General features: G+C 54.9%; 43 protein-coding genes (2 of these 43 only partly in view). 9 read left to right on the forward strand and 34 right to left on the reverse strand.

From position 1 onward, the window contains the following. A protein-coding gene (locus tag EDC52_RS03070; protein WP_131863849.1) for an ABC transporter ATP-binding protein crosses the window boundary here: on the forward strand, positions 1-219 show its end. It extends 618 nt beyond the left edge of the window; 219 of the gene's 837 nt are visible here — the last part of the coding sequence; the start codon falls outside the window, past its left edge; the stop codon is at positions 217-219. Positions 220-243: 24 nt separating this feature from the next. Further along, on the forward strand, positions 244-1,110 hold the full coding sequence (locus tag EDC52_RS03075; protein WP_131863850.1) for an ABC transporter permease: 867 nt from the start codon (positions 244-246) through the stop codon (positions 1,108-1,110). 110 nt (positions 1,111-1,220) lie between these two features. On the opposite strand, the gene EDC52_RS03080 is transcribed toward EDC52_RS03075, so the two are convergent. The 3 genes from EDC52_RS03080 to EDC52_RS03090 form a co-directional block, all read right to left on the reverse strand. Continuing rightward, on the reverse strand, positions 1,221-2,216 hold the full coding sequence (locus EDC52_RS03080) for an ABC transporter substrate-binding protein (RefSeq protein ID WP_131863851.1): 996 nt from the start codon (positions 2,214-2,216) through the stop codon (positions 1,221-1,223). Positions 2,217-2,299: 83 nt separating this feature from the next. Then, on the reverse strand, positions 2,300-2,911 hold the full coding sequence (locus tag EDC52_RS03085; RefSeq protein ID WP_131863852.1) for a glutathione S-transferase family protein: 612 nt from the start codon (positions 2,909-2,911) through the stop codon (positions 2,300-2,302). 604 nt (positions 2,912-3,515) lie between these two features. Continuing rightward, positions 3,516-4,628, reverse strand: a complete 1,113-nt coding sequence (locus tag EDC52_RS03090) for a porin (protein ID WP_131863853.1) — start codon at positions 4,626-4,628, stop codon at positions 3,516-3,518. A gap of 697 nt (positions 4,629-5,325) precedes the next feature. Between EDC52_RS03090 and EDC52_RS03095 the strand changes: the two genes are divergently transcribed. The 3 genes from EDC52_RS03095 to rcsB all read left to right on the forward strand — a co-directional run bounded on the left by EDC52_RS03095 (position 5,326) and on the right by rcsB (position 9,277). Then, positions 5,326-5,706 carry a DUF4186 domain-containing protein gene (locus EDC52_RS03095; RefSeq protein WP_131863854.1) on the forward strand — a complete coding sequence of 127 codons (381 nt, stop codon included), beginning with the start codon at positions 5,326-5,328 and terminating at the stop codon, positions 5,704-5,706. A 122-nt stretch (positions 5,707-5,828) separates the two neighbouring features. Next, complete coding sequence (gene rcsD, locus EDC52_RS03100; protein WP_131863855.1) at positions 5,829-8,618, forward strand: phosphotransferase RcsD; 2,790 nt, start codon at positions 5,829-5,831, stop codon at positions 8,616-8,618. An 8-nt stretch (positions 8,619-8,626) separates the two neighbouring features. After that, positions 8,627-9,277: a response regulator transcription factor RcsB gene (gene rcsB, locus EDC52_RS03105; protein ID WP_131863856.1), complete on the forward strand. Its 651-nt coding sequence runs from the start codon at positions 8,627-8,629 to the stop codon at positions 9,275-9,277. A gap of 114 nt (positions 9,278-9,391) precedes the next feature. Here the strand turns inward: rcsB and rcsC are convergent, their stop codons facing one another. Beyond that, complete coding sequence (rcsC, locus tag EDC52_RS03110; RefSeq protein ID WP_131863857.1) at positions 9,392-12,256, reverse strand: two-component system sensor histidine kinase RcsC; 2,865 nt, start codon at positions 12,254-12,256, stop codon at positions 9,392-9,394. Positions 12,257-12,443: 187 nt separating this feature from the next. After that, a complete protein-coding gene (gene gyrA, locus EDC52_RS03115; protein ID WP_131863858.1) occupies positions 12,444-15,125 on the reverse strand; it encodes a DNA topoisomerase (ATP-hydrolyzing) subunit A in 2,682 nt (893 codons plus the stop codon). 192 nt (positions 15,126-15,317) lie between these two features. On the opposite strand from gyrA, the gene ubiG reads away from it, so the two are divergent. The 4 genes from ubiG to yfaE all read left to right on the forward strand — a co-directional run bounded on the left by ubiG (position 15,318) and on the right by yfaE (position 20,156). Continuing rightward, a complete protein-coding gene (gene ubiG / locus EDC52_RS03120) occupies positions 15,318-16,058 on the forward strand; it encodes a bifunctional 2-polyprenyl-6-hydroxyphenol methylase/3-demethylubiquinol 3-O-methyltransferase UbiG (protein ID WP_131863859.1) in 741 nt (246 codons plus the stop codon). Between the two features lie 358 nt (positions 16,059-16,416). After that, entirely contained in the window at positions 16,417-18,702 is a 2,286-nt protein-coding gene (gene nrdA, locus EDC52_RS03125; protein WP_131863860.1) for a class 1a ribonucleoside-diphosphate reductase subunit alpha, read from the forward strand. 57 nt (positions 18,703-18,759) lie between these two features. Further along, entirely contained in the window at positions 18,760-19,890 is a 1,131-nt protein-coding gene (gene nrdB, locus EDC52_RS03130; protein WP_131863861.1) for a class Ia ribonucleoside-diphosphate reductase subunit beta, read from the forward strand. A gap of 5 nt (positions 19,891-19,895) precedes the next feature. Continuing rightward, complete coding sequence (gene yfaE / locus EDC52_RS03135; RefSeq protein ID WP_131863862.1) at positions 19,896-20,156, forward strand: class I ribonucleotide reductase maintenance protein YfaE; 261 nt, start codon at positions 19,896-19,898, stop codon at positions 20,154-20,156. A 166-nt stretch (positions 20,157-20,322) separates the two neighbouring features. Here yfaE and EDC52_RS03140 read toward each other — a convergent pair whose 3' ends face one another. The 29 genes from EDC52_RS03140 to EDC52_RS03275 form a co-directional block, all read right to left on the reverse strand. Continuing rightward, positions 20,323-21,546 (reverse strand): nicotinamide mononucleotide deamidase-related protein YfaY, encoded by a 1,224-nt coding sequence (locus EDC52_RS03140; RefSeq protein WP_131863863.1) that lies wholly within the window; start codon positions 21,544-21,546, stop codon positions 20,323-20,325. Positions 21,547-21,650: 104 nt separating this feature from the next. Continuing rightward, on the reverse strand, positions 21,651-23,246 hold the full coding sequence (menE, locus tag EDC52_RS03145; protein WP_131863864.1) for an o-succinylbenzoate--CoA ligase: 1,596 nt from the start codon (positions 23,244-23,246) through the stop codon (positions 21,651-21,653). After that, on the reverse strand, positions 23,243-24,223 hold the full coding sequence (gene menC, locus EDC52_RS03150; RefSeq protein ID WP_131863865.1) for an o-succinylbenzoate synthase: 981 nt from the start codon (positions 24,221-24,223) through the stop codon (positions 23,243-23,245). Before menC ends, menE begins: the two co-directional genes overlap by 4 nt. After that, a complete protein-coding gene (gene menB, locus EDC52_RS03155) occupies positions 24,223-25,080 on the reverse strand; it encodes a 1,4-dihydroxy-2-naphthoyl-CoA synthase (RefSeq protein WP_131863866.1) in 858 nt (285 codons plus the stop codon). The genes menC and menB overlap by 1 nt, the downstream gene beginning before the upstream one ends. Beyond that, entirely contained in the window at positions 25,080-25,862 is a 783-nt protein-coding gene (gene menH / locus EDC52_RS03160) for a 2-succinyl-6-hydroxy-2,4-cyclohexadiene-1-carboxylate synthase (protein WP_230467932.1), read from the reverse strand. Before menH ends, menB begins: the two co-directional genes overlap by 1 nt. Next, positions 25,859-27,643: a 2-succinyl-5-enolpyruvyl-6-hydroxy-3-cyclohexene-1-carboxylic-acid synthase gene (menD, locus tag EDC52_RS03165; protein WP_131863867.1), complete on the reverse strand. Its 1,785-nt coding sequence runs from the start codon at positions 27,641-27,643 to the stop codon at positions 25,859-25,861. The genes menH and menD overlap by 4 nt, the downstream gene beginning before the upstream one ends. 173 nt (positions 27,644-27,816) lie before the next feature. Then, a complete protein-coding gene (elaB, locus tag EDC52_RS03170) occupies positions 27,817-28,158 on the reverse strand; it encodes a stress response protein ElaB (RefSeq protein ID WP_131864092.1) in 342 nt (113 codons plus the stop codon). Positions 28,159-28,444: 286 nt separating this feature from the next. Then, complete coding sequence (locus EDC52_RS03175; RefSeq protein ID WP_131863868.1) at positions 28,445-34,252, reverse strand: hypothetical protein; 5,808 nt, start codon at positions 34,250-34,252, stop codon at positions 28,445-28,447. Positions 34,253-34,720: 468 nt separating this feature from the next. Then, positions 34,721-35,041 carry a c-type cytochrome gene (locus tag EDC52_RS03180; RefSeq protein ID WP_131863869.1) on the reverse strand — a complete coding sequence of 107 codons (321 nt, stop codon included), beginning with the start codon at positions 35,039-35,041 and terminating at the stop codon, positions 34,721-34,723. Then, complete coding sequence (locus EDC52_RS19825) at positions 35,038-35,178, reverse strand: hypothetical protein (RefSeq protein ID WP_165911639.1); 141 nt, start codon at positions 35,176-35,178, stop codon at positions 35,038-35,040. The genes EDC52_RS03180 and EDC52_RS19825 overlap by 4 nt, the downstream gene beginning before the upstream one ends. Continuing rightward, on the reverse strand, positions 35,159-35,875 hold the full coding sequence (locus EDC52_RS03185; RefSeq protein WP_131863870.1) for an ABC transporter ATP-binding protein: 717 nt from the start codon (positions 35,873-35,875) through the stop codon (positions 35,159-35,161). The genes EDC52_RS19825 and EDC52_RS03185 overlap by 20 nt, the downstream gene beginning before the upstream one ends. A 2-nt stretch (positions 35,876-35,877) precedes the next feature. Beyond that, positions 35,878-36,990 carry an ABC transporter permease gene (locus tag EDC52_RS03190; RefSeq protein ID WP_165911651.1) on the reverse strand — a complete coding sequence of 371 codons (1,113 nt, stop codon included), beginning with the start codon at positions 36,988-36,990 and terminating at the stop codon, positions 35,878-35,880. Positions 36,991-37,042: 52 nt separating this feature from the next. Next, complete coding sequence (locus EDC52_RS03195; protein WP_131863872.1) at positions 37,043-38,332, reverse strand: ABC transporter permease; 1,290 nt, start codon at positions 38,330-38,332, stop codon at positions 37,043-37,045. A 5-nt stretch (positions 38,333-38,337) separates the two neighbouring features. Next, positions 38,338-39,726, reverse strand: coding sequence for a Fe-S-containing protein (locus EDC52_RS03200; RefSeq protein ID WP_131863873.1), 1,389 nt, complete (start codon positions 39,724-39,726; stop codon positions 38,338-38,340). 105 nt (positions 39,727-39,831) lie between these two features. Further along, positions 39,832-40,359: an iron transporter gene (locus tag EDC52_RS03205; RefSeq protein ID WP_131863874.1), complete on the reverse strand. Its 528-nt coding sequence runs from the start codon at positions 40,357-40,359 to the stop codon at positions 39,832-39,834. Positions 40,360-40,407: 48 nt separating this feature from the next. Next, complete coding sequence (locus EDC52_RS03210; protein ID WP_131863875.1) at positions 40,408-42,357, reverse strand: FTR1 family iron permease; 1,950 nt, start codon at positions 42,355-42,357, stop codon at positions 40,408-40,410. Between the two features lie 265 nt (positions 42,358-42,622). Beyond that, the gene (nuoN, locus tag EDC52_RS03215; RefSeq protein ID WP_131863876.1) at positions 42,623-44,080 is read right to left on the reverse strand and encodes an NADH-quinone oxidoreductase subunit NuoN; all 1,458 of its coding nucleotides are present in this window, start codon (positions 44,078-44,080) and stop codon (positions 42,623-42,625) included. A gap of 6 nt (positions 44,081-44,086) precedes the next feature. Continuing rightward, on the reverse strand, positions 44,087-45,622 hold the full coding sequence (nuoM, locus tag EDC52_RS03220; protein WP_131863877.1) for an NADH-quinone oxidoreductase subunit M: 1,536 nt from the start codon (positions 45,620-45,622) through the stop codon (positions 44,087-44,089). 108 nt (positions 45,623-45,730) lie between these two features. Further along, on the reverse strand, positions 45,731-47,575 hold the full coding sequence (nuoL, locus tag EDC52_RS03225; protein WP_131863878.1) for an NADH-quinone oxidoreductase subunit L: 1,845 nt from the start codon (positions 47,573-47,575) through the stop codon (positions 45,731-45,733). Beyond that, entirely contained in the window at positions 47,572-47,874 is a 303-nt protein-coding gene (gene nuoK, locus EDC52_RS03230) for an NADH-quinone oxidoreductase subunit NuoK (protein WP_131863879.1), read from the reverse strand. Before nuoK ends, nuoL begins: the two co-directional genes overlap by 4 nt. Next, the gene (gene nuoJ / locus EDC52_RS03235) at positions 47,871-48,431 is read right to left on the reverse strand and encodes an NADH-quinone oxidoreductase subunit J (RefSeq protein ID WP_131863880.1); all 561 of its coding nucleotides are present in this window, start codon (positions 48,429-48,431) and stop codon (positions 47,871-47,873) included. The genes nuoK and nuoJ overlap by 4 nt, the downstream gene beginning before the upstream one ends. Before the next feature lie 10 nt (positions 48,432-48,441). Then, positions 48,442-48,984 carry an NADH-quinone oxidoreductase subunit NuoI gene (gene nuoI, locus EDC52_RS03240; RefSeq protein WP_131863881.1) on the reverse strand — a complete coding sequence of 181 codons (543 nt, stop codon included), beginning with the start codon at positions 48,982-48,984 and terminating at the stop codon, positions 48,442-48,444. A 14-nt stretch (positions 48,985-48,998) separates the two neighbouring features. Then, positions 48,999-49,976, reverse strand: a complete 978-nt coding sequence (gene nuoH / locus EDC52_RS03245) for an NADH-quinone oxidoreductase subunit NuoH (RefSeq protein WP_131863882.1) — start codon at positions 49,974-49,976, stop codon at positions 48,999-49,001. Further along, a complete protein-coding gene (gene nuoG / locus EDC52_RS03250; protein WP_131863883.1) occupies positions 49,973-52,702 on the reverse strand; it encodes an NADH-quinone oxidoreductase subunit NuoG in 2,730 nt (909 codons plus the stop codon). Before nuoG ends, nuoH begins: the two co-directional genes overlap by 4 nt. A 109-nt stretch (positions 52,703-52,811) precedes the next feature. Further along, entirely contained in the window at positions 52,812-54,161 is a 1,350-nt protein-coding gene (gene nuoF / locus EDC52_RS03255; RefSeq protein WP_131863884.1) for an NADH-quinone oxidoreductase subunit NuoF, read from the reverse strand. Further along, positions 54,158-54,691 carry an NADH-quinone oxidoreductase subunit NuoE gene (nuoE, locus tag EDC52_RS03260; RefSeq protein ID WP_131863885.1) on the reverse strand — a complete coding sequence of 178 codons (534 nt, stop codon included), beginning with the start codon at positions 54,689-54,691 and terminating at the stop codon, positions 54,158-54,160. The genes nuoF and nuoE overlap by 4 nt, the downstream gene beginning before the upstream one ends. Before the next feature lie 2 nt (positions 54,692-54,693). After that, entirely contained in the window at positions 54,694-56,493 is a 1,800-nt protein-coding gene (gene nuoC, locus EDC52_RS03265; RefSeq protein ID WP_131863886.1) for an NADH-quinone oxidoreductase subunit C/D, read from the reverse strand. 83 nt (positions 56,494-56,576) lie between these two features. Then, entirely contained in the window at positions 56,577-57,251 is a 675-nt protein-coding gene (locus EDC52_RS03270) for a NuoB/complex I 20 kDa subunit family protein (RefSeq protein WP_131863887.1), read from the reverse strand. A 17-nt stretch (positions 57,252-57,268) separates the two neighbouring features. After that, positions 57,269-57,671 carry the 3' portion of an NADH-quinone oxidoreductase subunit A gene (locus tag EDC52_RS03275; protein ID WP_131863888.1) on the reverse strand. The gene runs 41 nt beyond the window's last position, so only the last 403 of its 444 coding nucleotides appear in the window; its start codon lies beyond the right edge, outside the window — the gene reads right to left on this strand; it ends in the stop codon at positions 57,269-57,271.

The following is a 57,671-nucleotide window of genomic DNA, read 5'->3' on the forward strand; positions in this document are numbered from 1 at the left end:
TCCATTGAAGAGGCCCTGATGATCGGCAGCCGGATCCTGTTGCTTTCTCCTCATCCGGGCCGAGTGCGGGCTGAGCTGAATGCCGATCAATTCAGCATTGACGATGTGAGTAGTCCGATCTTCAGGCAAAGCGCGCAACGTATTCATTCTTTGCTGTTTGATGATCCCAAGCATGATGGTCAGCCGGAAAAGACGCCCCTGCTGCATGCGATAGGTTGACCTACATCACCAGGAGGATCCGCAATGACTCAATCAGGCCCGGTAAGGGCGGAATATATACGTGACCTGGCGCCGGTCACCCAAGATCAGCGTGAAACGCCGTTACCGGCACTAGCCCGTCTATGGCAGCAGGACTGGCTGAGAAAAACCATTATCCTGCTGCTGCTGGCGGTTATCTGGGAGGGCGCGGCGCGTTGGCAGGATAATGACCTGCTGCTGCCGGGTTTTATTCAGACGTTCAAAGCCTTTTTCGAGGATATCGCCAGCGGTGATTTGCCGGCCAAGGTGTCGGTATCGCTGTCTACGCTGATAAAAGGGTATGTGATTGGGGCTCTGCTGGCGCTCGGGCTGAGTTCGCTGGCGGTGTCTACCCGCACCGGTCGGGATTTACTCAGCACCCTGACCTCGATGTTTAATCCATTGCCGCCTATCGCCCTGCTGCCGCTGGCGCTGCTGTGGTTTGGACTGGGTGAAAACAGCCTGATTTTTGTGCTGGTGCATTCGGTGATGTGGCCACTGGCCCTGAACACCTATTCTGGCTTTCTCAGCGTATCGGATACGCTGCGCATGACCGGTCGTAATTATAATCTGCGTGGTTTAGGCTATGTACGGCAGATCCTGATTCCGGCGGCATTGCCGTCAATCCTGTCGGGACTGAAGATCGGCTGGGCCTTTGCCTGGCGCACGCTGATTGCCGCTGAACTGGTGTTTGGCGCATCCAGCGGCAACGGTGGGCTGGGCTGGTATATTTTTCAGAATCGTAATGAGCTTTATACTGACCGGGTGTTTGCCGGCCTTATTTCAGTGACGCTGATTGGACTGCTGGTCGAAGGATTGATTTTCACTACCCTGGAGCGTTTAACCGTCAAACGCTGGGGTATGCAGCGTTAAAAAAACGGCGACTATTCGCCGTTTTTTTACCTAATGAAGATGAGACTCACGCGACGCCCAGAACGGTCCTGCCATAATAACATCAAGGCAGAAACCGGGCGCCAGCGGCATTAGGGCTGATACTCATTGGTATAATATTGATTTGCCGGCAACGCCTGCTTCAAAACGCCAATCGACGTGATGGCCGTGAGCAGCTCCGTCCAGGCCTGGTCATCAAGCCTGAGTTGGTCTTTATCAGGCGCGCCCAGCACCGCCATCGTGTCCTGCCATTGCTGTTTCACAAACGCAGCGTCATAAGACTTACTGTACTTGGCGGCAAAGGCGGCGGTGGCTTCGTCAGGATGCTCTATCGCATAGGAGAGGCTTCTGGCGGTAGCCCGCATAAAAGCTTTGGCCAGCTCAGGATTTTTTTCCAGCCATTGCTGATTACCGGCAAACATGAAGATCGGCGTATTGGGCACGCCATGTTCGGTTGCCGGCAGGAATTCAGGCTTCTGCTTGCCGACCACGTTTATCTCGGTGCCCTCGGCATTGGTAATACCGGTAGTCGCATCTACCCGATTTTGCAGCAACAGCGGCACCGTATTATCGGAGGCCGCCACCATGTTGACATCCTTAAGCGTCATTCCGGCACTCTTGAGCATCAATGACAGCTGGGCCTGGGTCCAGGCATCGTTATAGATGCCGATGCGTTTACCTTTAAGCTGTTCAATGGTCACCGGCTTCCCTTGCGGGGAAAAAATTCCCCAGTTATTACCCGTGCCGTAACGGCCAATAGCAATAATCGGTGCGCCCTGCTCTTTAGCAAAAATGATGTCCATCACGGTGGTAAAAGCCACATCCGCACGGCCGGTGCCAAGGAATTTCATGGTATCGGCGACCGTAGGCGGTGCCACTACATTAAGATCAATCCCCTCTTCACGGTAAAAGCCCTTGGCAATACCCAGTGTCCAGGGGATCCAGAACCCGTCGGCAACCGGCCATTCCTGAACAAAGGTGACTTTGACCGGCTTCGATTCCGCTCTGGCCGGCAACTGACTTGCCATCACGCCCATCAGCGCGGCAGCGCCGATGGCCAACACGTTTAGATATGAAATTCTGGTCATTGTTTTTCCTTTAGAACATGCATTAAAAATGCAGCTTGAACCCAGCCAGGGAATGAAACATCACCACCGTCAAATATTGCCGCCTAACCTTTCATTGCCGTTTCATCATAGGACGGTACCGTCTGGCGGTATTTATCCAGCCAGCCGACCAGGCCGGGAAAATCCGCACGCCAATCGCCGTTAAAGCGCAAATCCAGATAGCCCAGGGCAGCCGCCATAGCAATTTCGCCCAGATGCGCGGTCGATTCACGCACCGGTATGCAGTAATGGGTCGCCATAAATTCCAGCGCCCGGCGGATTTTACCCTGCTGGTGGCTGACCCACTTCTCACTGACCTGTTCTTTAGTGCGAAACCGGCCTTCATAAGCGATAAGTAATGCCGCATCCATCAGCCCATCAGCGACAGCCTGTTGCCGAAGCACTTCCCAGCGCGCTTCGCCAGCCGGAATGACGTTACCGCCGCCGGCCAGATCGTCCAGGTACTCCGCTATCACCCGTGAATCATACAGGCATTGTCCACCCGGCAGTACCAGCGTCGGGATCTTGCCCAGCACATTCTGCTGATGCAGGCTGTCATTAGGATCCATCGGGTCAGCGTGTTCAATGATGATGTCATTTGCCAGCCCGACAACAGCGGCCACCATAATAACCTTACGACCAAAGGGAGACGCCGGCGAGGTTCTCAATATAAACATGAAACGCCCTTTTTTGCAGATGCAGGCTAAGGATCGGCGCGCCTCTGTGACGGCATTAATGCGGTATGCAATTCATCAAGGACGCCACACGGCACGGTGAAAAGAAGGTAATGATTCAAGATTATACCAACCTGGCTGGGAAGGAAACCAGGCAACGCACAATCGCCCTGCTGGAGAAGGATCAGTATCGTATTAACTGATAGCACCATAAACATGCTGTTAATAAGGAGAATGATTCACCTTTTAGCCAAAAATGCTATTTATCGGCTTTGGTCGGGCGGGAAACAGCCAAAACAGGACTTATGCAGAATGCTCCTATTAACCTGTTTACTCATATCCGCATAATAGCCACTCATTTGCAAAAAGGAGAGCAGAGACCATGCAGAACATGATTCTCATAGCGGTATTGCTCGGCATCGCCGCATTTTCACTGTACAAAGCCGTACAGGAAAGCCGTAAAAAATCGTTGATAAGTCAACGTCATCGCTGATACTGCGCCGGTTCAGTCGATCACCGTATTGCCATAAAGAAAGGCCCCCTGCATCAGGGGGCCTTTTCGTTTTCAGCGTGATGTGGCTGCCGCAATACGGCTAAAAGCCGTCAATCAGAACTGATACAGCATGCCTACCGCCATGATATCGTCGGTCGCAATACCAATAGCCTTGTCAGCTTCGCTGTTCTTGATAAGGTTAAACTGATACAAGGCGAAGGCAGAGATATTTTTGTTAAACGCGTAGTTGGTGCCTACGGCAACGTACTTTTTCAGCGCTCCCGACACCGTTTGTCCATCGAATGCGGTGGCTTTGCCGGTAGATTGAACAAAAGCGACCATCGGCGTCAGCCCAAAATCAAAGTTATACTTCGCAACCACTTCCAGATTTTCAGACTTGGATGCAAAGGCCGGTACGCCATCGATCGCAGCGCCATTGCCAATACGCGTCATATGGTAAGACTGATTATAGATAGCGGCCAGGTAAAGGGCTTCATCGTCATATTTCAGGCCGGCGGCGTACGAATTGGCGCGATCACCCTCGATGTTCAGATGCTGCTTCTGCCCCGCCGTCAGCCTGGAGCTGGAGAACGCAGCGGCGGCAGAGAGCGTGTCGGTAATATCATAGGACAGCGACATACCGTAGCCATCACCATTGGCGCCCAGCAGGTTACGATTGCTGCCGGTCTTGTCATTGCGCCCCTGGAACTGCAGGGCAAAGTGCAGCCCCTCGACCAGCCCAAAGAAGTTATCATTACGATAGGTGGCCATTCCGGTACCGCGATGGGTCATAAAGCTGTCCGGCGTTTCGAAGCTATCGCCACCGAACTCAGGCAGCACATCGGTCATTGCTGCAACGTCATGCATTACACCGTAATTGCGGCCGTAATCAAATGTGCCGCCTTCAGTGCCGAACTTGAGCCCAGCATAACCCAGGCGAGTGTGCTGGCCGTTGCCATCTCCGGCTTCGGCATTGTTCAGTTTGGCTTCATATTCCCAACGCCCATAGGCGCTGAGCTCACTGTTGATTTGAGTGTTGCCGCGCAGGCCCAGGCGAGCGTGTGACCGGTCACCCTGGTTGGATTCATCTTTGCTCTGATAGTGCATCCCTTGCACCTCGCCATATAAATCCAGGGTGGTTTGGTCTTTATTGAACACTTCGGCGGCATTGGCCGTACCGGCCATTGCCAAAACCGAAATCAGGATAGAACTATTCCGTAGTTTCATTATGTATTCCTCTAGGCGTTTCAGTAGAGTAAGCCACTATTTTGCTGATACGAGGCAAGCAATAAGGTGTGCTCTTATTGGATATGTCTAATTTTAATCTTGCGGCGAGAGAATACTAAATGACCCATTTTCTTTCAAGGAACATCGGAATTAACTTTCGAACCAGACTTGGATTTACGCCTATTTCTGTATCGCGTTAAACGCATAAATACATATATTTACTGACTAATATAGGAACCATAACTAATAATATAATCCTTATACATCAATTAATTGAATACATTACCGTTTGAATGAAAAGAACAGCCAAGTGAGCAGGCAATTATTGCTTAAAAATGACGCCGTTATTACCGGTTAGCAATGCATTACCCTTAATTAGCACTTCGTTTATTTATCGCCAGTAAAAATCAACCAGCCTGATTATAATGGCTAGCATTTCATTATCTTTAATATAATGTTTTTTTATTTTAATTCCCCTGTCCTTGATTATGTACCCTGTCCGGCAATGAAACGGAAGCAAGTCCGCCTAATCTATATTGACACCGGGTAAATGCCGGTCTGACCGTCGTTAAAGTGTTAGGGTACGGATGATGAACTTCGTCAACTGTCGCGCAACATGGTATACTTTGCGGTGTATCAGCGGTGAGCGTCAGCACCTGTGCCGCTCACCACAGGCGTTTAGGCATATGAGGATGTCATGCAGCAAAAGGGTGATATCGAGGCCATCTGGAGCCGGTTGCAACGCTCCGCGTTCAGGTCAGCATTTCAATTGACAGAAAAAGACCAGCGTTACCTGAATGATAAGGGAATGGAGCACGTTTTATCCCATGCCCGGGATTTCATCGCGTCCCGTCTTTCGCCGGCACTGCCTCTCAAAGACGGCAAACAAACGCCCTGGCGCGGCCACCCGGTATTTGTCGCCCAGCATGCCACAGCCACCTGCTGCCGCGGCTGCCTGGAAAAGTGGCACGGCATTGTTCGTGGCCAGGCGCTTGATGCACGCCAGCAGGAGTACATCGTCCAGTTTATCGCCCTGTGGCTGGCGCGACGCGGCGGCTCTCCTTCAGGAAATCAATGATGCCCCTGCTGTCCACTGAATCTCGCATCGACCTTTACACCGCCTTTGGCTGTACTGCCCTCTTTTTGCTGGTGGTGAGCGCAAGCGCTCGCCGCGTTTTCCGTTAACGAGCCTGAAGCGCCATGAAGCGAACTAAAAATGTGTTTTTCACCTCAACCGCGCTGTCTCGTGGTTTCATGGCTTTTATCGTCATGCTGCTGCTGGCGCTGTGGCTGTTCTGCTTTCATACCGTCAATGCCTATCTGGTGGAAAGAAAACACAACCTGAACACCATCTCCAACGCCATCCAGAAACGTATCGACAATTATCGTTTCGTGGCCTATCAGCTTTACGAATCCAATATCGGCGCCTCCGCGGTTGCAGACGCAGCCAACGGCGCCCAGGAAACCCGGCTACGTCCTGATGTGTATTATGTTGAAAAACCGCATAAAAAAACCGATGCCCTTATCTTTGGTAGCCATGAGAATGCCAGCTTCAGTCTGGCGATCGCGATGTCAGGCTACCTGGACATTCTCTGGGGCTCTGAGACAAACAATTATTCCATGTATTATCTCAATGGCTCAGATAACAGCCTGACGCTGATTTCAACCCAGCCACTGCGCGATATTACCCCGCGCTTCAAGGACAGCTATATCAGTGCGCTGGTGGATTCCAGACGGGCTGAAATGCTGGCCCAGGCGAATGTGCTGGACGAACGTGAAAGCTTTTCGCCCCTGCGCAAGCATCGTTTCCAGAATGATTATTATCTTACCCAGCGCATCATCTTCAACCAGCCTGGCCATCTGCCGACGGTTATCGCATTTGATTTGCCGATCAACGACGTCATACCGCTGAATATGGCCAGGGCCAACTTTTCCCTGGTCACCTCCAATGACAACAGCGCTGCCGATGAGGGAGATGAGGATTCCGGCCTGTATACCCAGAGCCGGATCAACGGCAGCCACCTGGAATTCAGCGTTCCTTTCGCTAACTCTCCGCTGACCCTGGTCTATCGGGTGCCCATGAGCAGCCTGGTGCTGGACATGATGCGCAACAATTTCTGGCTGATCGCCATCGATCTGCTACTGCTGGCCCTGGCGATGGCCGGACTGTTTCTGGTGCGGCGTAATTTTCTGCACCCGAGCGATAATATGGCATCGGCTATCGAATCTCAGCAAGCCCTCAGTAACGAAGTCATTACCAACCTGCCGCTCGGGCTGCTGGTTTACAACTTCAGCACCAACCAGCTTATTGCCAGCAACAAAATAGCCGATCACCTGCTGCCCCATCTCAGCCTGCAGAAAATAGCCAATTTGGCGGAAAGTCATCAGGGTATTATTCAGGCGACGGTGAACAACGAAGTTTACGAAATACGCACCTTCAAGAGCCAGCTGTCGCCCAATACCTGGCTTTTCCAATTGCTGGATCAGGATAAGGAAGTCTTGGTCAACAAGAAGCTGCAGCAGGCCCAGCGTGAACTGAATAAGAATCATCAGGCGCGCCGATCGATTCTTAAAAATCTGCAAAATGAGCTGGATGAGCCATTGGTTGAACTCAATATGCTGATTGATCAACTGGATGCCGACTATCCTGAGGCAGATGCCGACCTGGCGGAGAACCAGGGCAGCGCCGCTTCCAGGGCGTCGACGGACGAGGCGACTTCCGTGGTGTCGACCCAGCGGCCGGCCGGCGAACGCCGCCAATGGGTTGGCCAGCTCAGGCTGCAGTCACGCAGTCTGGGCACGATGTTTGAAAACATCTGCCTGCTGAATTCAATTGAGTCGGGGGAGTATAAAAGCAACCCTGAACGTTTTTTGCCACAGCAACTGCTGGAGACATTACTGAAGTCTCGACTGCCGCAGATCCGTCAGAAGGGGCTGGACCTGTTCAGTCATTACCGGCTGCCCTATGGTCAGCTCTATGTGGGAGACGCCGAAGCGTTAGCCAAAGCTCTGCTGCTGGTGATCGATTACGCGATCATAACTACACATTTCGGTAAAATTGAAACCAGCGTTGACCGGGATCCGCAGCGTGAAGGCCATCTGCTGTTTACCGTCAGCGATACCGGCCAGGGTATCGGACGCGAAGAGCTGGCCAACGTGGAGCAGCCCTTCATCAGCCCGGCCCAGGCCGATCATTATCGCCGCGGATCCGGTCTTTCCTGGTTCCTCTGCGACCAGTTATGTAAAAAAATGGGCGGCCGCCTGGAAATCCGCAGCCATGATGGTATTGGGACGCTTTATACCCTGCAGCTGGCTCTGCCTGAGGCCGACGAAGAAAACGAAGCCGGTGAAAACATCCTGGACGATACGCTTGTCCTGCTCGATATCGCCAACGAGCAGGTCAGGCGCATCACCAGCGATATGCTGTCGCGCTGGGGGGCGGAATGCCTGTATGCCGATGAACAGCATCTGGCGCAGGAGCATGATCTGCTGATAACCGATGACATCAGTCGGCTGGAAGATTTTGCTATTTTACTGGATGGTCATGAAAGCGGCATTCTGTCGCTGACGCCCAGACGGATGCGTGCCAATCACAATCTGGCCATCACCCTGCTCGACGCCATACTGCAGCTGATTGAGCTGCGTCTGGGGCAAAGCGACAACCTGCAGTATGCCGATTTTTCGCCGTCCGGCGATTTCGAAAGCGAAAGGAAACAATTATCATCAGGTGACTATTACACCCTGTTCGCCGAGACAGTACCGGATGACGTAAAGAGACTGTATACTGAAGCCGAGAAGGGTGATTTGCCTGCCTTGGCCCAGACGGCGCATCGGCTGAAAGGCGTTTTCGCCATGCTTGACCTGGAACCCGGCAAGCAACTATGTGAAACGCTGGAACAGCATATCAAGCAGCAGGATCATCTGATAATCGGAAATAAAATCCGAGAGATCGATGATTTTGTCACCAAATTACTGCAGCATGCAAGGTAAACCATAACATGAACAACCTGAACGTCATTATTGCCGATGACCATCCGATCGTCCTGTTCGGCATCCGTAAGTCGCTCGAACAAATTGAGTGGATTAACGTCGTTGGCGAATTTGAAGATTCCACATCGCTTATCAATAACCTCGGCAAGCTGGATGCCAATGTACTGGTAACCGATCTGTCGATGCCGGGCGAGAAATACGGCGATGGCATCACCCTGATAAAATATATCAAACGCCACTACCCGCAACTGGCGATCATCGTGCTGACGATGAACAATAATCCGGCGATCCTGAGCGCGGTGCTGGAACTGGATATCGACGGCATTGTGCTAAAACAGGGCGCGCCTACCGATCTGCCTAAAGCGCTGGCCTCGCTGCAAAAGGGTAAAAAATACACCCCGGAAAGCGTTGCCAAGCTGCTTGAACGGATCAGTGCCGGCGGTTATGGCGATAAGCGTCTATCGCCCAAGGAAAGCGAAGTGCTGCGGCTGTTTGCCGAAGGGTTCCTGGTCACTGAAATCGCCAAGAAGCTGAATCGAAGCATCAAGACCATCAGCAGTCAGAAAAAATCAGCCATGCTTAAACTGGGCGTTGAGAATGATATCGGCTTGCTGAACTACCTGTCATCGGTAAGCATGGCCCCGGTAGATAAAGAATGACCGGATGGCCCCGGTCCCCTGGTACGGCGATATCCCTATCCTGTCGCGGTACCGGCGCGGGCCCAGGCCTTTAACCGATTATTCCGGCTATTCAATCAGTATTTCGCTATTTTATCAGTAATTTAATGACTCATGCCTCTCTAGTCTGATGCGCTGACAATAGTTCGCCAGAGCCGGCTCAAGTATCTCAAGCGTCACCGGCTTAGGCAGACAACTGTCCATCCCCGCATCCAGGCAGCGCTGCTTTTCTTCGGCCAGCGCATTGGCGGTTACGCCGACCACGGGCAGCGACAATCCCTGGCTGCGTATCCGGCGCGTCAGTTCATAGCCATCCATATTGGGCATATTCACATCACTCAGCACGATATCGATTTGGTGTCGACTGATCATGTTCAGCGCATCAACACCGTCATTGGCGGTAATAGCCTGATAGCCAAGCCAGCTTAGCTGATCAGCCAGCAGACGACGATTGATTGGGTGGTCATCCACCACCAGTATCTGAATATCGGCGTTTTCTTCCGTATTTACCGGCCTGGGCAGCGTGAGCAACGACGGCTGCGCCAAATCGCTGCGATATATTTTCAGCAGCACCAGCGGCAGCTCCTCGGCAAATGCCGAACTCATATGCCAGTCGCCGACCATGCTTTCTTCGGCATGGCCGATATGATGGGTAATAAAGCGTACTGTGGCGCGCGGTGTGCCGGTTGGCGGATAGTCATAGTCGCAGATAAATGTGTCCTGGGCGTTAATCGATTCCCCGCCGTGGCGTCTGACCTGCAGTCCATTATCCTCAAGCATGGCGGTGAGGTAGGTTTCCAAGGCAGCATTGCGTATCGCCAGCCAGCACACCCTGCCATACAAATCGGTATTGAGCACCGTCGGCTGGAAACGGGCTTTATACAGCGGCAGGCGGATGGTGAACAGACTGCCCAGCCCGGTTTCAGATTCCACATTAATATCGCCATCCATCAGGCTCACCAGCTTTTCACATATCGCCAGCCCCAGCCCGGTACCCTGGAACTGACGCTCGCCACCGCTGGCCAACTGGACAAACGGATCAAACAGCCGCATCAGTTCCCGGGGCTTGATTCCCACCCCGGTATCGCGAATGCAGAATTTCAGGTAATGGCTGTCGCAGCAGACGCTGAGCATGATGCAGCCGCCTTGGGTAAACTTGATGGCATTATTGAGCAGATTGGACAGTACCTGCTGCAGGCGTACCGGATCGCCTTTCAAGCTTACCGGTACCGCGGGATCGATAAAGCAGTAAAGCGCCAGACGCTTTTTAACCACCAGCGGCAGATAATTACCCGCCAGATGATTCACCACTTCACGGGGTGAAAAATCCCGGGGCTCGATTTTCAACTGTTCCGATTCGATTTTGGAAAAATCGAGAATGTCGCTGATAATGCTGAGCAGCAGCGCTGAAGAGTTGCTCATCGCCGACACAAAACGGTCGACGCCTTCCGGCAGTACCTTGGTTTTAATCAGATCCAGATTGCCGATAATGCCGTACAGCGGTGTGCGAAGTTCATGACTGACGGTGGCCAGGAACATTGATTTGGCCTGACTGGCCTGTTCGGCGGCGGCGGCCATTTCCTGCAGCGATTCTTCCATCCGCACCCGGGCGCTGACGTCGACCAGTACGCAGATAGCCACATTCTCATTGCGATAACGTGAATGGACGAAGCTTATTTGCAGGTTATTGTTATTACTGGTCATCACATCGACAAAATTGACCTGCTGACCACAGATGATATGGATAATCCGCTGGCGATCTTCGAAGGTCAGCAGACTGAGATAATTGTGCGCCAATTCATTACTGATGAGGTTGGCGCCATCGCTGATACGCAGAATACAGATGCCGACCGGGGCCGAAGCAACGATTTTACGATTGAACTGTTCGTTCTCTTCCAACTGCAAGGCATTCTTTTCCGCCGGCGCAAACATTTTCCGCTCGAACAGCCAGGTCAGCACAAACAGCAGCAGCCCGGAAAAAAGGTTCAGCAGCAGTACGACAAAAATCAGCGACTGATATTTATCAATGACCACGTTCAGCGGCAGGGAATAAACAATACTCAGGGTTGCCGGCGCCAATCCTTTTTTCATCACCAGATCTTTAAAGCTGTCGATATAGCCAAAATAGCCGGCTTCGGCGGGGAAAACCCGCAGCGAAGATGAGCGACGCTCTCCTTCAGTCAACGCCATCACCGGACTGTTATGGTCTGAAAGCAGCGTAATACCGATAGGCAGATTGCTGGAGCTGGCAAAATCCTCAAGCCGGATACCCAACTCCACCGCCAGCAGCGCCGCCAGGCGATTACCGACGAATACCGGCGTCAGGATATAATAATAGCCGCTGTCCGGGCGCGAGTCCGGCACCACCCAATACAGGTAATCCCCCCGATCATTGGCACGGGTATTGTGATATTTAATGATTTGACGCTGCAGGCTTTTAGGCACCGCCGGCATACCGACCGGTGCGTTTCGCAGGCTGAAATGCGTCAGGCACTGACTGTCGGGGCTGATGTAGAACACCCGATTCAGATCATACGCATCGGAGAAGTTATCTTTCCAGTAGTTAAGGAAATAGCTTAATGATTCGGCGGACTGCTGAAACTGAGGCTCAACGCGGCTGCAATCGGCATTGGGATACACCGGATAAAACTGCGTCTCCCCAGGGTTGACGCTGAACGCTTCATTTAACGATTGATGGCCTTCCTGGTGGCCATTATCAAGCCGATTTTCGGCAATGTATTTTAACTGACGCATGATATCGGAGGAATGACGGAAATAGCCCTGGGCCAACTCGAAACTGGTATCGTAATCTTGGCGTAAATCAGACTCACGCTGATGCAGCACGCTAAAAATATAAAACAGTGAAAGTAACGCGCCCAGCGCCCAGAACAGCAGCGCCAGCGTTCTGAACAGATAGCGGGATACGTTGACCGTAGTGCGGAACGACGAAAAGTATTTCAAGCTGGCTTGATTCCGATATGTATGCGAGTCCGGCCGATGCCGTCAATTTACCCAGCGGCGATAAAAAAGGCCAGCACATCGGCTGGCTCTTGATGATAGAACGCGTGTCACAATAACCCGTTCAGAAGGCTTTCCGCCGGCAGACCGGGGCATTTCATCCCCGGCTTGCCAAGCACGGGTTCAGCTATCAGACGTTTTCGTCATCAATCTGGTCATCAGCGATGTCATCACCCTTGTCCGATGTATCGTCGTCATCTGACACAGACTCATCGTCGTCCAGGCCGGCGGCATCGACAACGCCCTCTTCAGGGGGTGCAAGTCCATCCAGCTCTTCGTCGTCCACCGGTTCGGCAACGCGCTGCAGACCGACCACATGCTCATCTTCGGCAGTACGTATCAAGGTCACGCCCTGGGTATTACGGCCGACGACGCTGACTTCCGATACGCGGGTACGCACCAGCGTGCCGGCATCGGTTATCATCATGATTTGGTCGCTGTCGACCACCTGTACCGCCCCGACCACCTCACCATTGCGCTCGCTCACTTTGATGGAGATGACGCCCTGGGTCGCACGGGATTTGGTCGGATATTCAGCCTGGCCGGTACGTTTACCGTAACCGTGCTGGGTCACCGTCAGGATCTGGCCGTCGCCGCGAGGAATGATAAGCGATACCACCCGGTCTTTTTCCGCCAGGTTGATGCCCCTTACACCGGTGGCGGTACGCCCCATCGAGCGCACCTGGCTCTCGGGGAAACGCACCACTTTACCGTAAGCGGAGAACAGCATGGCTTCATTCTGGCCGTCGGTCAGGTCAACACCGATAAGCTCATCGCCCTCGTTAAGGTTGACGGCAATAATGCCGGCGCTGCGCGGACGGCTGAACTCGGTAAGCGCGGTTTTCTTGACCGTGCCGCTGGCGGTGGCCATAAATACGTGGCGCCCTTCTTCATACTCGCGGACCGGCAGGATGGCGGTAATGCGCTCGTTGGGCTCCAGAGGCAGCAGGTTGACGATAGGACGACCACGAGCGCCGCGGCTGGCCTCCGGCAACTGATAGACCTTCATCCAGTACAGCCGGCCACGGCTGGAGAACAGCAGGATGGTGTCATGGGTGTTGGCGACCAGCAGGCGATCAATGAAGTCTTCTTCCTTGATACGCGCCGCTGATTTGCCCTTGCCGCCGCGGCGCTGGGCTTCATAGTCGGTAAGCGGCTGGTATTTGACATAACCCTGGTGAGACAGGGTCACCACCACATCTTCCTGATTGATCAGATCTTCGATGTTGATATCAGAGGTATTGGCGGTGATTTCGGTACGACGCGGATCGCTGTACAGCGCTTTCATCGCATTGAGCTCTTCGCGAATAACCTCCATCAGCCGATCCGGGTTCTCCAGGATCCGCAGCAGCTCGGCAATCTGCTCCAACAGCTCTTTATACTCATCCAGTAGTTTTTCATGCTCAAGGCCGGTCAGTTTCTGCAAACGCAGATCCAGAATGGCCTGAGCCTGCTGCTCGGTCAGGTGATAGTTGCCGTCGCGAATGCCGTATTCCGGCTCCAGCCATTCCGGACGCGCGGCATCATCACCGGCGCGTTCGAGCATGGCAGACACATTACCCAGCGCCCACGGGCGGGCAATCAGGCCGGCCTTGGCTTCCGCCGGGCTCTGTGCATTGCGGATAAGCTCGATAATCGGATCGATATTGGCCAGTGCAACCGCCAGCGCCTCCAGTATATGGGCGCGATCGCGGGCTTTGCGCAGCTCAAATATGGTCCGGCGAGTCACCACTTCGCGGCGATGGCGGACAAAGGCGGAGAGAATATCCTTCAGCGCCATGATCTTCGGCTGGCCCTGATGCAACGCCACCATATTGATACCGAACGACACTTGCAGCTGGGTTTGGGAGTAGAGGTTGTTAAGCACCACTTCGCCCACTGCGTCGCGCTTGATTTCGATAACGATGCGCATGCCGTCTTTATCGGACTCGTCGCGCAGGGCGCTGATGCCCTCGATGCGCTTGTCCTTGACCAGCTCGGCGATTTTCTCGATAAGCCGTGCCTTGTTCACCTGATAGGGAATTTCGTGCACGATAATGGTTTCACGGCCGGTCTTGGCGTCAGCCTCGACCTCGGCGCGGGCGCGGATATAAATCTTGCCGCGGCCGGTACGGTAAGCTTCCTCTATACCACGGCGGCCATTGATGATGGCGGCGGTGGGGAAATCAGGACCGGGAATGTGCTCCATCAACCCTTCGACGCTGATGTTTTCATCGTCGATATACGCCAGGCAGCCGTCGATGACTTCTGACAGGTTGTGGGGCGGAATGTTGGTCGCCATGCCCACCGCGATGCCGGACGAGCCGTTCACCAGCAGATTGGGGATTTTGGTCGGCATCACCTCGGGGATTTGTTCGGTGCCGTCATAGTTGGGCACAAAATCCACGGTGTCTTTTTCAAGATCAGCTAACAGTTCATGGGCAATTTTAGCCATGCGGACTTCGGTATAACGCATCGCTGCGGCGGAGTCGCCGTCGACGGAACCGAAGTTACCCTGACCATCCACCAGCATATAACGCAGTGAAAACGGCTGAGCCATGCGCACGATGGTATCGTAAACAGCGGTATCACCATGGGGATGATACTTACCGATTACGTCGCCGACCACACGGGCGGATTTTTTATAAGGTTTATTCCAGTCATTACCGAGAACGCTCATCGCAAATAAAACGCGACGGTGAACCGGTTTCAGTCCATCCCGTACATCCGGCAGCGCACGTCCGACAATGACGGACATGGCGTAATCCAGATAAGAGCGTTTCAGCTCTTCTTCGATATTGACCGGTGTAATTTCTCTGGCAAGGTCGCTCATGGAGCCGCTATCCCTCTACTAATTGAAGCATCTACCCGGATTTAAAGGTGCTAAAGTATACCATAGATCAACGTTTCAGGGAAAATAGTCGGCGGGTTAAACCCCTTTGTTCAGGCTGTTTGGCGGCTGGCCACTATGGTAAGCGTCGGGGTTGGCGTTATACTTGGCGGATTATCGTTTAAGGAGCACCGGATGAACTCACAAGGCAGTAATACCACGCCCGCCGCCCAGCAGGAAAACGTCGATGCGCGGGAAATAGCAAAATTTGATGCGGTAGCGTCGCGCTGGTGGGATTTGGAAGGCGAATTCAAGCCGTTGCACCGCATCAATCCCCTGCGGCTCGATTACATTCTCAACCATGCCGGCGGCCTGTTCGGCAAAAAGGTGCTGGATGTCGGCTGCGGCGGCGGTATTCTGGCCGAAAGCATGGCCCGGGAGGGGGCGGCAGTCACCGGCCTTGACATGGGCGCCGAGCCGCTGTCGGTCGCCCGGCTCCATGCCTTGGAAAGCGGCGTAAAAATCGAGTATGTGCAGAAAACCGTCGAACAGCACGCCGACGATGCACCCGGCCAATACGACGCGGTCACCTGCATGGAAATGCTGGAGCACGTACCGGACCCGGCGTCCATTGTCCGCGCTTGCGCCAGGCTGGTCAAACCCGGGGGCGATGTATTCTTCTCGACGCTCAACCGCAATCCCAAGTCCTGGCTGATGGCGATCATCGGCGCTGAATATGTGCTGCGCATGGTGCCTCGCGGCACCCATGACATCAATAAATTCATCAAACCGGCCGAGCTTATCCAGTGGCTGGACGGCACCGGTCTGGCCGAACGCCATATCACCGGGCTGCATTACCACCTGCTGCGCGACCGGTTCTCCCTGGGCGGCAACGTTGACGTTAATTACATGCTGCATACCCGCCGGCAGAATTAAGCTATTTACGAGCTTATGGCGGGCTGCGTTAAGGCCCGCCGATAACAATTCGCCCGGCTGTAGTTATGCGGCGTTTAATAAAACATCAAACAATTCATTTTCTAATTTTTCTCGTTTACGATTGACAATCAGTAAGCGCAGGCGGGATAGCGGTTTAGCTGCGGCATTCACATTTCACCCCCACGTTATCCACAAAAAGCGGAAATTTAGTTACTTGCATTAGTGCCCTTTTCTCACTATCTTGTTATCAAATTAACAACAAAACCCCACATATAGTGTTACGCCGCACGGCGAGGCACTATTTTGCCTGTGTCTTCGCATAGGCATGATGGGCGCTCTCAGACAGGTATGTAGCCTAATGAACCAAAGTCTGCTCGTAACCAAACGCAATGGCACTACAGAAAGAATCAACCTGGATAAAATTCATCGGGTCATCGACTGGGCGGCTGAAGGCCTGGACAATGTATCGGTATCTCAGGTTGAACTGCGTTCGCATATCCAGTTTTATGACGGCATCAAAACCGCCGATATCCATGAAACGATCATCAAGGCAGCGGCTGACCTCATCTCCCGTGATGCGCCCGACTATCAATATCTGGCCGCCCGTCTGGCGGTATTCCACCTGCGCAAGAAAGCCTATGGCCAGTTTGAACCGCCGACGCTCTATGCGCATGTCACCCGCCTGGTTGAGATGGGCAAGTATGACCGGCATCTGCTGACCGATTACACCGCTGACGATTTTGCCCAGATGGACGGCTTTATCGATCACTGGCGGGATATGAACTTCTCCTATGCCGCGGTCAAGCAGCTGGAAGGCAAATATCTGGTCCAGAACCGTGTCAGCGGTGAAATTTACGAAAGCGCTCAATTCCTTTATATGCTGGTCGCGGCCTGCCTGTTCTCCGGCTATCCGCGGGATACTCGCCTGGATTACGTTAAGCGCTTTTATGATGCCATATCGACTTTCAAGATTTCACTGCCGACGCCGATCATGTCCGGCGTGCGCACCCCGACCCGTCAGTTCAGCTCTTGTGTGCTGATTGAATGCGGCGACAGCCTGGACTCGATCAACGCCACCTCCAGCGCCATCGTTAAATATGTGTCCCAGCGCGCCGGCATCGGCATCAATGCCGGTCGCATCCGTGCGCTCGGCAGCCCGATTCGCGGCGGCGAAGCTTTCCATACCGGCTGTATCCCCTTTTATAAGCATTTCCAGACCGCGGTGAAGTCCTGTTCCCAGGGCGGCGTGCGCGGCGGGGCCGCCACCCTGTTTTACCCGATGTGGCACCTGGAAGTGGAAAGCCTGCTGGTACTGAAAAACAACCGCGGCGTCGAAGCGAATCGCGTGCGCCACATGGACTATGGCGTCCAATTGAACAAACTGATGTACCAGCGCCTGGTCAAGGGCGAGGATATCACCCTGTTCAGCCCATCGGACGTGCCTGGACTGTATGATGCTTTTTTTGCCGATCAGGAAGAGTTTGAACGCCTGTATACGCTGTACGAAAAGGATGACAGCATCCGCAAACAGCGTATCAAAGCGGTGGAACTGTTCTCGCTGATGATGCAGGAGCGGGCTTCTACCGGCCGTATCTATATTCAGAATGTTGACCACTGTAATACCCATAGCCCGTTTGACGCCGCGATTGCGCCTATCCGCCAGTCGAACCTGTGCCTGGAAATCGCGCTGCCGACCAAACCGCTGGAAGACGTGCTTGACGAAAACGGCGAAATCGCCCTTTGCACCCTTTCCGCTTTTAATCTCGGCGCGCTGGACAGCCTGGATGATCTTGAAGAGCTGGCCACGCTTGCCGTTCGCGCCCTTGATGCGCTGCTGGACTATCAGGACTATCCGATCCCTGCGGCCCAGCGTGGCGCCATGGGCCGCCGCACCCTGGGCGTCGGCGTCATCAACTTTGCTTATTATCTGGCCAAGAACGGCGTCCGTTACTCGGACGGCAGCGCCAATAACCTGACCCACAAAACCTTCGAGGCAGTGCAGTATTATCTGCTGAAAGCCTCCAATCAGTTGGCGAAGGAACAGGGCGCCTGCCCCTGGTTTAATGAAACCACCTATTCACAGGGTATGCTGCCGATCGATACCTATAAGAAAGATCTGGACAGCATCTGCAGCGAACCGCTGCACTATGATTGGGAAGCCCTGCGCCGGGATATCCAGGCCCATGGGCTGCGCAACTCGACCCTGTCGGCTCTGATGCCGTCCGAGACGTCGTCGCAGATTTCCAATGCCACCAACGGCATTGAACCACCGCGCGGCTACGTCAGTATCAAAGCTTCCAAGGACGGCATTCTGCGTCAGGTAGTGCCTGAATCGGTCCGCCTGAAGGATGCCTATGAATTGCTATGGGAAATGCCGAACAATGATGGCTATCTCCATCTGGTCGGCCTGATGCAGAAGTTTATCGATCAGGCTATTTCATCCAACACCAACTATGACCCTACCCGCTTCCCGGCAGGAAAGGTGCCGATGAAGCAGTTGCTAAAGGATTTGCTGACCGCATACAAGTTTGGCCTTAAAACCCTCTACTACCAGAACACCCGTGATGGCGCGGAAGATGCGCAGGAAGACATGCAGGCGTCAGCGCAGGAAGACGATTGCGAAAGCGGGGCCTGTAAGATTTAAACATGGCCGGAGGCGGCATCCTGCCGCCTCCGTGTAACGGGAGACAGCGGAGATACCATGGCATATTCCACCTTTTCACAACATAAAAATGATCAGTTACTTGAGCCGATGTTTTTTGGTCAGTCGGTAAACGTTGCCCGCTTTGACCAGCAGAAATACGATATTTTTGAGAAGCTTATCGAAAAGCAGCTGTCTTTTTTCTGGCGCCCGGAAGAAGTCGACGTTTCTCGCGACCGTATCGATTTCCAGGCACTGCCGGAGCATGAAAAACATATTTTCCTTAGCAACCTGAAATACCAGACCCTGCTCGACTCTATTCAGGGACGCAGCCCAAACGTGGCGTTGCTGCCGCTGATTTCCATCCCCGAGCTGGAAACCTGGGTTGAAACCTGGGCGTTCTCCGAGACCATTCATTCGCGCTCTTATACCCATATCATTCGAAATATCGTTAACGATCCATCGCTGGTGTTTGACGATATCGTGACCAACGAAGAGATCCTCAAGCGCGCCAAGGATATTTCCGGCTATTACGACCAGCTTATCGAGATGACCAGCTATTATCACCTGCTGGGCGTGGGCAGCCATCAGGTCAACGGACAGCAGGTCACGGTTAATCTTCGCGAGCTGAAGAAGAAGCTTTACCTGTGCCTGATGAGCGTCAATGCGCTTGAAGCGATCCGCTTTTACGTCAGCTTCGCCTGCTCATTCGCTTTCGCCGAGCGTGAACTGATGGAAGGTAACGCCAAAATCATCAAGCTTATCGCCCGCGATGAAGCCCTGCACCTGACCGGTACCCAGCATATGATCAATCTGCTGCGCTCAGGGGAAGATGATCCGGAAATGGCGGAAATTGCCCGGGAATGCCAACAGCAAAGCTATGATCTGTTCCTGCTGGCCGCCGAGCAGGAAAAAGACTGGGCCGGCTATCTGTTCCGCGATGGGTCGATGATTGGCCTGAACAAAGACATCCTGTGCCAGTATATTGAATATATAACCAATATCCGTATGCAGGCGGTAGGACTGGAGTTGCCGTTCGCCACCCGTTCCAACCCGATTCCGTGGATTAATTCCTGGCTGGTATCGGATAATGTTCAGGTGGCGCCACAGGAAGTCGAAGTCAGCTCCTATCTGGTCGGCCAGATTGACTCTGAAGTGAACGCCGACGATCTCAGCGACTTCCAGCTGTAACCATCATGACGACCGCCACTGTCCTGCTGCGCCAGACCGGCAAGCAACTCTGTTGTGACCAGGCCCATGCCTCGTTGCTGGACTTACTGGAGGCCCATCAGGTTGCGGTTGAATTCCAGTGCCGTTCCGGCTACTGCGGCGCCTGCCGCATGGGCCTGCTGCGAGGCCAGGTCAGCTATCAGCAGCCACCGCTGGCATTTATCAAGCGGGGCGATATTCTGCCTTGCTGCTGCCTGCCGACGGAAGATATCGAGTTGGATGTTTGATTTGAGCCGATGCGGTTCAAAACCTGCCGTTTTCTGATGCCATAGCGCCATCGGCCGCAACGCGGTGGCCGACGTTGAGCCGCCAGGCTGATGGCAGGTCGGTGGGCTGTGGCGTCAGGGGAATAATAGCGATCGCAGGCCTGCCCTTCGGCAGGCCTGGCGTCATTTAATCGCCAAGCGTTGCGGTCAGCCGCAGCCAGCCATGACCTTCATAGACCGGCCAGCCATTCAGCCAGCGGCGCAGCAGATTCAAGGCCATCAGTGAAACCACTTCCTGACGGGTTTTAAGCCCGTGACGGCCGATATTAACGGCAAAAGTGACCTGGTAAGCATAGCGCTGATCCGGCGTATGCAGGGCGACACTGATGCTGTCATCATTCAGTTCACCGACAACCAGCGCCAGGTCGGCATGATGCCGGCCGGCGAGTTGGTCGGCGGTATCGGCCAATTGGCGCAGCCCCTGCTGCTGGTCGGCAGAAGGTGCTGCACTGCTGACCAGCCATTCCCCGCCCGCGACCGGCATGCCGGCATTGCGGCACTGCCAGGTGAGCAGACCGGCGGTGAACTGCTCGCTGATAGCCAGCCGCAGACCGCTGCTGGCCAGGCGCCGGCCGAGCTGGGTAGGCAGGTCGTCGGTGCCTTCGAATATCGCGCTTTCACCGGCGACCGCCCGCACGCGCTGCCAGGCTTCTTCCATCGCCTCGCGCTCATGGGCGGGCCCGGTCAGCTTTAGCTCGATAATCGGCATTGACGAACGATACCCCAGCACGACCTCTTCGGGTAGCGGCAAATCATCCAGCAGGCTCGCCAGCTCGCTTTCAGCACGACCAAAGGTGGTCAGCCGCAGGCAAAGCGGTGGTTCCGGCAAGTCAAAGCGCTCACGCAGCCGCGGCATGATCTGCTGCTCTACCATCACTTTGAATTCCGCGGGTACGCCAGGGGTAAAAAACAGCGTGCAGCGATTCAGCTTGAGGGCAAAACCGCAGGCGGTGCCGATCGGGTTGTCGATCATTTCGGCGCTGGCCGGAATTTCCGCCTGCTTGCGATTACTCGGGGCCATGGTTCGGCCGCGCTCGGCAAAAAAGGCTTCAATCTTCGCCAGCCACTCAGGCTGGATAACCAGCTCTTCGCCGGCGGCGGTTGCCGCTGCCAGGGCGCTGAGATCATCACTGGTCGGCCCCAGACCGCCGTTAACGATCAGGATATCCGCCCGCAGGCTGCGTTCTGTCATGGCGGCGACCAGGGCGGACAAATTATCACCCACCGTCATGCGTGCACTCATCGGCAGACCTTGCTCGAAAAGGTAGTTCGCCAGCCAGGCCGCATTGGTATCGACGATTTGCCCATGCAGTACTTCATCGCCAGTGCACAGCATTTCAACCCTAAGCATTTTAATCTCCTGTGACATTAATAGCGCCACTTTAGAAAGGTCGGTAAATAAACACAATCTTTCTTTGGGTAATAACGTGAAATTGCTATCGGCGTCGGGCCGACTCAGCGGAGGCGAAGGGTTTGCCTAACCCAGTCGCGCACCTGACCACGGGCGATTTTGATACCGCCATTGCCTAATCCTGCCGGCATGGGTAGCCAGTTAACCGGACGCTGCCAGGCCGCCAACTGGGGAGTCAGCCAGGCGGCCAAGTGTTCCACCGGCGCATCGCTGTCCACTACCGCCACCGGCCGCTGGCCGAATTCATCATCATCCACCGGCACAATAACGCATTGTCTGACCGCCGGATGAGCGGCGAGCAGGCGCTCGATATCCTCCGGCTGTACCGCTTCCGATCCGCAGAAAAACAGATTATCCAGCCGCCCAATGATCCGTAGCTGGCCGTTTTCCAACCGCCCGCGATCGCGGGTATGAAACCAGCCATCGTCACCGGTCAGCGGGCTCACACCGTCAGGCTGCCAGTAACCGGCCGCCATTCCGGCGCCACGCAGCCAGATTTCGCCAGCCACCAGTTTCAGATAGCGGCCGGGCAGCGGCAATCCGACGCCACCCTGGTCATTGGCCAGTTGGGCGCACACGGTAGAGGCGAACTCAGTCAGACCATAGCCGCACCAGCAGCGGATACCGCGTCCCTGCGCGTCAGCGGTCAGCGCCGGCGGGATTGTCGCCCCACCCAGTAGCACATCCTGCAACGCCTTCAGGCTGTCAGCGTTTTCATTAAGCAGGCGCCACAGTTGGGTAGGCACCAGCGAGGCGTGGGTACAGCCGGACAGCGCTGCTGACAGCGGTCGGGCGCTGATCCTCAGGCACGCGCCTGCCGCCAGCCACCGCCAGACGATCCCCTGCCCGGAAACATGGTAAAGCGGCAGCGATAGCAACCAGCGATGCTGGTCAGTGAAATCAAGCAGTTTATTGATGCCGACCGCGTTGGCCAGATGAGCCGCCGGGGTGTGGGCGGCGGCTTTAGGCAGACCGCTCGACCCGGAAGTCAGCGTCAGCGAGGCTATCCGCGCCGGGTTCCAGACCGCTGGCGAGGCGGCCTCTGCCGGTGCAGTGGCATTGGGCAACGATGCTCGGTGCAGGCCTGCTGGTGCGGTGGTATTCAGCAACGATGCCCGGCGCAGGCCTGCTGGTGCGGTGGTATTGGGCAACGATGCCCGGTGCAGGCCTGCCGGATTAATCGGTACGGGTAATAAAGCGGGCGGACTTGCCGGCGCCGTCGAGCCCGCAGAGGATGGCGCTAGGCCGGCCGACATAAACAGCGCTTCAGTCGGTAGCAGGTCGACGGGCGTTATGGCAGCCGGCCAGGCATCAGCCGGCTCGCTCCAGCCAAAGTCACATCCCAGTAGCGGCAATAACCGGCTGAGCAACGATGACGGCAAGCGAGGGTTAAGCGGGATGACGCGGGCGCCACACTGCAATCCTGCCAGGTAGCCTATCAGCAGTTGTGGTCCATTGTGACCACGCAACGCCAGCCCGCAGCCCTCAGCCAACCCCGCCTGGCGCAAGGCCTCTGCCTGTCGGTCAATCGCAATGGCTAATTGCCGCCAACTGACGGGCTGCTGGTCCAGGCACAGGGCGACCGTATCGGCAGTTCGCCCAGCCCAGCATTGCCACGGCCAGCTATCAAATGCGGTCATGACTCAACCACACCGATAAGGCTAAGATCCGCATAGTCCAGCAACGGCAGTGTGCTGGCGGGCCATGGGCGAACCACCTGGGCCTGCATCAGCGAAAGCGTATCCAGTCCAGGCGGCGCGTCAGGCGTCAGCTGTTGCGCCAGGCCGGACAGTTGTCCCAGTCCCAGGCTGGACTCGAGAGCTGAGCTCACTACCGCCAGCATGCCGGCCTGATGAACCCCGGCAATCCGCTGCTGACAATATGCCAGGCTGCCGGTTAACGTCGGTTTGATAATCACCGCCGCCACGCCGGGCAACGCCTCAAGGGTAAAGCCCGGCTCCCTGCTGCTTTCGTCCCAGGCGATAGGAATGCCGCTCTGGGCGGCAAATGCCAGGGATTGGGTTGGCAGGCCGCAAGGCTCCTCGATAAAATCGATCCGGTCTATCACCGCCGGGTTGAGCCAGCGCAGGAAACTGGCCGCTTTGTCCGGGGTCCAGGCCCGGTTGGCATCCAGCCGCAAATGCAGGTCGTCCAGGGCTTCAAGCAGCGTATTGACCAGCAGGCTATCGCGAATGGGTTCATACAGACCCACTTTGATCTTGGCGATTTTACGCCCGGGTAAGCAGGACAGCTGGTCGAACAGTAGATCCGGATCGCCGGTACACAGCGGCACAGACTGCCAGCATGAGGACATCGGCATTCGGCCGTCGCTTTCTGCCAGGGCACAACTCAGACCAAAAGCCACTGACGGCGGAACGCCGTCAAAAGACATCTCATTGCCGCCGGCCCACTGCGTTAGCCATAAGCGGGCAATCGACTCGGCCTGGTCAATGCTTTCCAGGCTAAAGCCAGGCAGCGGGGCGATTTCACCCTCCCCGGTCCGGTCATCCTGTTCCAGGTGAACCACCAAGCCGATACGGGATTTCAGCCGCTGATTGCGCAACACTACACCGGCATCCATCGGCACCTGATAGCGATACAACCGCGCCCGGCGCATCAGGGATTCCGCGGAAATTTACTGAAGTCGGGCTGCCGTTTTTCTACGAAGGCATTACGCCCTTCCTGGCCCTCTTCGGTCATATAGAACAGCATGGTGGCATTACCCGCCAGCTCCTGAAGACCAGCCTGACCGTCACAGTCCGCGTTTAATGCGGCTTTGAGGCAGCGCAGCGCCATCGGACTGTTTTGCAGCATTTCACGACACCAGCGCACCGTCTCTTTTTCCAGGCTTGCCAGCGGCACCACGGTATTGACCAGCCCCATCTCCAGCGCTTCGCGGGCATCATATTGCCGGCAGAGAAACCAGATCTCCCGGGCTTTTTTCTGGCCAACGATGCGCGCCATATAGGCAGCGCCCCAGCCGCCGTCGAACGATCCGACACGCGGACCGGTCTGGCCGAATATCGCATTGTCCGCCGCCAGGGTCAGGTCGCACATCATATGCAGTACATGGCCGCCGCCGATGGCAAAGCCGGCCACCATCGCCACCACCGGTTTCGGACAGGTGCGGATCTGGCGCTGGAAATCCAGCACGTTCAGATGATGGGTGCCGCCGTCATCTTTATAGCCGCCGTAGTCGCCACGCACCTTCTGATCACCGCCGGAGCAGAACGCCTTATCGCCGGCACCGGTCAGTATGATAACGCCGACCCCTTCATCATAGCGAGCATCGGCCAGGGCCTGAATCATCTCTTTCACCGTCTGGGGCCGGAAAGCATTGCGCACCTCAGGGCGGTTAATAGTGATTCTAGCGATGCCGTCATCGGACTTATGGTAGCGGATATCGGCAAAATCAGCAGAGCAATCACGCCAGTGGATAGGGGCATACCAGTGTTCTTCGCTGGGTTTAAGCATTATACGTTCCTTAAAAACGGTAAAAGCCGGGAATGAAGTTGACCGGCAAAAGCGGAAGGATTGGCCCGATGGGCATTGTGTCCGGCCTCGGGTATCAGAAATAGAGGCAAACCGGCCTGTTGCGCCAGACGGCGGAATTTGCCATCCAGAGCGCCGCAAAGATAGCCGAAGCGGCACTCCAGCTGTTTCAGCGCCGGCAATAAATCGGGCTGCAGCCCCAGGGAAGTGGCACGCAGCATCGACGCTACGCCACTACCGCGGTTAGTGCCGCGATCGGTCTGCAAACCTTGTCGGTCCTTTTCAGTCAAGGTGCTGAATACCGGCTGTCGATACCAGTCCGCCAACACCTGTTCCATGGACTGCCGCTCAAAACGCTCAGCCCAGGTTCGATCGTTCTCAAGACGCTGTGTCCGCTCGCTGGCATTATCCAGGCCAGGGTGGGCACCTTCGACGAACAACCCAGCCAGGCCGGATGGGCGAGCACCGCTACACGCATGATAAAGGGCGATACGCCCGCCCAGGGAATAGCCGATCACAATATAGCGGGTTATCCCCTGTAATTGCAGGGTAGCGGTCAGGCCCAGATTGACCTGGGCAAAATCGACCGGCAGTTGAGCGGTCCGGCCATGACCGGGCAGATCCAGGATAATATTGGGCCAGTCTGCGAAATACGGCATGACTGCGGCCCAATCGCCGCCGTTGCCCAGGAGGCCATGCAGCCATACCAGCCAGGGACGGCGGTCCCGGGCGGGAGTAATCATATCGGCGGCCCAGGGCTTCATGCCGACGGCATCCCGGCGATTAACTGACGATAGGCATCGGCGCCTTCCCGCGAACCGGTCCGCAGCTCGATGACCGTAGCGCCCGCACCGGCGGGTTGCTGCCAGGCCTGTTCCAGGGCCTGCTCTACCGCCATAGCACTTTCCGGCCGCCGGTAACTGAGGCCGAACAGGGCTGCGGCATGTTCGAATTCAACCTGCTGCCCCATCACATACAGTTGTTCACGTACGGCGGGTGGCGTCGGCAGCAGTGAAAATATCTGGCCGCCATTATTATTAATAATCAACACCACCGTCGGCGCCTGACACTGCCTGAACAGGGCCAGCGCGTTGAGGTCATACAGCGCCGATAAATCGCCGATGATGACCAGTAGCGGTTCCAGCCCACCGCGCAATACACCGGCGGCAGTGGACAGCAGACCGTCGATGCCGCTGGCGCCTCGATTGGCAAACACCGGATACCCGGCCGGCAGTTGCCCCAGGGCATCCACCAGTCTGATAAGCAGGCTATTGCCGATAAACAGACGCCCTGCTGCCGGCAGCAGCCGGTTGAGATGATGGGCCAGCCAGATTTCGCCCGCCTCAACGTCAGGGGTCAGGTGTATGCGCTGCCGGGCAACGGCAACCAGCCTTTGCAGTCCCGTCGCCCAGCCAGCGACAGGCCGCGAGTCAACGCCGGCCGCCGCATCGGCGATGTTCGCGCCTGCAACCACAGGGGGCATGTACGCACTGGCAGCCTGACGCCGGGCGACAGGCGCGGCTAGCCCTGGCGGATGTCTATCAAGCCAGGGCAGCACCGACGCGATGATTCGGCGGCCACGATGATGGGCAGGGTCGCGCCGGCCGGGCAGCGAATCAATTAGCCAGTATTCAGCAACCCGACAATGGGCCTGCCAATTGAGCAGGCGTTTACTGATAAGGCCGCTGCCGAACTGAACCACCAGTTCAGCCTGGGCCAGAATGGCTATCGCTTCGGGGTGGCTGAGCCAAAGATCGGCATAAGGCAACGGCTGTCCGGTATGCGACTGCAGGTCGGACAGCAGCGGCCACCCTAGCGCTGCGGCCCAGGCCGCCACGTTTGGCCCTTCCTCTGGTGTAAGACGCCCGGCAATGACGATACCTTTGCGATGTCGCCATCGATGCCAGTTCCCCTGGGGGGTAATCCCCGCCGCGTGGCTCATCGTTAGCCAGGGCTGCAGACCTTGCCACCAGTCACCCAGCTCGGCGGACCAGGGATCATCGGTCAGCACCACATCGTCATAAAGCGGCTCTGCAAAAGGACAATTGATATGCACCGCCCCAACTTGCCCACCGCCGAGGATTTCATCCAGAGTTGAAGCAAGCCAGCTGGCCGGTATAGCCAGGGTCGGCCGAGGCAGCGACAGCTGGCGGCCGGGAAAATCGCCGAATAGCCCAGTCTGGCGAATTGCTTGGTTGGCGCCGCAATCGATAAGCTCAGGTGGCCGGTCAGCGGTCAGCATAATAAGGGGTTCGCCGGTTAAGCTGGCTTCTATTACCGCCGGCAAAAGATTGGCCGCGGCGGTACCGGAAGTGACGATTACCGCCACCGGCTGTTTCAGCGTTTTGGCAAGACCCAAAGCCAGATGACCCAAACCACGCTCATCAAAATGGGTATGGCAATAAAGCTGGGGATGCGCGGCAGCGGCCAGGGTTAATGGGGTAGAACGCGACCCCGGCGCAATACAACAGTGGCGAACGCCATGGCGGGTAAGGCATTCCAAAAGCAGCGTTGCCCAGCAGCGATTTGATGAAATAGAAGACATGACAGGACAAGCGATTATAATGAGTTATCAATGATCACAGTGTAATGAATTATTGATATCAAGTTTTGATTTAAACAGTTTTTCCGTGTTTTTTTCAGTAATTTTTTTTCAGTAACCGTTACGCTCGGTTCAATCCCGGCCGGCGCTAACGCCCGCCGGGGAAAGAGGTCAGGTCAGCGACGCGCCAGCAGCAAGCCTAAGACCAGCCCGACCGACGCACCGATACCGACGCCATGCCAGGGATTTTCCTGGATATAGTCGTCAGCGCGGTAAACTACTTCTTTAGCCCGGTAATAATAGTTATCTGATGCATGGCTGATGCGGTTTTTAACCTCATCCAGAGCCAGTTCGGCTCGGGTTTTCAACTCCAGATATTTCTGATCGGCTTTATCCCCGGAATAAGCCAGCACTTCTTCCAGCGTATCAGACAGCAACTGCACATCATCATCGACATGTGCGACATCGTCATCAACACGTTGCTGAGTAGACTTGATAGGTTCGTTTGGTAATACCATCATTATTCTCCGTGTTTTGTAAATGACCCACGCAATAACTATAGTCAAGCAATTCAGCCATGATGCAAAAAAAACCGGCTTTTTAAGCAACGGCGGATTTACCGCTTTAGGGAAGACCTGACCCAGGGTGCCAGAGTAGCGGCTTTTCCGGGGTAGCAAGCCGCTGCCCGTCTCAAACTGCCGACCAGCCCGCTTAAATTGGGACGATTCTGATAACGTCGTGACAGTGCAGTGACGTTATTTTTGGCCAAGGGCAGCGCCAGTCACAGCGGCAACAGCAGCGCCTTTATTTACGGTAGTCAACCAACACCTTAAGCATTATCCAACTGGTATTGGTATGCAGAGGGTGGATAAAGACTTCATTGGCAGTGGCCGATAAGGCGGGAGTAATCTGGTTACCCTGTTTTACCCCGACCTTAATCAAAGCAGTGTATTTGTTGATTTCAGTCGCCAGATAGAATGCCAGCGTCTCTTCGCTTTCGGCGATCGCTTCCGGAATGGTCCGCTGCAGCAATATCATCCGCTCCCCCTGCTCCATAATTTCGATAATAAAGCGCCAGTGGCCATGAAAGTGGTATTTCGTCGGCCGCACAGAGGGCTTATCATCGGCGGTATTCAGCGTCTTGTTAGCCAGGAAATCGGAAATCCTGATCGCTTTGTTAAAATCGTTAAAATTGAAGTCAAACGCTTCACTGGGGGTGACAAACTGCAGCAGACCTTTGCCAGGATCGTAGGCCTGAAAATCGGCCAAAGAATAATCACCGCTATCGGGTCGTATGGGATTAAGCACTATCTGTAAATCGAAATTATTTTTCGATGCATTTTTAATATAAAACAGGTTGGCAGAATCATCGGTTTTATGGCTATCGCTCTTAGTATTGTCATAACCGATCATCACTGTTTTTGATTTGACGTGGCCGATAAAAAAATTAGCCAGCATAATCGGCCAATCCTGTTCTTTATGGCATAACTCGCCGACGGTAATTAAATACGCTTCAGAACTGTGTCCACTCCAGTCCTTTTGCGTGATAAAGATCTGGTCATGGGCTATCAGAGGTTTGAGCGCAATGAACGGTCCGAGGGTATGGATCGGCAAGTCATCGGGATGCGGCTGACTCCAGATAACCTCTTCGCACAGGCTATCCCCGTCAAGGTGTGAATGAACTGTTAGAGCCTCGGCATTAGCATCTTGCTCAATCAGATAAGCGGCAAAGCCATTGGCCATTTTCTCAGTGCCATATAACAGCGCCATCAATGCACCCTTCATGCTCTCAGGATTATCCACTGCGTGCATAATACGGCTGGACGTTAGCAGTACCTCCAGCGAGCTATAGTTGGGTTGGCGCTGCATAAAATCTGCTGCCGACAGCTTGCCGCGCAGGAAAGAGATTATATCCACAATAACCAACTCAAAGAGGATGGCATCGTCGCTTTCCCGACTCTTGCGTCGAGCCGCCAATTTCTGCCAATTTCTGCAGATAACTTCTACTGCATTGTGAATACGTAGATGCCAGCGTTCATTCTGCATGATCCGCTCACGGCCCCAATTGGCATGAGGCAGGACCTGGACGCCAAATTCACGTCTTTGAGCGGTAATATCATTGATGATACCGCGGTAGGATTCAACCGGCAGGCCTAGCCGGTCAGCGAGGATCTGGGCAGTAGACTGCTCGCCACCGAGGGCGCCGTAGCAGGAAACCAGTTCTATCGAGCTGACCCGGCCAACGTCACGACCAGTAATGTACAAACCCTGAACGATATCGGCAAGCTCACAACCATCATAATGGTTAACGCTGGATAAGGCCCCATGAGCTTTGATTTTTAAGCGCAGACGAGTAGAACCGTCGCCGATCAGCCGGACTTGACTGTCTGGTCCCAGTAATGCACCAATCCGCGTTCCTGGTAGGTTGGCATCCCCAGTATAAATTTTGAATGACTGGTCGCCGATCTGCAGTTGGCCTGCCTCAAAATAACCCAGGGTTTCAGCGCTGACAATAATATCCTCAGCCTTAAGCGCATTATTAATTAATTGATTACCGACGCCGGCGAAGCGGTTATTGCCCAGACTTATCATCATATGAAAGGGTAAGGGATCGCCGATCAGGATCACCAGTTTTCCCAATTCGATACGCTTGAAATCCGACATACGATAAATCGACACTGAATTGGCAAGGAACTTGTCCATTTTTACCCGGGAAAACATGCCCAACTGCAATTCGCTGAGTAACGTATCTACGGCGCTGGCGAGTGCAGTGGCCTGCTGCGGCACCAGGCTGTTGGTTGAAAGCAGCAGATCAAATACGAAGCGGTGGCTGTTCTGGTAGCGGTGATGATCAGTGCCTAATTCAGTGGCCATAAACTCCAGCGTCCGATGTTTTCCCTCCCATGGTAAGGCCTTTTCGACGATAAATAAATCCGGCCCATTGTCAGTTTGTAATAGCGACTGGCTGAAGGTTCCCAATTGCTCCGCCACCAGAATCCTCGGTTCCTGATGAAAAGCTGGATTCAATAACCGATGATCCCTGCAGGCAAATCTTCCGTTGCCCATGCTAAGCATCACTACGCCTTTCGACGATTCAGTGGTTTTAGTGAATGACACCAGCATACCAGGCTGCACCCGCAACAGATCGTCCAAGGTGGTTATGCGCTCAAAATCATAGGCTAGCAGCCTTAAAGCGATAATCGGGTCAGTGGCGGCAAAGCGCTGTTGCAATGACATGGCATTTTTGTTGATAACCCCGGCCTGATGCAGTACATGGTAGATAAAGTCAAAGTTATCGCCGCCAGACCATTGCTTGATTATCGCTTTACGCAGGGCATTATCTAATTGCCTTTGCCTGCTGCTGAGCATATCCGCTGAATGATGAAGGGAATAATTTACGATATTGGTATAGGTCAATGGCTCTGCATCAACGAGTTCCGGCGGTGTGATTAACCATCTATCGTTGTCGGGTCGCCAATAATAAGCATCTGTTCCTTCAGAGGGAATGAAATTGGGAAAATCATTGTATCTAATAAGATAGTGCGACTGAAGTGATTCAATTCCCTGCACCCAGTCCTGGTTTTCATAGATACCGGCATGGGTTAATACGCCTGAACTGACCACGGTTCTTTCTTCTGACATTGGATCCAAAATATATAACACACCTGCTTTTTTAGCGGTAATCAAATTGAAAACTTGTTGATGCATTCTTCCTTCTCTGTTCCATAAATACAATACCCGATGGTGGACATTGTTGAATCCCTGTCCAGAAGTAAATTTTAATGCTTTTGAAAAAACCACCGTAGGCCGGTAAATTTTCTTCAAGTCAGCACAGCGGCGGCTAAATTTAGTAGAAAGCGAAGTAATGAGATAGGCATCAGGTGGTTTAAAATCTGCCAGAATACTGGGTGTGGTTGATTGACGCCACAGCCTAGCATGGCGACCATCTGATAATTTGCATAAATTATTTTCCAAAATAATTTTATTATAACGTATATATTGCCATCCGCGCTGCAACTCTGCACTATCGGTTAATAATCCCAAATCATAACCAGCCAAACTTCCATGGCCTAAGCTTATCATCATGATAATGACATTTTCATTTTCCAGTTCAGTCACTGCAAACTGATAGCCAAAATCTAAATCCCTAATTTGGCTTAAACCGGTTACCGCTACCATTTCCCCAAAATGATCGTTTACCTCCGCCAGATTGTGCAACGTGCCACCTAACGGCCGGGTGGTTAATCCTGCGACCGTCATCATTTTTACCATCGCTTCCATACTTTTGTTATCGCTTTCAAAATGTGGCAGCCTGCTGCCGGTTAATGTTCTTATCAAATGAAGAAAACGATTCTTGGCATCGGAAAAAATCAAAGAGGCAGATGTTAATTCCAGTTCAACATCGGATAGTCCTTCGGCTATTTTTTCCTTAATAAAATCAGCCAGTTCTAGCAGCCCAGCATGTTGTTCTTGTCTGAAAAATTTGAGAAAACTATAGGCGTCGACCCCACCGCACAGCATAGTCAATACAAAGTTGCTCAGGGCTGATTTCCAGGCACGGGACCGCTGGCTATGATTTTCCGTGGTGACAGCAGTGGCGACATCGAAAGCCGTCATACTGGCCCCCAGCATCAAATTACTCATTAATAAAGAGGCGCAGCCTGCTTCAGATGCCCCCTCTTTGAATAATGACAGCAGCATAATGACCGTAGCGGCTGAAGTGACAGTACGCTGCCGATTAATGATCGGTGTTTTTTTCAGATGCAAAGGCTGGCCGGCATCAAAATAAGCCAGATGCTCATGAGCGGTGCGATAAACTTCATCTCTTAATTTTTGCCAAATGTTATTCGGACATAAAAAACAATAATGACTGTAAATTTCCCGGCCATCGACAGTAAATTCAAAGACTTTCTCCGCCTTATTGAACATATCTGCATTTTTGATAGATAAATGGTAATTAATAAAATTTTTCAGCGTTTCTGAATCATCATCTGGCTCCCACAAATACACCTCTCCAGTAGAAATGGAAACGAGATATCCGCCGGTAGGCTGAGTAATTGCTATGACATTGGGCACCATGATACAGTGTTTGCCAACATAGACCCCAAGAAGCGATTCAGTCAGATTTCCGCTCAACCAATCGTTGATCAGCGGTAATTTACTGCCGTCTTTATTTCGGTAAATCAGATAAGGAAGAAAAGCGCTGGCGAATCTATTTTTCGCCATAGTAATGAAGGCATCATTGATGTTTTTATCAGCCTTGATATTATCCAGCATTTGATGAAGGGATTTATCGATATCGACAACACCACCATTGGCAATAAATTGAATATCAAAAATAAAATTATCCGCCATACCCGGTACTTTGGTGGTGGGCGATAATAGATATTGATAATCGATCTCTGATGCTCCATTCATCATTCGGAGTTTTTTAATTGGTTCGTTCAGTAATAACTCTCTTATGGTACACTTACCCTGCCACGCTACCACAGGCGGTTCGATGGAGTGGTCTGCATCGGTTGCCGTGATCCGGTTGATAACGACAGGTATTGAGGTATTATAATCCTGTTGACTTAACATAAAGCCGAAGCTTGTTAACAGTTCCGTATTCAGTATTCTATCTATATATTCCATACTGATGGCATGTTGGTCTAAGGGAAATTCATCCGACAGACCAAAGGTATGCATCAAACGATGACGTTCGTTACCGTCTTTCAAATGCAAACCTCTGGCCTGGGTATGATTGGACTTAGGTCCCGCAACTGTGGCTAATGGTTTTTCTGGCGCCTGGTTGGTCAAGCGTTTAAGCGTCCGTTCCACACTCCAGAATTGCTCGATATTATCAGCGACTTGACTCCAGAAAGAAGACTGATCAATATTTTTTTTGCAGGGAGGGTTTATTTCATCCTGAATGCGACTCTCCCTTTTAAAGCGATGAACTGATCTTGTTTTTTTATGGGAAACACTGCTGATATTATCTTTTCTAACATAAGCAGATGAGGGAAGAGTGACTCCATGGTGGACAAAATGAGGTGATCCAGGCAGCACATCAGGTGTTCGCCATGGTAAAACCGCATTACTCGATGACCCATTGTTATCAAAATTCAAAAGAGGAATGCCAAAGTGGGCTATCGTTTTAATAGCAGCCGCAATGAAGTTATCTGTTCTAAAACCTGTCGTTTCGGGTTCGGCATTACGTGTTGAATTAATCGTAAAAAGAATATTTTCTGCCTCCTGTCGTTCAGCAGGCGATAAGTCATCCAACCAATTTTCACGCTGGCCCATTACATTTTGTACAGAAAGCACCTGCCTAAAGGAGCCCAGGCTACAAACACCAATAATTGACAGGGCCATTCTCTTTAGCCAAAAGGCGGTACCGCTAAGGACTGAGGCTTGGCTTATAGTACAGGAAGGGTGGCAATCACTATTGGCTTTCTGATCAATGTTGATACGCGTCATCGGAGAGGGTGCGTTGTTTTTTTCGCCTGCTATAAGCGCCATAGAATTGTGTACGTAACGTATTGTCTTTGATTTTTTTTTATTTTCACGAATAAACCTATCATTCTTATCAGAAGGGGCGCCGTGCTTAGAGTTACATACATTAATAACCATATTTTCACCTGTATAATTAATTGATTAAGAATATACTTGGAGAAAGAGTCGCTCATGAAAATGAAAGTTATTCAAAGACAGTATTAACTGTCCAGATACATTTAATTTATAGGTTGATATTAAATTGTAGCTATATATTTTCCTTGAAATATCAGACTCCCAGGATAGATGCTGGCCAGCAAGCCTGACGCTATTGATAAAAGGTGATTGATCGATGTCTGGGTTATCGGGTTATTTTTTTGCTTGAGTTGAGGAGGGAGAATTCTATACTTTAATGTATTTTGGCGTGACTTTTATTTCCTCAATATATTATTGATCGATAGGACATAGAGTGAGGATATCGCTATATCGATTAATTATAATGCGACCCTTTAGGGTAACCTGTTTAACGGTTTGAGCCCGCAGAGATAGATGAATTATTACCCGCTGCTTTTTTCTGTATGTTGCAGCGAGAACATGGCCGGGTATTTATTGAGCAGCCTCAGCAGAAGATAGACTGCGGATATAGCCTGCCAGATCGTCGATTTGCTGATCGGTCAGGCCCGCCTTGGCCCGCTGCCCCAGCGGATTACCTTGGATTTGACCGTCCCGGCGATCGGCCAAACCGGTCACAATCTGTTCACGACTCAGCGTCACCAGCGGCAGTGATTGCCGCAGCGCCTGCTTATCGGCATTGCGGCCATGGCAACTTGAACAAGTCTGCTGGTAAAGCATCTGACCCGTAGCTGACCAGGCGCTGGCGACCCCGGTGGTGGAACCGATTATCAATAGCCAAGCAACCCAGTTCATGATTTCGCTTTCCCAAACTGACGATACAGGGCTTCAAGCGTGGCCAGATCGGCAGCGCAACCGCCACAATTGGCCGTCAGCATCCCCAGCGCTATCAGGCTACCGATGCTGTTCACCCTACTGAGCCTGGTTATCATGATTTCTCTCCTCGCCAACATATTTGCCGTGCTGCAAGCGGATGATCCGGTCGGCGAAACGCCCCAAATCCGGATTATGGGTCACCATCACCACCGTGCGGCCCTGATGGTGCAGGTCGGTCAGCAACTGCAATACCCGCTGCTCATTTTCTTCATCCAGGTTGCCGGTCGGTTCATCGGCGAAAATCACCGGTGGCTCGTTAACCAGTGCCCTGGCGATGCACACCCGCTGTTGCTCCCCACCGGAGAGCTGGCTCGGCAAATGCCCCATCCGCTGTGCCAGGCCGACCTTTTCCAGCACCTGGCAGGCTGCCGACTCATCAATGATACTGTGGTAATGCTGTGCCAACATGACATTTTCCAGCGCGGTCAGATAGGGAATCAGATGAAATTGCTGAAAAACCAGACCGATCTTATCGGCTCTGAATTTACGGCGGCCCTCTTCATCCAATGCCGCAGCATCAATGCCATCCAGCAACATTTGACCTTCACTGGCGGTATCCAGACAGGTGAGAATATTCATTAACGTCGTCTTTCCGGAGCCTGAAGCGCCCATAAACGCCACAAACTCACCGCGCCGGATGTGCAGATTGATGTCATCCAGTGCGGTCACCTTGCCGAATCTTTTATACAGATGTCGGGTTTCAATAACGCAATCCGCTACTGCCGCTAATCCCTGCCTAGACGAAGCAACCATGTTTATTCTCCTTTTAGTACTGTTGCCGGCTCAATGTGCAGCGCACGTCTTACCGGTACCACGGCCGCAATAGCCGCCACCAGCAGTGAGGTGACGACAGTAAGCGGGATAACCGGAGCTCGCAGCGCAATCGCGGCATTGAATACCGTCTGCCCCAGGATTTGCGCCAAGACCAAACCCAGCAGCACGCCGACAACCACCGCCGCCAGGGCGATAATGCCGGTTTCCGCCAGCATTTGCAGACTGATATCTCGTGCACTGGCACCCAAGGCTTTCTGCAGGGCGAATTCACGTGAGCGTTCGCCGACAATGGCAATAAGGGTGGTATTGACGCACAGTGATGACAGCACCAGGATAACCGCTGAAACCAACCCCATCAGCCCTTTGATTTTGTCCAGTACCTGGCCTTCGGACGCGGAAACCTTGAGGATCGGCCGGACCTCCAGGTCCGGATAGCGCAGGCGCAGCGTTTGGGCAAAGGCATCTACTTGCCCCAGATCATTGTTGACGCTGAGCAGCGCATGGCTTATTGAGCCAGGCTGATGAAGCCATCTCTGCGCCGATTCCAGGTTAATGATAAGCATATTATCGGTGGCATCACCTGCCTCGACGATGCCCTTGATCTGCAGCTTCTGGCGGGCCTCGCCCTCAAGCAGCGTCACCGAATCTCCGAGTGTCAGATGCAGCCGCTCAGCAAGCTTAACGCCTATCATGGCATGGCGATCATCAAAACTCACCCCTACCCAGTGGCCCTTGACCTGCCAGTACGGCACCAGGTGTTGCAAGGACTCGAACCATACCCCCATCAGCACGACTTTTTCCAGTTCTGTACGCGCCATCCCATACAGATAGGGACTGCCAGCGCTGATAAGTCCCGGCGGCGCGGCATCCAGGATCGACGGCAGAGTGGCTTCCGGCAGGCTGTTGCCCTGCCCTGGACCGACATAAAAATTGGCGCCGAAGGTCTTGAGCTCCTGGCTCATCTTGGCATTGATATCGAAATACACCGCCGCCATGGCGGTAACGATAGCCGCGCCAACCGTCAGGGCGGCGAATACCACGGCCACGCGCTGCAACCGCAACTTCAGCGCCCTGAACACCAATGTCCAGAACATACTGCGCGACGCCCAGCGGCGGTTGCCATCGGCTTGCCGGCTCACCTGGACCTCAATTGCCATACAACACCTCCACCGGCAGCAGGCGATTGATCCGCCGTGCCGGGAACCAGGTGCCGATAAGCGCTATCAATACCGCAATAACCACGACACAGGGCACCACCACCCAGGCAAAACTCAAGGGTATACCGAACAGCATCAGGCCAATGGCTTTCGCCAGCATCCAACCGGCGACACAGCCGAGTAAACCACCGAGCACGCCGCTCATTGCCGCTTCCAGGTAAAACAGCAGCATGATTTGCCATTGGCGTGCGCCCAGTGCTTTCATCAGGCCGATTTCCCTGGCGCGCTCCATGATGGTGCTGGTCATCAGCGAGGCGATGCCCATGGCGGACGCCATCAGCGCCGCCAGGGTGACCACCGCCAGCAGCAGTTGGATCTTGCCGATGACCACGCCTTCGGAAGCGGCCACCTGCCAGATGGGATGCACTACTGAACCGGAGATGGCTTCTTCCAGCTGATGTGAAATTGAGGAAACAAACGCGGTGCAATACCACAAATCATATTCTTCCGCCGTCAGTCCATCCAGGTTATCCCTGGCCCGGCGGGAAAGATCATTTTCCGGCACCGTCAGCGCCGATACTCTGATGGCCTGAACTTTACCCGGCAGTCCCATCAATTGCTGGACCTGCGTCAGCGGCATCACCAACCGGCTTTCTTCATCGCCGCCGGTCGCCAGCAGGCCGGTAATGCGCATTTCCATCCGGCCATGGCTGCCGATTAGCAAAAGCCGATCGCCGGTTTTCCAGCCGCTTTGCTGGGCAAGCTGCCGACCAATAAGCATTTCGCCGACTTCGCCAGGCTTGGCCGGTTCAGCGGGATAATGGCCGGTCACCCGCCAGTAGGGGCTTACTGCCTGCTGACCGGTACGATAATCCGTCTCGTCCGGAATGGCGACCGGTTGTGAGAAGAAGGTGCCGAGCACCGGCACCGAACGATCGCCGATCCGGACTTCGCCACTGAGCAGTGGCGTAAAACCGACGATATTATTACGCCAGAAGATATCCTTGATATTGGGCAGTTCGGTCTGATCGAGGAGATCCTGGCCGGACAACGGACTGCCGCGCTCACCGAACAGGTCCGGCAGCGCCGCCTGCCCGGCGGGTTCAATCAGGATATTCGCGCCATAGGATTTGAGCTCGCGCGCCATTTTGTCGCCGATATCGATCGACACCGCCAGCAGGGCGGAAATCAGGCCCGCGGCCAGGAAAACCGTCAGCACCGCCAGGCTTTTACGGCCAATATTTCGCCGCCAGGACTGTCTCAGCATTCGCCACAGCATGGTGTCTATTCGTCCTCCGGCGCTGACGCAGCTGCCGCCACAAAAGCGGTCGGCTGGCTGCGAAAGCGGTTATAGTTGGCTTCGCTGGCAAAGAAATACAGTTTGCCGCCATAGCTGTACTTATGTTCAGCGCTGATATTGGTCAAACGAGTGCCATCAACCGGATCGGCCACATTCAGTGTCACTACGGTGGTGAAGTAGTTAACCCCCGCCTGCAGTGCCGGCTTACTGACAACCAACTCCACGTCGTCGTTATGCCAGTCGTCGATCGGTATCGGGTTGCAGCCGCCCGGCTTGCCAATGGAGGGGATAAAGATGTGAACGCCGCAGGCGACGCAAATGACCTGGTTACCTTCCATCACATAGCCCTGATCGCCGCACAGCAGGCAGGCGTCGAACACCACGCCCAGCCGCAACCGGTCCGGATAGCGGTTAATCACAAAAAATCGCACCGCTTTGCCGTCATCGGCAATCCAGACGAAACGGTGCAGCTTGCCATCGCGCACCTGGTCTATCGGGATATGCAACTGACCATCGGCGCTCAGCTTTACCTCCAGAGCTTCGGAGAGCCGGGGCGGCCGGGAGGCGATCAGATCCCAATACAGCTGCCCGGACCCCACGACTGCCGCGGCGCCCATCATCACCAGCATACTGCGGCGAGCATCCCGGTACTGGGCGGTAGCCTTACGCCGGGCCACTGGCTGTCGTTGGGCCTGTAAGCCAGCGCGCAGGCGGAGCAATGCCGGCAGGCAAGATGCCGCCATCAAAACCAGCAGCACTGCGCACAGGTAATTAAGCCAGCGGCTGTTGTTGGTGACCTGCGCCACAAAGCTCAGGCGGGTTTTAGTCAGGTCCGAGAGCGAAAGCTTCATCATCAGCAGCATCGCCTGACCGGACAGCGGCAGCAGCAACATCACAGCCAGCAGCAATAACAGCGGCCAGCGCAGCGCCGGGCAGCGCCGCACCAGCAGCGTCACCAGGGACGCGATAAGCGCCAGCAGGGCGATGGCCAGCACCACGGCGCTGAGATTGAGCAGTAACTCGGTATTGATAACGCCGGTCGGCGTCAAGGCGCTGAGGTTGGGATCAGTGCTCCAATGCATCGCTGCGCCAGCGATAAGTATCGCTTGAATCATCGCGCCAGCCGATAGGGAACGGCTGAACTGGCCCAGTAGACACACCACCACGGCAACGACTTCAGTTACCACCAGCAGCAATTGTGCTAGCTGCCCAGCAGGAAGATGATGCCCGGCAGTGATACCGGCCGCCAGGGCAAGCAGGTTCAGCCACACCAGCGCACGCAACCCGGGCACCGGGCGTCTGACCCAGTTCAGGCCGCAGCACAGCACTACCGGCAGAAAAGCCTGCAATACGGTAATGAAAAAATAATTCATGACAGCTACTCGGGATGGATAGCGCGCCGGCATGCGGCAGACCCGCACGTCGGCAGCAGACAAGGCAGGCCACCCCTCAGACTATCGGTGTGGCCCAAATCGGTCTTAGTTCAGGCCGACATATTTAAAATCGTAGCTGACATCAAACGGTTTCCACCAGCGACCAACGCCGGTTTCGCTATCGGTATGCCGGTGAAGACCGGCTTTTGACGGCGGTTCGATATGGTAGGTGACTTTATAGTTACCTACACCCATCATCTTGATGTTAGCGCCATAATGCGGGCCATCGCTGGCGACCATCGGCATAAAGGTGCCTTCTTGTTTGTCCCCGGTGTCGGTATTGACCAGCGTATAATTGATGGTCAAGTACGGCATCCATTCGCCGGCGCCAAAGCCATTTTTATTGCCTTCCACCGCATGGATATCCGCTTCCAGATGGATATCCGCCTTGGCGGCGGGCAGGCCCATACCACGAGGCTCCATATCTATCGGTTGCAGATATACCGCTGCAATTTCCATTTCATTGAGGGTAACGGCTTCACCGGCAGGGTGCTCAGTGAAGGCAAAGGCTGCAGGTGCCGCCAATACCGCCGCAGCGATGGCTGTAGCCATCAGGCTTCTGGTCATCTTCATTAACATCATCCTCTGTCATAAACGGGGTTTTTTATTTATTGTTTTACTCTACATCGCTTCCGGTAGTGCCATGGCACCGGCACGCCTGCGCATCACCCACAGGGCAATCAAGGCGGCCAGCAGCAAAATAATCTGCGGGAACAGGGTTTCCATATAGGGATAAATGCCCAGAGCGCTGACTTCCGGCACCCCTGGCAGCAGGGTCGGCTCGAACAATTTGCCTTCAATCAGTTCCAGCACGCCTTTGCCGGCGAACACAAACGCCATCAGATACATAAAGCAGCCGGTGAACATAAAGAACGGTTTTAACGGCAATTTAACCACCGTGTAGCGCATCACCAGGTAGGCAGCGACTAACACCACACAGCCGATGAGGAAACCGGCCAGGATAGACAAATGACCTGTGACGCCGCTGGCGTCGCCCACCAGGGCGTAATAAAACAACACCGTCTCTGCGCCTTCGCGGTAGACCGCCAGGAAACTGGTCAGCCATAGCCCGAAAAGAGAGCCACCGGTCAGTGACAGCGACAGCTTGCCTTCGAGATAGGCCTTCCAGCGGCGTGCTTCTACCTTGGACAACAGCCAGTAGCTCATGGCGAACAGCATCACCATCGCAATCAGCATGGTGATGCCCTCCAGCAGTTCTCGGCTGGCGCCGGCGTTGGCAAACAGCAGCTGGAATAGACCGGCAGTCAGCACGCTTGCCAGCAGCGCTAGCCAAACCGACTGGCGAATAAGCGGCAGTTTGTCGCGATGGTCATTTTTAATCAGATAAGCGATGATCGCCGCTACGATCAGTAACGCTTCCAGCCCTTCGCGTACAATGATCATCAAGCTGTAAAGCAGCAGGCTCCAATGGCTTTCACTGCCCTGGCCCAGCAATTCTGTGGCCTGCGTCAGTGAGGCCTGCAAGGCGTCGGCCTGGGTCTGCAGCAGATCAGCTGACTGTCCCGCCTTTATCAGGCTGACCAGACGGGTAAAGTAGCCTTCAAGCGCCGATTTGAACGCCGGGTCCCGGGAGCCGATTTTGTTCTCCATGCCGCTGGCTTCGAAACGGTCAAAATAGGCGTCCTGGACCGCCAGCATCGCTTCCTTAGCCTGGCCGTTACGGTATTGCCCAATCGCTGCCGCGATAGCGCTATTGATATCACGGCTGACGGCGGCCCAGTCGGCATCGCCGCCGCCAGCTGCATCAATGGCGGATGGATCAATGGCAGCTGATTCGACCGGCATGGCTGACACCGGTTGACTGTCGCGGGTGGTCGGCAGCCCAGGCAGCAGGTCTTCTATATTCTGCAAAAGCGTAGTGACCTGGTAGCCAAGTTCACTCATATTGCCTGGCTGGCGCGCCAGTGCAATCAGGGCGGTGAACTGCTGATTGATCGAGGCTGCCTCTTTGGAAGATCGATTATTGCGAATCGACATTTCCATTTCCGAATTTTTAAAACCCTGGAAATGGGCCTGCTGTGCCTGCTGGCCGGCGGCGGCGAATTGCCCCTGCTGATAAAGCGCCACCGCCTGCGCCAGGGCGTCATCGATGGTCTTGAAACTCTGCTGCCAGTAAACGGCAATGTCTTGATTGTCGTATGCGCCATGCTGGGCGGCAGCCACCAGTTTATGGCCCGCGGTCAGTACCGGCTGCACCTCATCCAGATCTTTTTTCAGCCCATCGATACTGGCCTGGACCTGTTCATGGGGTTTGCCCTCGCCCATCATGCGGCGGATTTCACCAAAGGCGGCTTCCATTTGATAGCTTTTCTGGGCTGAAATATTGATACGGATCGGCCCTTCGAGATTTTCAAACACTTCAAAATAGGCCATCTGCACTTCACGGCGGGCTGCGCTGGTTTGCTGCTGCTGATAAAGCTGGCCGGTACTGTCCAGCCGACCTTTGATGTCTGTTATCCAGCGTTGATAATCATCTGCGGCCCACACGGCGGCGGCACTCAGCAGCCAAAGGACGCAGCACAATATACTGTTACGGCAAAATGAGGTCATGGGAAGGGCCGACGGCAACGTCAATGAGATTAATTTGCATTATCACCTAATAATAGTCACAAACATTGACGGTTATCAAGAAACGAATTTTTCACAGAAACTATTTAACCGTGGGGCGTGAGAAGGTTATGACTTTAAGGAATATAGCCGAGGTTAACGGACACAAAATACCAGCCTGGCGACAAAAAACCGGCCTGGCTGAACTTATCCTCATTACGGGTAATCCCTCTTGAGTATAGTGTTCAGCCAGGCCGGTTTTCAGGGTTTACATCAGGGGTTGAGCAAGATGAACCAGTGATATCAACGGCTGCGGATAGAGACCGAGCAGCAGCACCATCAGGGCCGAGATAAGTACCACTACCCCGCCGGCGGTCAATGCCCAGTTGGATGGCGTATCCCGACGCAGACTTTCCGGCGGGCTGAGGTACAGACTGACCATGACGCGCAGGTAATAATAAAGGCCGATCGCACTGCCCAGCACCACGGCGCCGGTCAGCCACCAGAGGTGCGCCTGGACGCCAAGCGCCATGATATAGAACTTGCCGATAAAGCCCAGCGTCATCGGGATACCGGCCAGGGACAGCATCATCACCGTCAGCACGGCCGACAGGATTGGCTTATGCCAGAACAGGCCACGGTACGAATACAGCGAGTCCGCATCGTCGCCCCGGTGTGGGCTGGACATCAGACTGACCACGCCGAAGGCGCCCAGGCTGCTGAACAGATAACCGGCCAGATAAACAGCCACCGCTTCCAGTGCCAGCACCTGCTGCTGAACGGCCACCAGGCCGACCATCAGATAGCCAAGATGGGAAATGGATGAATAGCCCAGCAGGCGTTTGATGTTGCTTTGCCCCAGCGCCATCAAGTTACCAAACAGGATGGAGGCAACGGCGATAATACTCAGCACCAGCCGCACCACTTCACTGTTGGTCACCGGGGCATACAGGAACAGTCGCATCACCACGGCAAAGATCGCTATCTTGCTGGCGGTAGCCAGAAATGTCGATACCGGTGCCGGCGCACCTTGATAGACATCAGGGGTCCACAGATGGAACGGCACCAGCGACAGTTTGAAACCGAGGCCGACAATCATCATGCCCAGTCCGGCCAGCAGCAGCGGCTGATGCAGCATGGCATCATTAAGCTTGCTGCCCAGGCCAGCGAACGACAGGTCTCCGGCGTTGGCATAGATAAGCGCTATGCCGAACAGCAGAAAGGACGACGCGGCCGCCGACAGCAGGGTGTATTTGATACTGGCCTCGAGCGAGCGCTTCAGCCGGTAGGCGTAGCCCACCAGGCCGAACAGCGGCAGAGAAATCAACTCGATACCCAGGAACAGCGACCCCATATGATTGGCGCCGGACAGCAGAATGCCGCCCATCGCGGCGATAAGCACCAGCAGATAGAACTCGTCCTTGTTGCTGGTATAGCCCGCCAGCCAGGAATAGGCAAAGGTGCTGGTCGCCAGACTGGCCAACAGCACCAGGGCGGTATAGAACATCGAGAAACCGTCGACCCGCACCAGCGGAGTCACATCCTGAGGGCCTACCTGGCCAACAAACCACAGCGACAGCAATGCCAGGTTGAGGCCGATTACCGTCAGGGTGGCATTAACAAAGTGGTTGCGTCGCCACGCAATGCAAAGCATCACAACCACCACCGTCAATCCGACGATCAGAAGCGGTAACAGTGCAATCAGTTGTTGAGGAGTTATTGTCATGGCGAATTACGGCCTTGTTGTTGAAAGGGTTGAACCGGCGTCATTGAGCGTGAACCAGTGCTGGATATTACCCATTGCCGCTCCTGAAGTATCCAGGATCGGCTGTGGATACAGTCCCAGCAGCACCAGCAGCACCACCAGCAGCATGATGATCAGCAACTCGCGCAAGGTCATACCCGGCAATGGCTCGGTCGATTTAGCCGGTCCGTAGTAGGCACGCTGCATCATGATGAGCGAATAAACCGATGCAAACACCAGCCCGAAGGTGGCGATGACGGTGATGACCGGCACCACCGGGAAGCTGCCAAGCAGAATGGTGAATTCGCCGACAAAGTTACCGGTGCCCGGCATGCCGAGGGTCGCGACCGCGAAAAACAGCGACAGCGCCGGAATGAATTTGATCCGGCTCCACAGGCCGCCCATCTGGCGCATATCACGGGTATGCAGGCGCTCATAAAGCTGGCCGCAGATGATAAACATGCCGGCGGCGGAAAGCCCGTGGGCAATCATCTGAATCACTGCGCCTTGGTAGGCAAGCTGGCTGCCGGTATAGATGGCAATTAGCACAAAGCCCATATGGGAGACGCTGGTGTAGGCGATAAGGCGTTTGATATCGGTCTGGGAAAATGCCATCCAGGCACCGTAGAAAATACCGATGATACCCAGCCACATGGCGATCGGGGCAAACTCATGGGAAGCATTGGGAAACAGCGGCAGGCTGAAACGCAGCAGACCATAGGCTGCGGTCTTCAGCAGTATGCCGGCCAGATCGACCGAGCCGGCGGTCGGCGCCTGACTATGGGCATCAGGCAGCCAGCCATGCAACGGCACCACCGGCATTTTCACTGCAAACGCCAGGAAGAAGCCCAGCATCAGCAGATATTCGACCGTATGGGACATCGGCGTATTCAACAAGTCTTCGTAATTGAAGGTCCAAAGCCCGGTGGCATTGTAATGCACGAATACCAGGCCGAGGATCGCCACCAGCATGACCAGACCGCTGGCCTGGGTGTAGATGAAGAATTTGGTGGCGGCGGTGATGCGGGTCTTGCCGTCAGACGCTTTGTGTCCCCAAAGCGCAATCAGGAAGTACATCGGCACCAGCATCATTTCCCAGAAGAAGAAGAACAGAAACAGGTCAATGGCCAGGAACACGCCGATAACGCCGCCCAGGATCCACAGCAGGTTAAGGTGGAAGAAGCCCTGGTAGCGTTGGATTTCACGCCACGAACACAGGATTGCCAATACGCCTAGCAACCCGGTCAGCACCACCATCAGCAGCGAAAGACCATCCAGCGCCAGATGGATTGAGATACCGAAGCGCGGGATCCAGGGCAGCTGGAACTCTTCCTGCCATTGAGGCAGTCCCTGAGCTGTTGCCAAGGTGTAGCCGCCCTGCAGCCATAATTGCAGCGAAAGTACCAGTGTCAGCCCCATTGCGATCAAGGCAATCCAGCGCGGCACGCGGGTGCCAAAGCGCTCGAACTGCCAGCAGAGCAGACCGCCGATAAAGGGGATAAGTATCAGCCAAGGTAGTAGCATGGCGTTTTGCGTCCCTAAAGTGTAAAAATCAAAAAACTTGCCCTGGAAGCGGGGAGGCGATACTGCCCTGCCCCATTTCCGCGACTGTGATGCCGTCCTGACTAGCCGTTAAACGAATACCAGCAGCGCTATCACAATAACCGCACCAAGACTCATCGACGCGGCATACCACCGCAGTTGGCCGCTCTCGCTGACCAGCAGGCCGCGTCCGGACAGGCGTGCAATAACCGCCGGGACGTTCATCAGGCTGTTAAGCGGATCGCGCTGCAGCAGGCGTGCGATAGCCAGATAAGGCCTGACGAAAATCTTGTCGTATAGCCAGTCGAAGCCCCAGGCATTGAACCACAGCACACTCAGCAACCGGCCCGGCGCGCTGTTGGCGATACGGTGCACCAGGGTGCGCTTGCCCAGATACAGCGCCGCCGCCAGCAGGATGCCGACGATGGCGACCACGCCCGAGGTGATTTCCAGTGTCATTTTGCCGTCATGGCCAAAATCGCTCTCCGGCAGTACGCCGGCCAGCGGCGGGCTGATAAGCGCCCCGATAAAGGTGGACAGCACCAGCAGTACCAGCAACGGCAGATGGTGAGTAATGCCCTTGCCGGCGTGCGCTTTGATTTTTTCCTTGCCATGGAACACAACGAAAATCATGCGGAAGGTGTAAAGCGAGGTCAGGAAAGCCCCGGCCAGTCCCGCCAGCATCAGGTTCATATGTCCATTGGCCATCGCCCCCCACAGAATCTCATCCTTGCTGTAGAAGCCGGCGGTAATCAGCGGCAGTGCCGACAGCGCCGCGCCTCCGACCAGGAAGCAGGCATAGACCAGCGGAATCGACTTGCGCAGCCCGCCCATCTTGAAGATGTTCTGCTCATGGTGGCAGGCCAGTATCACTGAACCTGATGACAGGAACAGCAGCGCCTTGAAGAAAGCATGGGTCATCAGGTGGAATATCGCCGCGTCCCACGCCTGGACACCGAGCGCCAGAAACATATAGCCGATCTGACTCATGGTGGAATAGGCCAGTACCCGCTTGATATCAGTCTGCACCAGGGCGGCGAAGCCCGCCAGGACCAGCGTCACCGCACCAACGATCCCCACCAGGTGCAGTATTTCGGGCGCCATCAGGAACAGACCATGGGTGCGGGCTATCAGGTAGACACCGGCGGTCACCATGGTCGCGGCGTGGATCAGCGCTGAAACCGGCGTTGGACCGGCCATGGCGTCCGCCAGCCAGGTCTGCAGCGGCAGCTGAGCTGATTTACCGACCGCGCCGCCGAGCAGCATCAGGGTCGCCCAGGTGATCGCCGGCGAGCCCTCAGCCAGTTTCTGCGGTGCCAGTACCATCATATCGTGGAAGTTCAGGGTGCCCAGTTCGCGATAGAGAATAAACAGAGCAAATGCCAGCAGCACATCGCCGACCCGGGTGACGATAAAAGCTTTCATCGCCGCCGCACCGTTCTTCGACTCGGTGTAGTAGAACCCAATCAGCAGATAGCTGCAGAGCCCTACCCCTTCCCAGCCCAGATACATCAGCAGCAGGTTATCCGCCAGCACCAGTATCACCATGCTGGCGATAAACAGGTTGGTATAGGCAAAGAAGCGCGAGTAGCCCTCTTCTGAACGCATGTACCAGGAGGCAAACAGATGGATAAAGAAGCCGACGCCGGTCACCACCGACAACATGGTCAGTGACAGGCCATCCAATGACAGGGCTATCGGTATCGAGAAGTCGCCGACCGACATCCAGTTCCACAAGTGCTGATGGAATACGCTCGATTCCCCGGTGCGATGGGTCATGAAGTCTATCGCTACCCATAGGGTAGTCAGGGCCGCCAGACCGACGGACCCCACGCCCACCGCTGCGCTGGTATTTTCAGACCAGCGTCCGCGGGAAAACGCCAGCAGCAGGAATCCCAGTAACGGAAACAGTATGGTTAAGTAGAGTAGGTTCATCCGTGCATCTCGCTGACATTATCAATATTCAGAGTTTTACGGCGGCGATGCAACTGCAGCAGCAGCGCCAGGCCAATACTGGCTTCCGCCGCCGCCAGGCTGACCGCCAGGATATACATGACCTGGCCATCGGCCTGTCCCCAGTAGCTGCCGGCGACGACAAACGCCAGCGCCGAGGCGTTGATCATGATTTCCAGTCCAAGCAGCATAAACAGCAGGTTACGGCGGATCACCATGCCGGTAAGCCCGAGTACAAATAGCATGGCTGCCAGGATGAGTCCGTGCGTTAACGGGATCATGCTTGCTCCTCCGTCTTTCTTTTCAGGCTGTCGGTTATCTTGGGGCCTTTATGCAGGGCATCGACTTCCCGATCCTCGCGCCCGAGATGGAAGGCAACCACCAGGCCTGCCAGCAGCAGCATCGACGCCAGTTCCACCGCCAGCACGTAAGGACCGAACAGTGCAATACCTACCGCTTTGGCGTCGATAAGCTCACCGCTGATGCCCCGATCGGGCACGCCGATTATCGCATAGACCAGCACCGCCAGCAGCAGCACCGATAACAGCGCCGGTCCCACCCAGGCTGAAGGCGTCAACCAGGCCCGCTCCTGGCGGGTATCGGCAGCGCCCAGATTAAGCATCATCACCACAAACACGAACAGCACCATGATGGCGCCGGCATAGACGATGATTTCCAGCGCGCCGGCAAAGTAGGCCCCGAGCGAAAAGAACACGCAGGCGATAGCCAGCAGCGAAACGATAAGGTAGAGCAAAGCGTGCACCGGCTGGGTATGGGTAATAACGCGCAATGTCGCCAGTACCGCCACCAGACCGGAAAGGTAAAAAGCCACTTCCATGCAGAACTCCTTAGGGCAGCAAACCTTTGACGTCGATAGGCTTGGCTTCGTTTTGGGCGTCGCCTTTGTCTTTGCCGTCAATTGCCATACCGGCCATCCGGTAAAAATTATATTCCGGATATTTACCCGGCCCCGAAATCAGCAGATCTTCTTTCTCATACACCAGATCCTGACGTTTGAACTCACCCATCTCGAAATCAGGCGTCAGCTGGATGGCGGTGGTCGGACAGGCCTCTTCACACAGCCCGCAGAAAATGCAGCGGGAAAAATTAATGCGAAAGAACTCCGGATACCAGCGTCCATCCTTGGTTTCTGCTTTCTGCAGCGAAATACAGCCTACCGGACAGGCTACCGCGCAAAGGTTGCAGGCCACACAGCGTTCATCGCCATCAGGATCGCGAGTCAGCACAATGCGCCCGCGAAAACGCGGCGGCGGATTGACCGGTACATCCGGGTACATCCGGGTTTCGCGTTTATTGAAGGCCTGCAGGCCAATCATCCAGATACTGCGTAATGTGGTGCCGCAACCGACTGCCAGCTCTTTGAATGTCATAATTTTTTCACCCCTTATTGCGCGTTGTACAAGATGACCGCAGCAGTCGCCAGCAGGTTCAGCAGCGTTAACGGCAGGCAGATTTTCCAGCCGAAAGACATCACCTGGTCATAGCGCGGACGGGGTAACGCCGCACGGATCAGAATGAACATCATCATGAAGAAGGCGGTTTTCAGTGCAAACCAGATAAATGGCGGCAGGAAAGGACCTTGCCAGCCGCCGAAAAACAGCGTCACGATCAACGCTGAAACCGTCACGATACCGATATATTCACCGACAAAGAACAGGCCGAACTTCATCCCTGAATATTCAATATGGTAGCCATCGGCCAGTTCCTGCTCGGCTTCGGGCTGATCGAACGGATGGCGGTGACAGACGGCGATACCGGCCAGCACAAAGGTCGCAAAGCCAAAGAACTGCGGGATGACATTCCATAAGTCCGCCTGGGAGGCAACGATGTCGCCCAGACTGAACGACCCGGCGCGCGCAACCACCCCCATCAGCGAAAGCCCGAGAAATACCTCATAGCTGACGGTCTGGGCCGAGGCGCGCATGGCACCCAGCAATGAGTATTTGTTGTTGCTTGACCAGCCGGCGAACAGCACCGCATAAACCGCCAGGCCCGCCATCATCAGGAAGAACAGCACGCCGATATTGAGATCCGACACCACCCAGCTCGGACTTACCGGCACAATGGCGAACGACACCAGTAGCGCGGTAAAGGCAATCACCGGCGCCAGGGTGAAAATGACCCGATCGGCAAACGGCGGGATCCAATCTTCTTTGAAGAACATTTTCACCATGTCCGCCACTAACTGCAGCGAACCGCCCCATCCCACCCGGTTAGGCCCGTAGCGGTTCTGGAACAGGCCCAACAGCCGGCGTTCGCCAAAACTCATAAAGGCGCCGCAGGACACTACCACCAGCAGGATCACCACCGCTTTGAGGATGGTCAGAAGGATGCCTATAAGATCCGATGTTAGCCAGCTCATCGCGTTGCCTCCCGCAAATTCTCGACCCGTTGTCCCAGCCAGACCGGAGGGATCCCCGGCAGTCCCAGCGGCAGTCCGACCTGGCCGGTGGCCAGGGCATCACTCAATTTTACCGGCAGGCGAACCTGTTGGCCGGCACAGCTGAACTCAAGCAATGTCCCACTGTTAACGCCCAGCCTGGCGGCTTCCTCCCGGCTGAGGGCGATATACGGTTCAGGCATGCGCTCCTGAATCACCGCAGCACGCTGGGAGGTTTCCTCACTGCCGAACAGATGATAATAAGGCGCAACCTGCCAGTGACCGGTTTCGGCCCCCACCCAAGGCGCTGGGATGTCGGTAAAGTACGATAGCGTGCTTTCGCCGGCTTCCAACAGACGGACGCCGGGATCGCCATGGCGCAGATGACCGCCGACTTCATCCTGGAATTTGTTCCAGGCCTGGGGGGAGTTCCAGCCCGGCGCCCAGGCAAAGGCGATTTGCTGCCGGTTGGCCTGCGGGCTGTTGTTGCCCTCCATGGAGAAGGCGAACATGGTGTCCTTGTCTTGCGGTTGACGCGGCTCATGCACGCTGATATTGGCGCGCATGGCGGTACGTCCGCTGTAGCGGTGCGGTGAACGCGCCAGCTTTTGTCCACGGATACGGAAACTGGCATCCGGCGCCGCCTGCTCTATACCGGCAAACTGCGGCAGGGCCTGTACGCAGGCACTGATGATGTCATCCAGCTGCGTCCAGTCAACCTGGCGGCTGAGGAAGGTGGAGTGCAGTGAATGCAACCAGCGCCAGCTCTCCAGCATAACCGTGTCGGCGTCGTAGTAAGAGGGGTCGTAGACCTGGAAGAAACGCTGAGCGCGGCCTTCCTGGTTGACCAGGGTGCCATCGCTTTCGGCAAAGCTTGCCGCCGACAGGATAAGATTGGCCTTATCCATGATGGCCGTGCGCTGGTGATCGACCACGATCAGGTTAGTTACCCTGGCAAGCGCCGCATCCACTTTGTCAGCGGGAGCGTGACGATAAAGATCATTTTCCAGCACGATCACGCTGTCAGCCTCGCCACTGCCGAGCTGTTCAAGAGCGTCATCCAGTGTGCCACCGCCCATCAGGGCCAGGCCGATACTGTTGGCGGCGTCGGCGACAAAACTGATGCCTACCTCGGCACCGCGCCCTTTCAGGGCGCGGGCAACGTTGGCCGCAGCCGCAATTACCGCTTCGCTGCCGGCGTGAGTGCCGGAAATAATAAGCGGTTTACGGGCACCGGCCAACGCCTGGACAATAACGTCGATTTTGCCTTTCAGATCCTGACTCAAGGAGGTGACAGCCGGGGCGGCGTCATCCAGCGCGTGGGCAATGGCAAAACCGAGCCGGGCCTGTTCATCGGCCGGCGCACAATAGGTCCAGGCAGCGATATCATCCAGTCGGGTTTTGTCTACCGAAGTCACAAACAGCGGGTGGCGGGCATGCTGACCGATATTGAGGATGGCGGCTATCTGCCAGTCGGCGACTTTCTGCGCCGCGGCCATTTCACGGGCCTTTCCTTTCACCGCCTGACGGATAGACAAGGCGATGCGCGCGCCGGTTTGGGTCAGGTCTTCCCCCAGCACCAGCACTGCATCATAGCTTTCCATTTCCCGCAGTGACGGGGTATGGATGCCGCCGTTGCGCAGGATATCCACGATCTGTGAAACCCGCGACTGTTCGGCCGCCGCCATGCCGGAGTAGAAGTTATCGGCGCCGACCAGTTCGCGCAGGGCAAAATTGCTTTCAACGCTTGCCCTGGCTGAACCAATACCGATCATTTTTTTGGCATGGCGCAGCGCATCCGCCGCCCCCTGCATCGCTTGATCGGCGTTCAAGCTTATCCAGTCGTCGCCGCGGCGCTGCAATGGCTGACGCGGACGATCCTTCAGATTGACATAGCCATAGCCGAACCGGCCCCGGTCGCAGAGGAAATAGTGGTTGACGCTGCCGTTGAAACGGTTTTCGATTCGACGCAGCTCGCCGTAGCGCTCGCCGGGGCTGGTGTTGCAGCCGATGCTGCACTGCTGGCATACGCTGGGCGCATACTGCATATCCCATTTACGGTTATAGCGTTCGGAATGGGTTTTATCGGTAAATACCCCGGTCGGACAGATTTCCACCAGGTTGCCCGAGAATTCGCTTTCCAGCGTTCCGTCTTCAGGACGGCCGAAATAGACGTTGTCATGGGCGCCATAAACCCCCAGATCCGGGCCATCTGCGTAATCTTTGTAATAACGCACACAGCGATAGCAGGCAATGCAGCGGTTCATTTCATGGGAGATGAACGGCCCGAGGTACTGATTGCGGTGGGTACGTTTGGTAAAGCGGTAGCGCCGGAAGTTATGACCGGTCATCACCGTCATATCCTGCAGATGGCAGTTACCGCCCTCCTCACAGACCGGACAGTCATGGGGATGGTTGGTCATCAGCCACTCCACCACGCTTTTACGGAACTGCTGAGCTTCATCGTCTTCAATAGAGATAAAGGTTCCGTCTGAGGCCGGCGTCATGCAGGACATGACCAGCCGTCCACGGGTATCTTCGGCATTTTGAAATTGCTTGACCGCGCACTGGCGGCAAGCGCCGACGCTGCCCAGCGCCGGGTGCCAGCAAAAATAAGGAATATCCAGGCCAAGGGACAGACAAGCTTCCAGCAGGTTGTCCGAACCGTTGACCTCATATTCTTTGCCGTCTACATGGATTGTAGCCATAGTCAGCATGCTTCCGTATGGCCCGCAACAATGCGGGCGTTAATCAATATGCGTCCAGGATGCGATGCGCCCGGCACAGGACCAAAAGCCTGACTGCCGGTACGCACGGTTACCAGCGCTCTTTCAGCAGGTTGGGTTGTACACCGGCGATGGCATCGGTGTTTCCAAAGTGCTGCGTGGCGATTCCCGCCTGAAATTCATCCCGGAAATATTTAATCGCGCTCTGCAAGGGTTCGACCGCGCCCGGCGCATGCGCGCAGAACGTTTTACCCGGACCCAGAAAACGACAAAGCTGTTCCAGCGTTTCAATATCCCCCTCCTGCCCTTCGCCGCGCTCTATGGCGCGCAGCAGTTTCACGCTCCATGGCAGGCCGTCACGACAGGGAGTACACCAGCCGCAGGATTCGCGGGCGAAAAATTCTTCCAGGTTGCGCGTCAGGGAAACCATATTGATTTCGTTGTCCACCGCCATTGCCAGTGCGGTTCCCAGACGGCTGCCTGCCTGGCCGATACTTTCGAAGTCCATCGGCAGGTCCAGATGATCATTGGTCAGGAAGTCGGTACCCGCCCCGCCCGGCTGCCAAGCCTTGAGTTTCAGGCCATCACGCATACCTCCAGCGTAATCTTCAAGGATTTCACGGGCGGTGATACCGAACGGCAATTCCCACAGGCCGGGATTTTTGACCCGTCCGGAAAATCCCATCAGTTTGGTGCCGGCGTCTTTGCTCTTGCCTGCGGTGATCCCCTGATACCACTCGACGCCATGCTCAAGGATCGCCGGCACATTACACAGGGTTTCGACGTTATTGACACAGGTCGGTTTACCCCAGACACCGGCGCTGGCGGGGAACGGCGGTTTGGAACGAGGATTGGCCCGGCGTCCTTCAAGGGAGTTGATGAGCGCGGTTTCTTCTCCGCAGATATAACGTCCCGCACCGGTGTGGACGATCAGTTCAAAATCAAAACCGGTGCCAAGGATATTCCTGCCCAGCAGTCCCGCCTCGGTCGCTTCAGCGATCGCCTGGCGCAGGTTCCTCGCCGCTTCGATATATTCGCCGCGCAGGAAGATATAGCCGCGATAGGCTTTCAGGGCAAAGGCGGAAATCAGCATGCCTTCTACCAGCAAATGGGGGAGTTGCTCCATCAGCAGACGGTCTTTATAGGTACCCGGTTCCATTTCATCAGCGTTACACAGCAGGTAACGGATGTTCATGGATTCATCCTTGGGCATCAGGCTCCACTTCAGGCCGGTTGAAAAGCCTGCGCCGCCGCGGCCCTTAAGCCCGGAGTCTTTTACCAGGTTGACAATGTCATCCTGCGCCATGCCGGTGAGCGCTTTACGGGCGCCGGCATAGCCGTTTTTGGACCGATATTCTTCCAGCCATACCGGTTGCTGGTCCGCCCGCAGACGCCAGGTCAGCGGATGCATTTCAGCCGTGCGGATAATCTCTCTGGTCATCGATACTGCTCCAGTAACGGGCCAATGCCTTCCGGCGTCAGATGAACATGGGTATCCTCATCCACCATCATGGTCGGCCCCTTGTCGCAGTTGCCCAGGCAGCAGGTCGGCAACAAGGTGAAGCGGCCGTCTGCTGTGGTCTGACCTGGCTTGATATTGAGCGATTGCTCAAGGGCCGCCTGGATCCCCTGGTAGCCGGTGATATGGCACACCACGCTGTCGCAGTAGCGAATAACGTGCCGGCCGACCGGTTGCCGGAAAATCTGGCTGTAGAAGGTAGCGACCCCTTCGACATCGCTGGCGGGAATACCCAGCGCTTCAGCTATCGCCTGAATAGCGCCGTCAGGTACCCAGCCGCGCTGCTTCTGAACGATTTTCAGTGCTTCAATCGATGCGGCGCGGGCATCTTCATAGTGATGTTTTTCATGCTCGATAGCATCACGTTCAAGGTCGCTCAGTTGGAAGACAGCGGATTCATCTTGCTGTGCAGGCACACCGGCGGGGTCATGGATATCAAGGTGTTCGTGCATAATTAACGGTCCACGTCAGACATTACGAAATCGATACTGCCCAGGTAAACGATAAGATCGGATACCAGGCTGCCGCGAATTACCGAAGGAATCTGCTGCAAGTGCGGGAAGCTCGGCGTGCGGATACGCGTCCGATAGCTCATGGTGCTGCCGTCACTGGTCAGGTAGTAGCTGTTGATCCCTTTGGTGGCTTCGATCATCTGGAATGACTCGTTAGCCGGCATGATCGGACCCCAAGACACCTGCAGGAAGTGGTTTATCAGGGTTTCGATATGCTGCAGCGTCCGCTCTTTCGGCGGCGGCGTAGTCAGCGGATGATCGGCCTTGAACGGTCCTGCGGGCATGTTATTCAGGCACTGCTCAAGTATTCTCAGGCTCTGTCGCATCTCTTCGACTTTCAGCATAACCCGACTGTAGCAGTCGCTGATGCCGTCGCCGACCGGCACTTCAAAATCAAAGTTTTCATAGCCGGAATAAGGGCGCCATTTACGCACGTCGAATGAAATGCCGGTAGCGCGCAGCGCAGCACCGGTAACGCCCCAGTCCAGGGCCTCCTGGGCATTGTAGGCGGCAACGCCCTCTGCACGGTTGCGCAGCACGCTGTTTTTCAGCGCCGCTTTGACATAGCCGTCAAGGCGCTTGGGCATCCAGTCGAGGAATTCACGCAACAGCCCCTCCCAGCCTTTAGGCAGGTCGTGGGCCACGCCACCGATACGGAACCAGGCCGGATGCATACGAAAACCGGTGATGGCTTCGACCACGTCATAAATTTTCTGACGGTCGGTAAATGCCAGGAACACCGGCGTCATACCGCCGATATCCTGAATATAGGTACTGATATACAGCAGATGGCTGTTGATGCGAAACAGCTCGGACAGCATGACCCGAATGACGTTTACGCGATCCGGCACGACAATGCCGGCCAATTTTTCAACCGCCAGCACATAAGGCATTTCATTGACGCAGCCGCCGAGGTATTCAACCCGGTCGGTATACGGAATATAGCTGTGCCAGGACTGCCGCTCGCCCATTTTTTCCGCGCCGCGGTGGTGATAACCGATATCAGGTACGCAGTCGATGATTTCTTCGCCATCGAGCTGCAAAATGATACGGAAAGCACCATGGGCGGAGGGATGGTTCGGCCCGAGGTTCAAGAACATGAAGTCTTCGTTTTCGGTGCTGCGGCTCATGCCCCATTCTTCAGGCTTGAAGGTCAGCCCTTCCATTTCCAGATCTTCTTTCTGTTTGGTCAGCTCATAGGGATCAAATTCCGTCGCCCGCGCCGGATAATCCTTGCGCAGCGGATGACCTTCCCAGCTTTTAGGCATCATGATACGGGTCAGATGCGGATGGCCGTCGAAAGTCATGCCGAACATTTCCCAGGTTTCACGTTCATACCAGTTGGCATTGGGAAATATTTTGGTGATGGTCGGCAGATGCATGTCGTTTTCCGACAGCGCGACCTTGAGCATGATATCGCGGTTGCGATCAATCGATATCAGATGATAGAACACGGTGAAATCCGCCGCTGGCAGGCCTTCACGATGGGTACGCAGTCGCTCGTCTACCCCATGCAGGTCATACAGCATGACATAGGGCTTGGGCAGTTTCTTTAAAAACGTCAGAATCTCGAGAATCTGTTCACGTTTGACCCAGATCACCGGAATGCCGGTGCGGGTTGGCTGAACGGTAAAGGCATCCGAGCTGAATCGGTCACGCAATTCGCCAATCACCGGATCATCTAGATGATCACGGGTGTGCCAGGCCGGCAGGGCATCCTGTTGCGTAGTTAAATCTGTCATATTTTTATCACCAAATTTAGGCCGTACCGGCTTGGGTCCTCAACGCATGGGTTGAACAGACAAACGCCGGCTGTCGATGCGCGTTAAATCTCGTCCGGAGACCGCAAGTTGGTCACAGCAATACGCTCACCCTGCTTACGCTCACGTTCCGACGGCATATTGGCGCGATAGACGCCCTGATCACCGACGACCCATGAAAGCGGCCTGCGTTCTTTGCCAATCGATTCCTTCAGCAGCAGCAGCGCCTGGATGTAAGCTTCCGGGCGCGGCGGGCAACCCGGTATATAAACATCGACCGGCAGGAATTTATCTACACCCTGCACAACCGAATAAATGTCATACATGCCGCCCGAGTTGGCACAGGCTCCCATCGATATCACCCATTTGGGTTCCAGCATCTGATCGTAAAGGCGTTGAATGACCGGCGCCATTTTGGTAAAAGGCGTGCCGGCGATAACCATGAAATCGGCCTGGCGTGGTGAGGCACGGATAACTTCAGAACCGAAGCGGGCCACATCATGGACAGCAGTAAAAGAGGTGGTCATTTCCACATAGCAACAGGAAAGGCCGAAATTATAAGGCCACAATGAATTTCCCCGGCCCCAGTTCACGGCGTTATGCAACGCGTTTTCAAGTTTACCCATGTAAACGCTGCGGTGAACATGCTGCTCCAGGGGATCGCCGACGGTCTCCTGCTTTTGCAGGGGATAACGGTTATTCTCACCGTCCGGATCAACACGGGTCAGTGTATAGTCCATTTTTATAAGCCTCGCTATTACTGCTGATGACGTTGGTTTTCGGCAATCGGACCGGCTTTGCGCAGCCGGCGTGAACGTTCAGGCGTCCATTCCAGGGCGCCGATACGGACCAGATAAACCAAACCCGCCAACAGAATGAAAATGAAAATTGCCGCTTCGATGAAACCGATCCAGCCTGCCTCCCGTATGGAAACTGACCAGGCATAAAGGTAAAGGGCTTCAACGTCGAAAATGACGAAAAACATGGCTACAAGATAATATTTGGCTGAAAGGCGCAGTCTAGCCGTTCCGACCGCTTCTATGCCCGATTCGAATGGGGTATTTTTATGACGGGCGCGGGCGCGGCCACCCAGCAGGAAGCCGCCAAGCAGCATAAAACAGCACAGACCAACTGCACCGACAAGGAATACAGCGAAGGCC

Source organism: Biostraticola tofi, assembly GCF_004343195.1.
Classification (GTDB): domain Bacteria; phylum Pseudomonadota; class Gammaproteobacteria; order Enterobacterales; family Enterobacteriaceae; genus Biostraticola; species Biostraticola tofi.

What these genes read in the sequence shown, in the direction of transcription:
- nrdB (WP_131863861.1), top strand. Translation starts at nt 18,760, where the DNA reads ATGGCATATTCCACCTTTTCACAACATAAAAATGATCAGTTACTTGAG.
- menC (WP_131863865.1), bottom strand. Translation starts at nt 24,223, where the DNA reads ATGCGCCGGGCGCGGTTGTATCGCTATCAGGTGCCGATGGATGCCGGT.
- rcsD (WP_131863855.1), top strand. Translation starts at nt 5,829, where the DNA reads ATGAAGCGAACTAAAAATGTGTTTTTCACCTCAACCGCGCTGTCTCGT.
- nuoJ (WP_131863880.1), bottom strand. Translation starts at nt 48,431, where the DNA reads ATGGAAGTGGCTTTTTACCTTTCCGGTCTGGTGGCGGTACTGGCGACA.
- nuoM (WP_131863877.1), bottom strand. Translation starts at nt 45,622, where the DNA reads ATGCTACTACCTTGGCTGATACTTATCCCCTTTATCGGCGGTCTGCTC.
- EDC52_RS03195 (WP_131863872.1), bottom strand. Translation starts at nt 38,332, where the DNA reads ATGCTGTGGCGAATGCTGAGACAGTCCTGGCGGCGAAATATTGGCCGT.
- nuoG (WP_131863883.1), bottom strand. Translation starts at nt 52,702, where the DNA reads ATGGCTACAATCCATGTAGACGGCAAAGAATATGAGGTCAACGGTTCG.
- EDC52_RS03210 (WP_131863875.1), bottom strand. Translation starts at nt 42,357, where the DNA reads ATGACCTCATTTTGCCGTAACAGTATATTGTGCTGCGTCCTTTGGCTG.
- EDC52_RS03140 (WP_131863863.1), bottom strand. Translation starts at nt 21,546, where the DNA reads ATGCTTAGGGTTGAAATGCTGTGCACTGGCGATGAAGTACTGCATGGG.
- nuoI (WP_131863881.1), bottom strand. Translation starts at nt 48,984, where the DNA reads ATGACATTCAAAGAGCTGGCAGTCGGTTGCGGCACCACATTACGCAGT.
- EDC52_RS03095 (WP_131863854.1), top strand. Translation starts at nt 5,326, where the DNA reads ATGCAGCAAAAGGGTGATATCGAGGCCATCTGGAGCCGGTTGCAACGC.
- nuoL (WP_131863878.1), bottom strand. Translation starts at nt 47,575, where the DNA reads ATGAACCTACTCTACTTAACCATACTGTTTCCGTTACTGGGATTCCTG.
- EDC52_RS03190 (WP_165911651.1), bottom strand. Translation starts at nt 36,990, where the DNA reads ATGTTCTGGACATTGGTGTTCAGGGCGCTGAAGTTGCGGTTGCAGCGC.
- nrdA (WP_131863860.1), top strand. Translation starts at nt 16,417, where the DNA reads ATGAACCAAAGTCTGCTCGTAACCAAACGCAATGGCACTACAGAAAGA.
- EDC52_RS03090 (WP_131863853.1), bottom strand. Translation starts at nt 4,628, where the DNA reads ATGAAACTACGGAATAGTTCTATCCTGATTTCGGTTTTGGCAATGGCC.
- EDC52_RS03080 (WP_131863851.1), bottom strand. Translation starts at nt 2,216, where the DNA reads ATGACCAGAATTTCATATCTAAACGTGTTGGCCATCGGCGCTGCCGCG.
- ubiG (WP_131863859.1), top strand. Translation starts at nt 15,318, where the DNA reads ATGAACTCACAAGGCAGTAATACCACGCCCGCCGCCCAGCAGGAAAAC.
- nuoH (WP_131863882.1), bottom strand. Translation starts at nt 49,976, where the DNA reads ATGAGCTGGCTAACATCGGATCTTATAGGCATCCTTCTGACCATCCTC.
- EDC52_RS03085 (WP_131863852.1), bottom strand. Translation starts at nt 2,911, where the DNA reads ATGTTTATATTGAGAACCTCGCCGGCGTCTCCCTTTGGTCGTAAGGTT.
- menD (WP_131863867.1), bottom strand. Translation starts at nt 27,643, where the DNA reads ATGTCTTCTATTTCATCAAATCGCTGCTGGGCAACGCTGCTTTTGGAA.
- gyrA (WP_131863858.1), bottom strand. Translation starts at nt 15,125, where the DNA reads ATGAGCGACCTTGCCAGAGAAATTACACCGGTCAATATCGAAGAAGAG.
- rcsB (WP_131863856.1), top strand. Translation starts at nt 8,627, where the DNA reads ATGAACAACCTGAACGTCATTATTGCCGATGACCATCCGATCGTCCTG.
- EDC52_RS03205 (WP_131863874.1), bottom strand. Translation starts at nt 40,359, where the DNA reads ATGAAGATGACCAGAAGCCTGATGGCTACAGCCATCGCTGCGGCGGTA.
- nuoK (WP_131863879.1), bottom strand. Translation starts at nt 47,874, where the DNA reads ATGATCCCGTTAACGCACGGACTCATCCTGGCAGCCATGCTATTTGTA.
- EDC52_RS03180 (WP_131863869.1), bottom strand. Translation starts at nt 35,041, where the DNA reads ATGAACTGGGTTGCTTGGCTATTGATAATCGGTTCCACCACCGGGGTC.
- menB (WP_131863866.1), bottom strand. Translation starts at nt 25,080, where the DNA reads ATGCTTAAACCCAGCGAAGAACACTGGTATGCCCCTATCCACTGGCGT.
- EDC52_RS03200 (WP_131863873.1), bottom strand. Translation starts at nt 39,726, where the DNA reads ATGAATTATTTTTTCATTACCGTATTGCAGGCTTTTCTGCCGGTAGTG.
- menE (WP_131863864.1), bottom strand. Translation starts at nt 23,246, where the DNA reads ATGACCGCATTTGATAGCTGGCCGTGGCAATGCTGGGCTGGGCGAACT.
- EDC52_RS03270 (WP_131863887.1), bottom strand. Translation starts at nt 57,251, where the DNA reads ATGGACTATACACTGACCCGTGTTGATCCGGACGGTGAGAATAACCGT.
- nuoE (WP_131863885.1), bottom strand. Translation starts at nt 54,691, where the DNA reads ATGCACGAACACCTTGATATCCATGACCCCGCCGGTGTGCCTGCACAG.
- EDC52_RS19825 (WP_165911639.1), bottom strand. Translation starts at nt 35,178, where the DNA reads ATGATAACCAGGCTCAGTAGGGTGAACAGCATCGGTAGCCTGATAGCG.
- EDC52_RS03075 (WP_131863850.1), top strand. Translation starts at nt 244, where the DNA reads ATGACTCAATCAGGCCCGGTAAGGGCGGAATATATACGTGACCTGGCG.
- elaB (WP_131864092.1), bottom strand. Translation starts at nt 28,158, where the DNA reads ATGGTATTACCAAACGAACCTATCAAGTCTACTCAGCAACGTGTTGAT.
- nuoN (WP_131863876.1), bottom strand. Translation starts at nt 44,080, where the DNA reads ATGACAATAACTCCTCAACAACTGATTGCACTGTTACCGCTTCTGATC.
- menH (WP_230467932.1), bottom strand. Translation starts at nt 25,862, where the DNA reads ATGAAGCCCTGGGCCGCCGATATGATTACTCCCGCCCGGGACCGCCGT.
- nuoF (WP_131863884.1), bottom strand. Translation starts at nt 54,161, where the DNA reads ATGACCAGAGAGATTATCCGCACGGCTGAAATGCATCCGCTGACCTGG.
- EDC52_RS03185 (WP_131863870.1), bottom strand. Translation starts at nt 35,875, where the DNA reads ATGGTTGCTTCGTCTAGGCAGGGATTAGCGGCAGTAGCGGATTGCGTT.
- nuoC (WP_131863886.1), bottom strand. Translation starts at nt 56,493, where the DNA reads ATGACAGATTTAACTACGCAACAGGATGCCCTGCCGGCCTGGCACACC.
- EDC52_RS03175 (WP_131863868.1), bottom strand. Translation starts at nt 34,252, where the DNA reads ATGGTTATTAATGTATGTAACTCTAAGCACGGCGCCCCTTCTGATAAG.
- yfaE (WP_131863862.1), top strand. Translation starts at nt 19,896, where the DNA reads ATGACGACCGCCACTGTCCTGCTGCGCCAGACCGGCAAGCAACTCTGT.